This window comes from Bacillus cereus group sp. MYBK15-3 (assembly GCF_051916765.1).
Taxonomy (GTDB): domain Bacteria; phylum Bacillota; class Bacilli; order Bacillales; family Bacillaceae_G; genus Bacillus_A; species Bacillus_A cereus.
The window spans coordinates 57,672-115,342 of record NZ_JBQAHG010000007.1 but is presented as its reverse complement, the minus strand read 5'-3'; the positions used below and the strand labels follow the sequence as shown (position 1 = coordinate 115,342).

The window sequence follows — 57,671 nt, the reverse complement described above, 5'->3', positions numbered from 1 at the left end:
TGATCATCTTTCCGATGTAAAAACTCTATATTTCCATCCTCTAGCAACTTAACGATATCACCTGTTTTATATATATTAACTATAGGATTAAAAGGGTTCGGAATAAAAGCTTCAATTGTTTTATTAGGCTTATTAAAATACCCTTTTGCTAATCCCACTGAATCTATATATAATTCACCAGGTACACCAATTGGACAAAGATTCATATTCTCATCCAAAATCATAACTTGATAATTAGCACATGGTTTACCAATGGGAATACTCGCAACATCCTCATTTAACTGACTAGGTATTTTATAGGTTGTCGTCACTACAGTACATTCTGTCGGTCCGTATACATTATAAATTTCAACATTTGTACCTATTCTTTCTCTCCACAATTTAATAACCTCTACAGGTAACATTTCACCGCCAATCGCAATTCTTTTTAGGGAAGCTAGCTTATATATATCTTCTTCTGCTAAATAAGTTGCTACTTGTCGAACAAAAATTGTTGCTAATGCCAAGATTGAAGTTGCTTTCACTTTATAGATTGCATTTGCAAATGCCTCTACAGACAATCGCTCTTCCTCTAATAGTACATACAAGTTTCCTCCGCAGAATAAAGAAGCAAATGACTCCCATACAGAAGCATCGAAACTAAAGGAAGGAAATTGAGCAAATACATCCTCTTCTGTCAATTCATATTGCTTTTTCATCCAAGTGTACAGATTAACAACGCCTCTATGTGCTAACATCGTTCCCTTTGGATTCCCTGTTGAACCCGATGTATAAATCATATAAGCTACATCATCACAATGAATAGACAACTTTACATCTATATCTTCATAAGTTTCACTATCATACAATGAAACTGTTTGAACCCCATCACATGTTATAGGCGTCTCTTTCATCAATATAACTTTCGCTTGGCTATCTTGAATAATGTACTGTATTCTACTTTCCGGATAATCTGGATCAATCGGAACATACGCTGCACCAGCTTTTAATATAGCTACCATACTTACTACTGTGTCTATGCTACGTTTCATAAATATTCCAACATAGTCTCCTAATTGGACGCCGTTTTTAATTAACATATGAGCTATTTGATTACTTTTTTTATTTAGCTCCTCATAAGTTAAAGTACCTTCCCTTGAAGATAAAGCTATACGATTTGGAAATTGAGTAACAGTATTATAGAACATATCGACGATACTTTTCTCAGGATATACTGCTGTCGTATCATTCACTTGACTATAAAGTGCCATCTCGGCCTCTGTAATAATATTAAAATGTTTTATATACTTATTAGTATTTTGTGATATATCAACTAAAACACCTTGTATTTGTTGTGCATAACGAGTAATCGTTGTCTCTTTCCAATTAACACTATTAAATATTATTTCTACACTTTGCATATTTTTACTAAATACAAATTGTAATGTATTCGTGTCTTTTAGCTCATAATATGTTTCACCAATAATAATAGGTGACATTTCATATAATGTATTACCGTTTTGAAACTCTTCTATTTCTTCCTCATTCATTTCTTTAATTTGCTCCAGTTGCTCTTCAATTTGTAAATTTAAACTTTCATAGGAGAGAAAATTAGAAACTTCAATAGTAATTGGAAATAAATTTCCTCTTACATGATAAAGCACGACAATATGTTTTTCTTTAGAAATATGATATAACCACGTTGCAGTCGCTCCTATTAAATCTACAATGTGAGTCAAATTTGAAAACAGTTCCGTTTTCCTTTTTATCCTAAGTTCTGTTCCTTGCACATCTTTAGGTATTTTAATACTTCCTTCTACTTTTCCTAAAAATTCTTTTACCATCTCATTATAAGAAATTGCTAATTTCATATTTATGTAAATTCCTCTCTTAAATATAATAAAGGTGTGAAAATTCACACCTTTTTCATCCCTTATTAAAGGGCAGATTCGTTCAATTCATAATCAGTAGCGGAGATACCCCCTTGATTAGAATTGAACTTTCTCCTTATTCGCTTTTAAACTCACCAATAAGCTCTTGTAATTCCTGAGAAAGCCAACTTAAAGAAGTCGCTAATTCTGCAATATCTTGTACTGATATTTCTTGCTCTTTCATGCTTTCTTCAACATTACTACTGCTGTTGGCATAAGTATTTGCAATATGTGATAATTCATTTACGACTTGAACAATATTCTGGCTATTTTGTAAAATGTCACTCGAATTACCGGAAACAGCTTTTACTTGATCTGTAACAGATTGCGCTGATTTTGAGATTTTTTCAAAGAAATCTCCACTACTTTGAACAAGCGAAATTCCAGTTTCTACTTCTTTTGAACCTTTTTGCATGGAAACTACAGCATCTTCTGTCTCAGCTTGTGTTTCACCAATCAATTTCGCTATATCTTTTGCAGACGCTTCCGTTTGTTCTGCTAATTTTCGTACTTCATCAGCAACAACTGCAAACCCTCTTCCAGCTGCTCCAGCACGTGAAGCCTCAATAGAAGCATTTAAAGCTAATAAATTTGTTTGATTTGAAATACCTGTAATTACAGTTACGATATCACTAATTTCTTTTGACCTTGTTTCTAACGAATAAATGATGGAAGATAAATCTTGTACTGCATTTTGGATTAAACTCATTTGATTAATAATTTGTCCAATCACTTCATTACCTTCAATTGAATGTTGTTCCATACCTTCAGAAGCAACCGCAACTTGTTTTGCAGCCCCAGTTATTTCTTCTACCTTATCTTCCATTCCATGTACAATTCCTAAACATTGTTGTACTGAAGTTTTTTGAGACTGTGCCCCTACTCTTAAACCTTCAATAGAACTTGCAATCTCTTGAACTGCCATGCTGTTTTCCTCTGTACTCGCCGACAATTCTTGTGAAGAAGAAGAAACTTGCTCAGCAGTTTGCCTTACTTTATCTATAATCCCTTTAAATTTTTCAATCGTGTTATTGAAATAAACATTAATAATTCCAATATCATCTGGTCTTTCTTTTAATTTAATACTTAAGTCACCTTCACCAATTTTACGTAACCCTTCTCGTAAATCTTTTAATGGAGCTAGCGAGTGACGCACGATAAAGAATTGAGTAATAGTCGCAATTGCTAATGAAATAATGATGAAGAGTAAGCCCTGTATCATAAACTTCTCTTTTGTAATAGGAACAATGGAAGCATCTAAGTCAGCCGCAATAATTGCAACAATATTGTTTTCTCCATCTGTAATTGGTTCTAATATTGTCACCCACGAACCTATTTCATCTTCATATACTTCTGTCATTTGAGCCTTTTTCGTATCAATCACTTTATCGTATGCCTTCATCCAATGAGCGGGTTGTTCATAATAATCTCCCGGCTTTATAGGAAACGCATTTGTTAACTCTGTAGTCAAACCAACGAGTTGTAATTCTCGCTTTTCATTCGGCTTTGCTCCTGTAACATACGTTTGTCCAACGCTTTTCAATTCTTTTGATACTTCATCTAATTTCTCTGTTAACTTTTCTTTTTTCACTTTTTCGGCTGTAGGATCTTTCGCCATGTCTCTAACTAATTCTAAATCCAATTTTTTTAATACTATTTCTCCTGTTTCAATAGACTGCCTTTCAAATAAAGACATCATACTATTTTGAAACATGTTGAAACTTAACGCACCCATACTTCCAACAAGCGTCAAAATAACTAGTACGGTTAATAAGACGTTCTTTTGAAGGAACGATAACTTATGCCAATATTTTTTCATTAATATCCACCTTCCTTAATCAACATAAACAAAAAAACAAAATATATGAATATTTTGTTTGAAAATGTTTCTCAATATGTTCGAGAATAAAAAAAAGCCAATGTAAAAGCATTGGCCAAGACCAACCCTATCCGTCCGGTAACTGGCTAGCGTAGCCTTTCGACCTTAGCTCCTGTAGTTTTGCGTCCTCATGTTTCCATCAGTTTGCCTTTCTCGCTGAACGAGTTGAACGATATGGGAGTTCTATGAGAATTAATTTATTCTCTTTCAAAGATTACAACATATAAATCAAAATGTCTACTTATTTAGAGATATAAATACAAATTTTTAATGAATTGCTTTTTCAAAATAATTTCAAAAAGTACGTGAATGTTACTTTTTTTATGTTATATAATAAAAAATGTATAAATAACAAGGATTTCTTCGGGTATTTATTTAATTTTCATTCAAATTAAACTATTCGAATATATCTTAACTAATGAATTTCGGAGGTAGTTTATCATGTTTTGGCTACAATTTCTTACCTTGTTACTCTGTATTTTTATTGGTGCACGCCTAGGCGGAGTTGGTTTAGGAGTAATGGGTGGAGTTGGTATGGCAATACTCGTTTTTGTCTTCCACTTACAACCAACAGCGCCTCCTATCGATGTAATGCTTATGATTTTGGCAGTAATTACAGCTGCTGGTGCTTTGCAAGCCGCTGGAGGAATGGACTACCTTGTTCATCTAGCTGAAAAGGCATTACGAAAAAATCCAAAACGCATTACATTCTTTGCTCCAATTGTTACTTATTTATTTACACTTTGTGCAGGAACTGGTCACGTTGCCTATTCTGTACTTCCTGTTATTGCAGAAGTCTCTCGTGAATCAGGGATTAGACCGGAACGCCCAATGTCGATTGCCGTAATCGCTTCTCAACAAGCAATTACAGCTAGTCCAATTTCAGCTGCCACAGTTGCTCTTTTAGCAATGTTAGCTGACTATAAAATCACTTTATTAGATATTTTAAAAGTGAGTATTCCTTCTACTTTCATTGCTTGTATGTTAGCAGCATTTGTTGCTAGTAAGATGGGAAAAGAATTAAATGAAGACCCTGAATACTTAAAACGATTAAAAGAAGGAATGATTCCTAAGCTTGAAGAGAAAAAAGAATTTGTAGGTGTAAAGGGCGCAAAATTATCGGTTATCCTTTTCCTTGTAGGAACCTTCCTTGTTGTACTTCTTGGTTCATTTGAAGCACTTCGTCCAGGATGGATAGTTGATGGGAAGTTAGCCCGTCTTTCCATGCCGAACACAATTGAGATGGTTATGTTAACTATCGCGGCTCTTATTATTATTTTCTGTAAACCAAATGTAGAAAGCATTGTATCTGGTAACGTCTTTAAAGCAGGAGCAACAGCAGTTGTTGCTATTTTCGGTATCGCTTGGATGGGAGATACTTTCTTTAATGGAAACTTAAATATGATTCAAGGATCCATTCAGCATTTAGTAACAAGTGCACCTTGGCTATTTGCTATCGCACTATTCATTCTATCTATTTTACTGTACAGCCAAGCAGCAACAGTTCGTGCCTTAATGCCACTAGGACTATCTCTTGGTATTCCACCAGCGCTACTGATTGCGATGTTCCCTGCAGTAAATGGATATTTCTTCATTCCAAACTATGGAACAATCGTTGCTGCCATTAACTTTGACCGTACTGGTACAACAGGTATCGGTAAATACGTATTAAATCATAGTTTTATGATTCCGGGCCTAATTGCAACATTTACTTCTATCGGAATTGGAATGCTCTTAATTTCAATTATGTTTTAAAGAAAAAGCACAAACCTTTATTTAAAAAGGTTTGTGCTTTTTTAATCAAATATTTGTTTAAATTTTGGGCAGTCTATTTCTTCATGTAGCACTTAAAATACTACACTTCCTTCCCTACAAACTTCTCTTTACTTCTTCAACTAATTTTCTCGTACTTTCATACGCAGATTCAGCTAAACTAATTGCTGAAATAACTGAAACACCGTCCGCACCCGCTTCTATAACTGCCGCTGTATTTTCAATTGTAATCCCACCAATACCAACGATTGGCACTGTAATTCCTTGTTCTCTAAAATAAGCTAATCCTTTCGTTCCTTGAACCGCTTTCGTATCTTTTTTCGTACTCGTTGGGAAAATAGGTCCAACGCCTAAATAATCTGCTCCATTTTCGATTGCAAAGCGTGCTTCTTCAATTGTATGAGCAGATACGCCGATAATTTTATCTCCCATTTTTTCACGAACAGATGTAATTCCTTCATCATCTTGTCCAACATGAACACCATCTGCATCTAATTCAATGGCTAATTCTACATCATCATTTACAATGAAAGGAACACTATATTCCTTACAAAGCGTCTGCAATTCTTTTGCAAAGCGCACTCTATCTTCTCCGATTAAAGAACTTTCCCCCTTCTCGCGAAACTGAAAAAGTGTCACTCCACCATCTAACGCTTCTTTCAATACAGCTAAAGGATCCCTCGTGCAGTTATTACTTCCCATAATAAAATACACTTGCAATAGCTTAGACATTTTATCTATTTCAATGCGTGCCATTTCTTTCACTCCCTCTTACTCTAACTCCACAATCTTCCCATACTTCTCAATATCACCTGAAGTTGTATTAGCTAATTGATTTAAAAATTCAATTTGGAAACTACCAGGCCCTTTTTCTACCGCCTTAGCAGCTGCCAGTTCCGAAGCTACACCATAAAACGTTAATGCGGCTACTGCTGCTTTTACATAATCTTTTTCCACTGCTACAAATGCTCCTATTACAGAAGTTAGTAAACAACCTGTTCCCGTAACTTTCGTTAAAATAGGGTGACCATTTCGAATAACAATAGTTCTCTCTCCATCTGTAACAACATCTTCTTTTCCAGTAATGACCGCAACTGTATTTAGTTCATCTGCTGCCTGCCTTGCAATACTTACAACATTGCCATTTCCAGTACCAGCGTCTACCCCTTTAATTTCCCATTTCTCATTAATAACATTTGCTATTTCAGCCGCATTTCCGCGGATAATTGCTAAATCTATTTCGGCTGGAATATGTCTCGCAACTTCTGTTCGATACGAAGTTGCTCCTGCACCAACTGGGTCAAATAGTACTGGCACATTGTTCGCATTTGCTGATTTACCCGCGAGTAACATCGCTTCTACTTCTTCAGGACGAAGTGTCCCCATATTTAATACTAACGCTCCAGCAATGCTAGCCATTTCTGCTACTTCTTCTTTTGCATACGCCATTACAGGCGATGCCCCAAGTGCCAACAAACCGTTAGCAGTAAAATTTGTTACAACAACATTTGTAATATTATGAACGAGCGGATTAGATTCTCTCACCAAATACACTACTTTACTAATTTCTTTCATATTCATCCTTTTCATCTCCTAACTATAATGATGGGAGATACACAAAAAGACACTTTGCGCGTACGCAAAGTGCCTGAACATGTGCTTTTACACTCTCCCTACGCTGGCATTATCCAACAGGTTCAAATGGTCAATGACGGACTAGTCATACTCTCAGTTTGCATCCACAAACTCCCATGTGCTTCTTATTCATCTACTTCAAAGTCTACTCTTATTCTACTAAAATAACAAGTTCTTTACTTTTCTATTTAATATAGAAGCAACTGATAAAGTGAAACTTTAATCAGTGATTTTTTTCATCCCCCATTGATTATCGGCCCTCACCAATCGGGCTTTTACGGGCAGTTGTTCTCCCCTAACTTATTTGCTTTCGTTGAATTTTGAGGTGGGGATCTTACTGCCCGTTAATGCGGGATAAAGTGAAACTTTAATTAGTTGGGATTTTGTTCACTCCATTAAAAACAGCTCAAATATGGAGCGAAACTGAATCTCAAGAAGATGTATGCTATATTTAACTTATGGAAATTTGAAAGGATGTTTTTAATATGTCGAAAAGCGTTGTAATCGCTGAAAAACCTTCCGTTGCACGAGATATTGCTCGTGTACTTAAGTGCGATAAAAAAGGAAATGGCTACCTTGAAGGTAGTAAATATATTGTAACTTGGGCTTTAGGTCATCTCGTTACATTAGCAGATCCAGAAAGTTATGATGTGAAATATAAAAAGTGGAATTTAGAAGATTTACCGATGCTACCTGAGCGTTTGAAATTAACGGTTATTAAACAAACTGGTAAACAATTTAATGCTGTAAAAAGTCAGCTACTTAGAAAAGATGTAAATGAAATTATTGTAGCAACAGACGCTGGACGTGAAGGAGAATTGGTTGCTCGTTGGATTATTGATAAGGTTCGAATTAACAAGCCAATCAAACGTCTATGGATTTCATCCGTTACTGATAAAGCAATTAAAGATGGTTTTGCAAATTTAAAACCAGGTAAAGCCTATGACAATTTATACGCTTCAGCAGTTGCACGTTCAGAAGCTGACTGGTATATCGGTCTTAATGCAACTCGTGCTTTAACGACTCGCTTTAATGCTCAGTTAAATTGTGGTCGTGTACAAACCCCTACTGTTGCTATGATTGCTAGTCGTGAAGATGAAATAAAGAACTTCAAAGCTCAAACTTACTACGGCATCGAAGCTCAAACAATGGAGAAGCTCAAACTTACTTGGCAAGATGCAAATGGCAATAGCCGTAGTTTTAATAAAGAAAAAATCGATGGTATTGTAAAAAGTTTAGATAAACAAAATGCTACTGTTGTGGAAATTGATAAGAAACAGAAGAAGTCATTCTCTCCTGGTCTTTACGATTTAACTGAATTGCAACGTGATGCAAATAAAAAGTTCGGTTACTCTGCTAAAGAAACATTAAATATTATGCAAAAATTGTATGAACAGCATAAAGTACTAACGTACCCTCGTACAGATTCACGCTACATTTCATCTGATATCGTCGGAACACTTCCAGAACGTCTAAAAGCATGTGGTGTTGGAGAATACCGTCCCTTCGCACATAAAGTATTACAAAAGCCTATCAAACCTAACAAATCATTTGTTGATGATAGTAAAGTAAGCGATCATCATGCGATTATTCCAACAGAAGGATACGTTAACTTCGCAGCATTCACAGATAAAGAACGCAAAATTTATGATTTAGTTGTAAAACGTTTCTTAGCTGTTTTATTCCCAGCATTCGAATACGAACAACTAACGTTACGCACAAAGGTCGGCAATGAAACATTCATTGCACGCGGAAAAACGATTTTACATGCTGGTTGGAAGGAAGTATACGAAAATCGATTTGAAGACGATGATGTAACTGATGACGTAAAAGAGCAGATTCTACCTCACATTGAAAAGGGCGATACATTAACTGTAAAGTTACTTATGCAAACATCAGGTCAAACGAAAGCACCTGCACGCTTTAATGAAGCAACTTTACTTTCAGCAATGGAGAATCCTACAAAATATATGGATACGCAAAATAAACAACTTGCTGATACGTTAAAATCAACTGGTGGATTAGGTACTGTAGCGACACGTGCAGATATTATCGACAAACTTTTCAATTCTTTCTTAATTGAAAAACGTGGTAAAGATATTCACATTACATCAAAAGGTCGTCAATTACTTGATTTAGTACCAGAAGAATTAAAATCACCTACACTAACTGGTGAGTGGGAACAAAAACTTGAAGCAATTGCAAAAGGAAAATTAAAGAAAGAAGTATTCATTTCGGAAATGAAGAACTATACGAAAGAAATTGTTTCTGAAATTAAATCGAGTGATAAGAAATATAAACATGACAACATTTCAACGAAGTCTTGTCCAGATTGCGGTAAACCAATGCTAGAAGTAAATGGAAAAAAGGGAAAAATGCTCGTATGCCAAGACCGTGAATGTGGTCATCGTAAAAATGTATCTCGTACAACAAATGCTCGCTGTCCGCAATGTAAAAAGAAACTAGAATTACGTGGTGAGGGTGCAGGCCAAATTTTCGCATGTAAATGTGGCTATCGCGAGAAATTATCAACATTCCAAGAGCGACGTAAAAAAGAATCTGGAAACAAAGCCGATAAACGCGACGTTCAAAAATATATGAAACAACAGAAAAAAGAAGAAGAACCATTAAATAACCCATTCGCGGAAGCATTAAAAAAATTAAAATTTGATTAAACAAAAAGGTTCCTACCTCTATCGGTAGGAACCTTTTATTTTAGTGAATGATTTTACTTCCTTTTGCATTCTCAACAAATTTTTCACTTGATTTGTTAATTGGTGTTTTCAGTAATAACGCAGCAACAATCATAACTACTACGAAAACACTTAACACAAGTAAATCTCTTATTACGATATCCCAAAGCATTCCGCCTACCGTTTCACGAATTGCACTAATTGCGTATGTGAACGGTAAGAACGGATAAATTGCTTGGAAGAATTTCGGTGTCATTTGAATTGGGAATGTTCCGCCCGACCCTGCTACTTGTAGTACAAGTAAAATGATCGCCATCGATTTCCCAACGTTTCCGAAAATAGAAACGAGTGAGTATACGATACAAACGAAGACTCCACCAATAAATAAACTAAATAACACAAACCAGAACTTATCGACTACGTACGTACCGAGTAAGAATATATCTCCCATCGATACGATAAACGCTTGTGAAAGACCTATCGTTAAGAATGTTAATAAACGTCCGAAGTAAATTTCATGGCTCTTATAATTCGCACCCTCTTCGTGTACTTCTACCGTTAATAATGAAACCATTAATAATGCGCCTACCCATAATGCAAGCACTGTATAGAATGGTGACATCGCTGAACCGTAGTTCGGCATCGCAAATAATTTATTTTCTTTTAAATTTACTGGATTCGCAAAGTAATCACTTTGCTTTTCAACATCATTTTTCAATAAGCGTATAATGTCTTTTAAATCCTCTTCAGATTCAAAATCACGAATTTTATCTGCTAATTCTTTAATCTTTTTCTCAGTCTCCGGCATTTCAGCTTTAATGTCTACTAATTTCTTTCTACCGTCTACTAAGCCTTTTGATGAATCTTCTAGTAATTTTTTAACATCTGGAAGCTTTTTGTCTGCATCATTTAAAATTTGAGTTGTATTTTTCGACATCTCTTTTGTACGAGCAATTGCTGTATTGAAATTAGGTACAATTTCTGAATCATACGTCGATAATACATCTGTTAATTGAGCTGATCCGCCCTTCGCAGCGTTGTTAATACTTTCAATTACATCTTTTGTAGGTTTCTGGCCATTGTTAAGAAGTGTAATTCCCTTATTCGTTGCCTCTACACCTTTTTGTAAGCTGCTTTTCGCTTTGTTTAATTTTGCGATTCCATTATTAAGGTTTTTATCACTATTTACATCCGCTAAAACCTTATTTGTACTCTCTAGAACTGGAATCATATCATCAATTAAACCGATTCCAGATTGGAATTGACCATTTAAGCTTTTCAAGGCTTCCTTCGAACCTTCTAAACCATTAATACCTTTGTTTTGTACATCCTCTAGTGCTTTTTGGACACTAGATTTAGTACTTTCTAGACCATTTTTCGCTTTATCATAATCAGCTTTTGCATTATCGTATATTTCATTCGCATTAGCTTTCGCTTGATCTACTGTGCTAACTGCTTTTTTATAATCTGCTACAAACGTTTCATTATAATCTTTTTCAGCTTGATCAATTAATGCATTTGCTGCATCTAATTTTTGATTTGCTACATCTGTTACATCTTTCTTTACTTCTTGTCCTGTACCGATAACATTTACAATATCTTTAATACCGTTGTTTGCATTTTCCATACCACTTTTCAGCTTAGTTAGGCGATCCACTCGCCCTTGGAAAAAGCTTTTTCCAAAATCAGTCGTCGCTGAGTTTTGAAGTTCAGTAAATACATTAATAAGATACGAAATACCTTCTGTACGAGCTTGCAATTGATTTGATACTGCATTTAAATCTTTCTTTGCTTGTTCTGGATCAAACTGACCATTTTGCAATCCATTTAAAACACTTTTCCCATAAGCTGTTCCTGCACGTGATGAGCTTAAAACATTATTTACTGTTTGATTAATATTTTGCGCTATACTTTTATATCCGTCATTATTCAACTTAGAAAGGTCCGGTCTTGCAGGGAATTCAGGTAATCCATTCATTCCAGAGAAATCAGGAATATTTAAATCCACACCTGGATTCATTAAAAAGTTAGTAAATACAGCTGCACTATCCATAACGCCTTTTGCTGCTACTAAATCATTTCTTATCGTTCCTGGAGCGTTTTTTAATGTTTGATCTTGTCTTGCAAAGAACTTATCTAAATTCGCCAATGCTTCCTGCCCATCATTTATTACACTCTCTACAACAGGTAAATCTTTCTGCGCTACTTTCACAACATCTTCTGCTCGAGTTGCATCATCTAACGCCTTATCCATAAGTGTATTCATTTCTGGGAACTGCGCTTCTAGCTTAAAGACAAGATCTTTTACTTTTTCGATACTTGGTAAGTTTGTTTCTAAATCGATTCCAAGGTCATTGAAAATTTTAAAAATCTCACCGTTTGCTGTTTTTACAAAGTTTTTACTAATTTCTTCTGTAATACCTGATGCACCTTTTGCTGTAATCTTCGGTGCGATCGCGTTTACTTTTTCATTCACATAGTAATCCAGTTCTGGTTTTTTCGGATTTTCATCCAGAACAGTTGCGATTTTTTCAGAGAAGTCTTTTGGAATCGTAATACTTGCATAATAATCCCCACGCTCAACTCCGTAAATTGCTTGTTTTTCATCCACAAATTTCCAGCCAAGATTTTTGTTTTTCTTAAGGGAGTCTACAATCTCTTTCCCGATATTAATATCTTTCCCTCTTAAATTAGAACCTGCATCTTGGTTAGAAACTGCAATGGGAACCTCTTTTGTATTTCCATATGGATCCCAAGAAGCTTTAATGTTAAACCATGCATATAACGATGGTAAAATCATTAATCCTAAAACAATAACAATTGCAGCCCAATGTTTGGCTACATTCCGTAAATCTGTCTTATAAATACGCCAAATTTGTTTCATAGAAGTTATCACCTAATTATATATTTTTCCTTCTTTAGAAAATGATACATGCATTTTGCAATTATATCACTTTCTACATCGTGTATTAACCAAAAACGTACTATTTTTTCCCATTAACTTTCACTTACTTCATTATATAACGAAGTGAGTCAAAGTATGAATACAAAATGACCAAATCGGTTTTACATTCAATAATAACAAATATATATGAAATGTCATAAAAAATACAAGTATTTTCTCTTGGAAATACTTGTATTCCTAAAAAAAATCCTCACAGCTTTTATTCTCTGTGAGGATTTCTTCTATTATATATCCAATTGAACCTCTACACCGAAATGATCTGAAATTACATTTCTGTTTGTACCATTAAAAATAACTTTTGAAGAATGAACTTTTTTACTTTGGTTACACAATATTAGATCGATTCGCAAATTATGTTTATTTTCATCCCAACCAGCAATCTCACCTTGGACAGTCGTTCCTTCATCCTTCTCTATTGCTAATTCATATGTGTCATACAACCCTTTTTGCATCATATACTCATAACCTTCGCCTTCCAACCGAGCATTGTTATTAAAATCCCCCATTAAGAAGGCGAGCTTATTGCTATCTACACGCTCCATCAAACGATCAACTTGACCTTTGAATGACTCTTCTTCATCATTCCACCAACCGAGATGGCAAGAGTAAAACGTTATATCCTTACCATTATAAGCAATTGTTGTACTTACAATTTTACGTGTTTTCCAATACGTTGTATCCTCGTTTTCTGAAATGAAGAACGTATCTTCTTTTATAATATTATGCTTCGTTATAATCGCTAATCCTTCTTCATACACGTCATAACCAATATGAGAGAAATCCCAAGTAATATTGTAATCTTTTACATGTAGCGCTTTTAACTCTTCTAATAGTAAAAGTCCAAAATTATCTTCTTTCTTGTTACCGCATACATTTTCAGCTTGTATGGACTGACTTACTTCTTGCAATGCGATGACATCGTACTCTTCTTCTTGAATTACTTTAGCAAGGTATTGTATCTTTTCTATTTGATTCTCTTCTTGCCAAGAATGACAGTTTAAAGTTAGCAATTTCATATTATTACGCACCTAACATATCTTGAATGTCTGACTTTAATACGTCAGCTTTCGGACCATATACCGCTTGTACACCTTTATCTTTTACAATAAGCCCTAGAGCACCATTTTGTTTCCACTGTGCTTCTGGTGCAACAACATCTAAATCTTTTACTGTTACACGTAAGCGCGTCATACAAGCATCTACGTCAGCAATATTTTCTTTTCCACCTAATAAATCGATAACTTTTGTTGCTAGTGAACCGTCTTGTACATTTCCTGTTCCTTCTGATGCCTCATCTTCATTATCAATATAGTTACCTGCACGCCCTGGTGTTGGTAAATTGAATTTTTTAATTAAGAAATTAAATAGTGTAAAGTTAAGACCGAAGAACACTAATGAAACAATAACAAAGTTGATTAAGTCTCTTGTTAAACCTGCGTTAACCATCATTGGTGTACGAGTAATTAACTCAATAAATCCAAATGCATGAACACGTAAGTTAATTAAATCAGCTAGCGCGAATGCAAGTCCTGTTGTAATAGCATATACAACATATAATACTGGAGCAATAAACATGAACATGAATTCAATTGGTTCTGTTACACCTGTTAAGAATACTGCTAATGCTGCTGATAAAAACATTGGTTTATATTTTGCACGCTTTTCTTTATCCACGTTACGGAACATCGCAAATGCAATCCCCATTAACGCTGCTGTTGAGCCGATAACTTGTCCAGCTTTGAAACGAGCTGGTACAACGTTATTTAATAAATCGTTATATGCCTTCGTATCTCCATTTGCTAGTAAATTATTTAAATCTGTAATCCATGCAAGCCATAATGGATCTTGTCCTGCTACAACTTGTCCAACTTTTGAACCAGTTAACATCGTATATGTTCCGCCTAGCTCTGTATAGTTCATCGGAATCGTTAACATATGGTGTAAACCAAATGGTAATAATAAACGCTCTAACGTTCCATATACAAACGGTGCAACAACTGGTGCGCTATCTTTTGAAGCTGCAATCCAGCGACCAAATTCATTTAACCCACTTTGGATGAATGGCCATAGAAGTGATAATACAATCGCAGTAACTGTAGACCAAAGAATTACAACGAATGGTACAAATCGTTTTCCATTAAAGAATGCTAATGCCTGTGGCAGTTTATTATAGTTATAATATTTGTTATATAAAGTAGCTCCTAAGAAACCTGTGATGATCCCTACGAACACTCCCATGTTTAATGCAGGTGCACCAAGTACAGAAGTAAAGTAATCTTTTACAATTAAATCTCCCGCTATTACTGAAGAAACTTTCGCTTTTGAATCCGCTAACATTTCAGCGTTTACGCCAAATATAGCTCCTGTAATTCGGTTTGTTAAGACGAATGCTAATAGCGCTGCAAATGCACCACCCGCGCGATCTTTCGCCCAAGATCCCCCAATTGCTACTGCGAATAAGATGTGTAGATTTGTAATGATTGCCCAACCGATGTCTTCCATTACGCGAGCGATTGTATGAACTGCGTTAACATCCCCAGCAGACATACCAATTAACTTACCGATGGAAATCATTAAACCAGCTGCTGGCATTACGGCTACAACAACTAATAAAGCTTTCCCGAACTTTTGCCAAAAATCAAAAGACGTAATTTTCATCTGTTCTTCCTCCCCTTTATTTATAACAACATAATGATTTAAATTATAATTTCTGTCCCTTTTATGAAAACGATTCCTCATATCATTTTTCTTTTTACGCAACCGTTTTCATAAATCTATTTTAATAAAAGCGTTTTCACTTTGCAATAGAAATTTATTTTTTTTCATAAAAAAAGATGCTCAAAGAGCATCCTTTTTTATTATGAAATGCGATAAACCCTTGTTTCATAAGGTTTTAAAGCAATTGTTGTTACTTCTTCATGTTCCGCAACTTCATAGTTATTTAAAAGCAAACGTTTGCGTTCTAGTGCGAATGAACCCTCATTATACACAGCTTCCTCTTTTGAGATATTACTAATTACAATGACTTTTTCATCCTGTAACGTACGTGTATATGCATAAATTTGTGGATCGTCTTCTAAAAGTAAATCGTACGTACCATAGTTCAGTACATCGTGCTCTTTTTTCAGGGCAATCATTTTCTTATAGAAATTGAAAATAGACTTTTCTTCATTTTTTTGCTTTTCAACATTAATTTCTTTGTAATTTGGATTCATGCTAAACCAAGGTGTACTTGTTGTGAAACCAGCATTCATCTCATCATTCCACTGCATAGGTGTACGTGAATTATCGCGGCAAGAAGCCCATATAATCTCCATCATATCTTGATGTGGTACGCCCTCTGCAATTTTCTCGCGGTATAAATTTTTAATTGCTACATCATCGTAATCTTCAATATTTGGTAACTGAACATTTGTCATACCAATTTCTTGGCCTTGATAAATAAACGGTGTACCGTGCATAAAGAAATACATCGCCCCTAGAGCGGTTGCACTTTCACGCCAATATTGTTTATCATCTCCCCATGTTGAAACGATACGTGGTTTATCGTGATTCTCAATATATAAAGCGTTCCATCCTTTATTTTCTAATCCTTTTTGCCATTTCGTTAATACTTTTTTCAATCCTACAACATCAAGGTCTTTCTTCTTCTCTGCATCCCATAAACTTAAATGTTCAAATTGGAATACCATATTGAACTTACCTTGCTCTTCTCCAACCCATAGCTCAGCATCTTCAATCTTAACACCATTTGCTTCACCAACAGTCATAATATCGTACTTAGAGAATGTATTTTCTTTTAGCTCTTCTAATAAAGGTTGAATACCTTTCACATTCATATGTTTATCAAAAGATGGCACATATTTTAACTCTTTTGGATTTGGCATATCCTTGAGGCCTTCTTCTTTTTTAATATGACTGATCGCATCAACGCGGAAACCATCAATACCTTTATCAAGCCACCAATTAACCGTATCATATAGTACTTCGCGAACTTCTTTATTCTCCCAGTTCAAATCTGGTTGTTTACGTGAGAATAGATGTAAATAATATTGTTCTGTTTCTTCATCATATTCCCATGCCGAACCATTAAAAATACTTTCCCAGTTGTTTGGCTCCGCACCATCTTTACCATCATGCCAAATATACCAATCACGCTTCGGATTATCTTTAGATGAACGTGATTCAATAAACCATGGATGTTCATCACTCGTATGATTAATAACTAAATCAATAATTAGCCTCATATCACGCTTATGAACTTCATCTAGTAAAGCATCAAAGTCTGCCATTGTACCAAACTCATCCATAATATCTTGATAATCACTAATATCATAACCATTATCATCATTAGGCGATTTATACATTGGACAAATCCAAATTACATCTATACCTAAATCTTTTAAATAATCCAGTTTTGCAATAATACCTTGTAAATCTCCAATACCATCACCATTTGAATCCATAAAGCTTCGTGGATAAATTTGATAAGCAACCGCTTCTTTCCACCATGTCTTATTCATAGTCATTCTCTCCTTTTGCATCCCATCGGAATTTTATGCAAACGTTTTCGTAACACTATCATAACAAAATATGAACAGTTTGCAACTGTTTTCATTGAACTCTATGTAGATTCTTTATTCTTATGCTTTATTTATTTCTCACAAAGGTAAATCTCATTCTTCACCTCTTCTTGAAACTGGTAGCCCCTCTCTCTTTATAGAAGAAGTTCCTTATATAAAGGCTGTTGAATTTTTTAATGGCGGTAACATCCCTGAAAATTTCAAGCGCTCTGGTTCCTATGTCTATAAACCTATTCCCCTTAAAGGCATTCAAATCATGCAATACTTTCTTTCTCATGCACCAAATAAAGATGCTAGTATTTGGCATCAATCGCCCATAGGTGCTGTTGAAAATATTTCGCCGAATGAAACGGCTTATTTTCATCGTAAAGCAATTATTGCTCAAGAATACATTACCTCTTGGAAATGCGATGATGAAGAAAATCGAAATATACGCTGGGTTAAAGGTTTACGAGAAAACTTAGATCCTTATACATTAGGTGACTATGTGAACTGGCCCGATATCGACATTAAAAATTGGCAAACTAGTTATTATGGCTCTAACTTTCACAGATTACGTAAAGTAAAAATCATGTATGATCCTTGTGATGTTTTTCATTTCCAACAAAGTATCCCTCCTTTTCATACTTGAAAAAAGGGGATAACATAAAAAAATCACCCAATATACCGTTACCTCGCAGTATGTTGGATGATTCAAGTTGATTTTCTATATCGTTTCAAATTCTTGCTCCTACTCATAAACTTTTACTTACAGATTAATTGTATTTCGTATCATTTTCATGCAATGAATGTAATTTAATATTTGGTACTTTATCTTTTTCAATACCTCTATTATAAGAAACAGGAACTTGAAATTCGAATTGCTTTGTCTCATGTTTTTGTAAATAGACTGGTTTCGGTACTGGATAGCTTTTTGAATTCTCGTTTGCATTATCATATAAAACAACTTTTAATGCTTGTGAATGATTACGATAATTTTTTAAAGTAACAATGCACTTCGGTTGGATATTCTCTCCATTTTTCTCCATTCTACACTGGCTATCATCTTTTTTATATTCTATTGCTTCTACGCCTGTTTTTCCTGCATAGTACCATGTTTTATTCAATGTCTGGAGGATGTTATTTAAAATAAACGGCATCATTAAAATTAAAATACTAATGCCTACTACTTTTATCTTATTCGTTTTTCTAAATGTACTAGACTCCTTTTTTCCTAGCCATTTTAAAAATAATATAAATGCAATTACATGTAGTATGAAAGAAACAATCAATATATTTGAGACTTTATAATCCATATAGACATACGTATGTATCGGAACCTTATAGACATTGAATAGTTTTTCCCCAATTAATTCATTATCATTTGGAATTTTTAATAATAACAAAACCCCTATACTGTAACAAATAGCTACTAATCGATCATACTCAATACGAATCATTCTTTCTCCCCTTCACTTTGTATTTTATTATCGATTTTAGCTATTATTACCATACTATACAATCTTTTTATAGAGGATAACGTAAAAAAGTTCCTTATAAATATATAAAGAACCTTATTAATATACACTATGAATTAAAAAATCAATATACAATTTTCACATTGAAATTTCTTCAAAATATGTTGGATCATGTATTGTAATTTTTTTATCTAAAATTGTAACAATGCTATCATTTTTTAATTGTTTTAATACGCTGCTAACTGTCTCTCGAGATGTTCCAGATATTTTGGATATTTCAATTGTTGTAAGTGGACATGAAATTACAATCTTTTCCCCACTCTGTTCTCCTAAATCCTGCATTAAATAATTTAACGTTTGGATAACACGATCTTGTGCATTAGGAATTGTAATATTTTGCACTCGATTTTCGTTCAATTTTAATATAGATGATAATTGCTGAACAACGTACATCAATTGCGTTCTGCTGGATTTTACCATATCTTCAAAGATTACCGTTGGAATATAATATACCTCCACATCCGTCATTGCTTCTGCTGTATAGTTATATCCTCTGTCTGTAAACATGCCACCATAAGGAAAAATAGAATATCGCTTTACATAGTCATCGTATAATAAGTTCCCATTTTGATTAACCCGCTCTAACTTTACAAAACCATCTAACATGAAGTAGATTCTTTCCCTTGAATCTCCTTCTAAAAATAAAAATTGACCTTTTTTATAAGTTCGCCAATAAACAAACTCTGTTAAGCCTTTCAATTTTTTTTCTGTTAAATGAGCAAATAATTCGAACTGCTTTAAGTCCTTAACTACGTTCCGTCTATTCATAAAATTCCCTCTCTCTTGCTGTATGTTGGAGCGAAAAATCAAGAAAGCGTATTCAATTTGAATTTTATCATAATTAACTTACATATTCAGATTTCATCATGAAAACTTTATGAACAATGAGTACAAAAAATATTAATAAATAAAAAGAATGAAGTTACTAACTCCATTCTTTTTTACTACTAAGTAGCGTACATAAGAATTTAAACATATATGCATACATTCTGTTTTGAAATAATAGTACCAGCTTTTTCTTCTAGTGCTTCATATACTTTTTCTAAAGACGTAATAATTGTTTTTCTTTTTGGATTTGTATTAACAAAATTAATAGCAGCTTCAATTTTTGGAAGCATGCTTCCCGCAGCGAATTGTTGTTCTTCAATATATTCTTCTAATTGATTCACTGTGACATGCTCTAATTTTTTTTGATTCTGTTGATTATAATTTACATACACATGATCAACTGCAGTTAAAATAACGAGCGTATCGGCATCTACTAATTCTGCTAATTTCTGCGCAGCGAAATCTTTATCGATAACTGCTTCAGTTCCTTTTAGCCCTTCTTCGGAATCAATTACTGGAATTCCACCTCCGCCAACAGCTATCACTATATTTCCATCTTCGACCAAAGAATTAATCACTTTATGTTCATGAATACTTACAGGCTTCGGTGATGGAACAACGCGTCTCCACCCTCTACCAGCATCTTCTTTAAACACTGCTTTTGTTTCATCCATTAATCTTCTGGCCTCTTCTTCTGTATAAAAAGGACCAATTGGTTTAGTTGGATTTTTAAATGCCTCATCTTTTTTATCCACAACAACACGTGTTATAACCGTTGCTACGTCTTTTTTTATATTCCGTTTTTTCAATGCCTTTTCAATCGCATTTTCCATCCAATATCCAATCATTCCTTGACTCATTGCCCCACAAGTATCTAATGGCATTGCAGGTGTCTTTTCCGTTTCTGCAGCTTTTTGCTGTAATAAAATATTCCCCACTTGTGGGCCATTTCCATGCGCAATTACTATATCTACATCATTTTCCATTATTTTCACAAGTTGTTCTGCCGTTTTTTCCAACGCTTCTTGCTGCGCTCCCGCAGTAGCTTCTCCAGACTGTATCGCATTTCCCCCTAGTGCAACTACAATTTTTCTTCGTGCCATATTCCAGCCCTCCAGTTGATTTCGCTTTCACAGCGCTTTATAAAGTAATACTGCCTGTAATTAATCCATAAATCGCAAAGAATGCTAAAGCACCAATTGCTACGGATGATGCTAATTCCACTCGAGTAAATATTTGCTTCGAACTCTTTTGCTTTTGAACATTGTAAAAAATAAAAATACCTGGCGCATATAAAGTCATTGTTAATAATAAATACTCTAAACCAGCTGCATAAACTAACCACACGCCATAAATACTGGCTATCAAACCAATTACTATATTTTTATTTCGATCTACTTCTTCAGAATTTAAGCTATGCTTCAGTTGATAAAATGCTGAAAAAGCATATGGAATTAAAATAGCTGAAGATGCTAAAGAGAATGCAAAGTTATACGCCTGATCAGAAACAACGAATGTTAACAAGAACATTTGTATTAAACCATTTGTTATCCACAATGAATTTACTGGAGCCTTATTTTTATTTTCTTTTGCGAACCATTTTGGAAATACTCCATCTTTAGCCGCTAAATATGGAATTTCAGAAGCGAGCAAAGTCCAACCTAACCAAGCACCTAATACAGAGATGACCAAACCTAAATTAATAAAGATAGCACCCCATTTTCCAACAACACTTTCAAATAAATAAGCCATAGCCGGATTTTTCAAACCCGCAATATCTGCTTGCTGCATAAGTCCAAGAGACAATAATGTGATTAAAATATAAATGATGAGTGTACCAATTAAGCCAATAACGGTTGCTTTCCCTACATCACTTCTATTTTTTGCTCGACTGGATAAAATAACAGCCCCTTCTACCCCAATGAATACCCATAAAGTTACAAGCATTGTACTTTTAACTTGGCTGCCAACTGCTCCCCATGAAAAAGAACCAGTTTGCCCCCAAAATCCATCTAAGAACGTATCAATATGAAACGCGAAGATTCCTATGACAATAAATACAAATACAGGTACTAATTTTGCGATTGTAGTTACTAAATTCACAAGTGCTGCTGATTGAACTCCACGTAAAATTAACATGTGAACACACCATAATAATACGCTTGCACCAATAATGGACGCTACATTTTGCCCGCCTTCAAAGATTGGGAAGAAATATCCTAATGAAGAAAACAATAATGTACCGTAAGCTACATTTCCAAGCCAAGCAGATAGCCAGTATCCCCACGCACTATTAAACCCCATAAAATTACCAAATCCTGCTTTTGCATAGCTAAAAATACCACCATCTAAATCTGGCCGTTTTACAGTTAGATTTTGAAAAGATAATCCAAGTGCAATCATCCCAATTCCTGTTATAACCCAGCCAATAATAATGGCTCCAGCACCAGCACCTTTTGCCATATCACTCGCTAAATTAAAGGCTCCACCGCCAATCATAGACCCAACTACAAGAGCCGTTAGTGTAAACAACCCTAATTTCTTATCTTCACCCATTCCACTCACCTCTCTTAAATTGCAATAACAATACAAAAGCAATAGTGAATGATAGTGTCTAAAGGAGGAGAAAGAAGAAAGGAAGACTCCCTTTCTTCTTTACTCCATGTTTCCTAAAGTAGCTGCCATAACCGCTTTAATTGTATGCATTCTATTTTCAGCTTGATCAAATACTTTTGAATGTTTACTGCGGAATACTTCGTCAGTTACCTCCATTTCTTTCAACCCATATTTCTCATAAACTTCTTCGCCATACATCGTTTCAACATCATGAAATGCAGGTAAACAATGTAAGAAAATCACGTTTTCATTCCCTGTTGCTTTAATCATTTTCATATTTACTTGATAAGGTTTCAATAACTCGACACGTTCAGCAAATTTTTCTTCTTCCCCCATAGACACCCATACATCTGTATAAATTACATCTGCATTCGCAACAGCTTCTTCCACATTACTTGTTATCATTACCTGTTCATTATATTTTTTTGCTAAATCAATTACTTCTTGTGCAGGCCATAAAGATTCCGGTGTACAAATACGTACATCCATTCCAACGATTGCTCCACCAACTAGTAAGCTATTAGCAACATTATTTCGTCCATCGCCAACGTAAACGAGCTTCACATTTTTCAATTTCCCTATATGTTCTCTAATTGTTAATAAATCTGCTAGTGTTTGTGTTGGATGCCACATATCTGTTAATCCATTCCAAACCGGCACACCAGAATTTTGTGCTAAAGATTCTACAGTTTCATGATTAAATCCACGAAACTCAATTCCGTCAAACATACGCCCTAACACTTTTGCTGTATCCTCTACAGATTCTTTTTTCCCAAGTTGAATATCACCTTTCCCTAAATATTCAGGATTTGCCCCTAAATCTGTACATGCTACTGTAAATGCACAACGCGTACGAGTAGAAGTTTTTTCAAATAAGAGCGCTACATTTTTACCTTCTAAATAATGATGCGGGATACCATTTTTCTTTTTCTCTTTTAATTCTGCTGCCAAATCTAGAAAATATAACAATTCTTCTTGTGTAAAATCTTTTTCTGCTAGAAAGCTTCTTCCTTTTAAATTTGGTCTAGTCATTAACATAATTCATCCCTACTTTCTCCGTTATTTATACTAAATATCTTTACGAACAATTGGCATACTCATGCAACGTGGACCCCCACGACCACGAGATAATTCCGAACTTAGCACCTCAATCACTTCTATACCGTGTTCCCGTAATAACGTATTAGATACATAGTTGCGATCATATGTAACAACTACACCTGGCGCAATTGCTAATGTGTTCGAGCCATCATTCCATTGTTCACGAGCAGAAGCAATTACATCTCCTCCTCCACATGGAATAAGAACTAATTCACTTAAGCCTAATACCTCTTTTAATGCTTCCATTAAAGAAGTACGATGTGTAATTTTAAGAGTTTCCTCATCTGATCCTTTTTCTAAAATATAAATATTCATATTCCCTTTTGGCCCTTGAATGGCTGGATGAATTGTAAACTTGTCATAATCAACCATTGTAAATACTGTATCTAAATGCATAAATGCTCGGCATTTTGGAATTTCTATTGCTAACACTTTCTTAATTTTATTTTGTCGGCTAAAGAGATTTTTAGCTAAACGTTCAATTGCTTTAGCTGAAGTACGAGCAGATACTCCAATCGCAATTGTTTCTTCATTTAAAATTAGCTCGTCGCCACCTTCAATTGGAAATTTATAATCACGATCTAACCAGATTGGTACATTATGTTTTGCAAATCTTGGATGATATTTAATGATGTACTCCATGAATAATGATTCACGTCTACGCGCTGGTTCTCTCATCTTATTTATCGTTAAGCCATCGCCCACGCTAGCTGCTGGATCACGAGTAAAATATAAATTAGGCATTGGATCTAAGTAAAACGGATAGTGATCTTCCATTAATTCATATAAATGTGTCTTCTTACTTGTTTCAATTTCGTTTTTCCGTACACCGCCCATAATTTTTTGAATTAATTCTTCATTTGAAAAGGAAAGTAAATATTCTTTTAAAGTTTGATGTGCAACATTTACGTCGGCCTGTCCTTCTTTTAAAATACGATCAACAAATTCTTCTCGAAGTTTTTTATCTACTAACGCCTCAGCGGCTAGTTTTTCTAAATAAAGAACTTCAACACCCCGATTGCGTAACGTTTGTGCAAAATAATCATGCTCTTTTTGAATAATTGGTAAGTATGGAATATCGTCAAATAATAATTGCTGCAAATAATCTGGCGTCAAGTTTTCCACTTCTTTACCCGGTCGTTTTAATAAAACCGTTTGTAATTCCCCAATTTCTGAAGTAACATGTATCGGATGTTTCATTTGTTGTACCTCCTTTTAAATATGTTTGATGTCTTACAAGTACATAATAAATGCTCTGCACTTTCATCTTTGTGAAAGTATCCACATTATCATTGTGAAATATTAAACAAGTTATTTTTTTAAAATCATACGAATATGTATTTTTATAACAAACTATCTCGCTTTCTCAATAAAAAATACATATATTACGCATATATGTTGAATATTTAACTTCCGTATTTAAACAAAAATCCTGTTTTTAATTTTATTAAAAACAGGATTTTTGCATCTAAATAATTAAATTTAATCTTTCTTCTATAATCTCCCTATCTGATTTCGACTGTGAAATTATAAGGCATGTATCATTTCCACATATACATCCTATTTTTTCTTTCCAATCTAACTCATCAAATAAAACACCAATAACATGTGCATTACCAGGTAATGTTTTAATAACCATTAATTGATCTACACAATCAATTTTTACAACCACTTCTCGTAATTTTTTCTTTAACTTTATATCAGTTTGTACATGCTCTTCTGAGAAAACTTTATATATCATTAATCCTTCTTGAGAAGGTACCTTCGTTAAGTTTAACTCACGAATATCGCGAGAAACCGTAGCTTGTGTTACTAATACATCTTTTTTTGCTAACAATTCTACTAATCTTTCTTGCTTATCTATTTCATACTCCTTTACAAATTGTTTAATTAACCGTTGTCTTTTTTCTTTTTTCATAAAAGACACCCCTTTTAATATTATAGCTCGCTATAATTTTCATCCGAAAGGGACAGAAAAGAATGTTGCGGAAACGTTCATAGTTTAACTGTAAATATTAAATCAAGCTAAATAAAAAAGAGAAGAACAGCATTCTGTTCTTCCTTTTACATTGAAAATCGTTCAATTGTTTGTTTCAAATCAGTTGCTTGCTTCTCTAAATCCTTTAATAATTGATCGATTACTATCATATTTTTAGACTGTTGTAGCGTCACACGCGCTACTTCTTGCGAACCAGCTGACGTTTCTTCAGCAATTGCTGCTACAGCTTTTGTTTGTGCTCCTGTTTGATGAATGTGGCTCACTTGTTCATTCATATAACTACTAATTTGCTGAGTTGCATCGGCTACTTCCATAACACTTGATGACATTTCTTTTAAAATTAATTCCGTAGCTTCCCCACGTTTCGCCTCTTCTTTAGCTATTTTTACTTGTTCTGTCATTTTCATTGCAACTTGTTGTACTTCATCTTGCATATTCCGTAATAACTGCGATATGTTTCTTGCAGAATGATCACTTTCATCAGCAAGTTTCCGTACTTCTTCCGCAACAACCGCAAAGCCTCTTCCATGCTCTCCTGCGCGAGCTGCCTCAATAGAAGCATTTAGTGCTAATAAATTCGTTTGGCTAGCAATCGCACTCACAACAGACACAATATGTTCTACTTGTTTCATTCGTTCTTCTAACTTCTGTACATTTTGCATTGAATCTTCATTTTCTTTTGCCAATGTTTGAATACCTTGAATTAAAGACGTAAAGACACGAGTACTATGCCCTAAAGCTTCAACCATTTCTGAAGACAATGTATCAGACTGCTTCGCTTTTTCTTCTACTTCACTTGCAATAGAAGTCGTTGTATCAACAGCAGAAACAATTGCTTGAATTGATGCCGCTGATTGCTCAGCGCCTGAAGAAATTTCTGCAAGTGTCTCTGATACACCTTGCGCTTGTCTCGTTGCTTCGCCTGTTTGTTTTCTAATCTGCTGTACTTGATTATTTGTATACGAAAATGTTGTATCAATATTTTTTACCATGCCCCTTAAGTTTCCTAACATCATATTAAATGCAACACTTAAAGATTTAATTTCATCATCTGTCTTCGGTAATGGAACATCTTCACGAATATCACCCTCAGCTGCTTTTCTTGCCGCCTCTTCTAACTTGCGAAGCGGTTTAATTAAAAATACGGCTGCTCCATATGCTAAAATTCCAGACCATACTACCCCTAATAACATAACGATAATATTATATACAGTTTGACTTACATAACTTTGAAAATAATCGTATATCACGTAAATAAAAAAGATACTTGTTGAATATGTAATGAAAGCTAAAACTGTAGTGAATAGCATAAGTTGTGTACGTAATCCAAAAGAAAATGTTTTCCTTTCTTTTTCCATCTTCCCTTTCCCCCTTTTTATAAGCAATATAAATACTACCTATATATTATTATCCATATTTTCATTATAGAAGGATATAGAGATTTTAAAAATATTATTTCTTTGAATATCAAATTGCACGAAAAAAATAAAGGATTCTGACAATTTATGACTAATAACAGAAATAAGGGGCAACATTTGTAAAATATATTTTTAACTGGGGGTTTTGTATGATTCAAGTTCGAAATCTAGTAAAATCATTCGGTTCACTTGATGTGTTAAAAGGAATTGATTTAGAAGTAAAAGAAAAAGAAGTTGTTGTTTTAATTGGTGCCAGTGGTTCTGGTAAAAGTACATTACTTCGCTGTCTTAACTTTTTAGAAATGTACGATGAAGGCGAAATTCACTTACAAGGTGAGCGAATTGATCCAAAGCATTCAAATTTAAATAAAGTCCGTGAAAATGTCGGTATGGTTTTTCAGCACTTTAACCTCTTTCCTCATATGACCTCACTAGAAAACATCATAGAAGCACCTATTCACGTAAAAAAATTAGAGAAAGCAAATGCAAAGGATATTGGAACTCAACTTCTCCAAAAAGTCGGCCTTCAAGATAAAGCGGATGTAACTCCTCATCTTCTTTCAGGTGGTCAAAAACAGCGCATTGCCATTGCACGAGCTCTTGCAATGAGCCCTAAGATTATGCTATTTGATGAGCCTACCTCAGCTTTAGACCCTGAACTTGTTGGAGAAGTATTGCAAGTTATGAAAGAACTTGCTGAAGAAGGGATGACAATGGTTATTGTTACTCATGAAATGAATTTCGCAAGAGATGTAGCTGATCGCGTCATCTTTATGGATGATGGAAAGATTGTAGAAGATGCTCCGCCAGCACAATTCTTTTCAGCTCCATCACATGAACGGGCAAAACAATTTTTACGCAACGTTTTATAATGTAACTTTTGTTTCGAACGAAAAACAATACATTCATACGGTGCACAACTAATCATCCAAATAAAATATTTCAATAACATACTAAAAAACCATCCGTATGATCAATATATAGGAGGGGTTTTATGAAAAGAAAACTATTAACCATTGTTGCTAGCATTACACTATGTACATCTTTCATACTAGGAGCTTGTAGCAAAGAAAGCTCTACTACTTCAACAAATGGTGAAAAAGAATTTCGCTATGCGATGAGTGGATTATACAAACCTTTTAACTATAAAGAAAATGACGGCAAACTTGTCGGTTTTGATGTAGAAATCGGTGAAGCTCTTGCTAAAAAGATGAACATGAAGGCTACGCCAGTTACAAACCCATGGGAAACGCTGATTCAAGGTCTTCAAGCGAAGAAATATGATGTAATACTGGGTAGTATGGCAATTACAGAGGAGCGCTTAAAAGCTGTTAGTTTCTCAAATCCGTACTATCGCTCTGGCGCCCAAATTTTTGTAGCTAAAAAGAATAACGCTATCTCTTCTCCAGAAGATTTAAAAGGTAAGAAAATTGGTGTTGTAAAAGCTAGTACCTTTAAAAATCTTGTTGCAAAATATACAGATCAAATCACTGAATATGACAGCGATATTACTGCTCTTATGGATTTAGAGCCTGGGCGTGTTGACGCAGTAATTACGGATCAAATGGTTGGTCTACGTATGATAAAAGAAGGAAAATCAAATATAAAAGAAGCCGGAAAACCATTAAATCTTGATGAAATGGGAATTGCTATTCGCAAAGATGATAAAGAAATGGTTGAGAAAGTAAATAAAGCGTTAGATGAAATCATTAAAGATGGTACGTATGAAAAGATCAGTAAAAAATGGTTCGGGCGTAATATTCTCGGTGAAGAGGAAAAAACGAAGTAAGTTAGCCATTCAAAAGATTCATAAACAGTGCCCCACTGATTAAATGTTCATTTTATGTGGGGCATTTCATTCTCTACTAAAATCTATACAATATGAGGTGAAACGCATGTTTGAAATTTTTATCTCTACCTATCCCACACTCTTAAAAGCTACTATTGTCACATTACAATTAACATTAACCTCCCTAGTACTCGGTTCATTAATTGGATTATTATTTGCTTTCTTTCGGATCTCGAATAACAAAGTTTTAAATAGCATTGCTCATATCTATATTGCTATTATTCGTGGTACACCTTTAATCGTTCAAATCGCAATTCTCTATTTTGGCATTACATCTGTCATTGTTTTCTCCCCTTTTTGGGCAGGAGCAATCGCTTTAGCAATTCATAACGGTGCATATATTACGGAAATTTTCCGAGGATCCATTCAATCCGTCGACCGGGGACAATTGGAAGCCGCTCGCTCCTTAGGTATGCCTTACCCTTTAGCTATGCGCCGGATTATATTACCACAAGCATTTCGTCTGTCTCTTCCTCCTCTAGGAAACCAATTTATTATCGGATTAAAAGACTCTTCACTTGTCGCTTACGTAGGACTGTCCGAGTTATGGGGATCAGGTTTATCAATTGCAGCAGGTAACTTCCAACAATTAGATACTTACATAATCGTTGGTGTATACTATCTCGTACTTGTTCTTCTATTTACTTATTTTGTTAATCTCTTAGAAAAACGACTACAACGAAAAGAAACTAACTCCGTCCAATTCCATAAAAAGAACAAAAAGGAAGTTTCTTTATAAGAAAAAGCAAGCCTGAGATGGCTTGCTTTTTCATTGCAAAAATATATTAATTTTTACTGATTTACTTTTTTAATACTCTTTTCTTCCTCTATATGTTCCTCACGATATGAAATATTATGAGGATCTAGTCCATTTCCTAAAGAACCATAGAAATGCTCTCTATGCGGATCCACTAATTCACTTCCTTGATAATACACACGTGGTGTATTCCATAGCGCTGCCAAAGCTTTTGTCATCGGCATCTCATGATAGCGTTCCGGCCACATTTCTTTAATCTTCTCTTTTACTAACGGATAGTATTTAGAACTCATAGCAGGAAACAGATGATGTTCTGTATGATATGAGAAATTGAAATGTAAAACGTCTACCCAGCGCGGCACTGTTACTGACAAACAGTTTGCTAACGGATCATTTACTGGAACAATTGGATTTAAGCGGTGATTTGTTGCGATATATGCCATTACAATAAAGTTAGCAATTAACAACGGAATGACATATGCAAATAACCATTTTCCAGGTCCCATAATAAACAATAAACTAATCCAAACTGTCCAAGGCAAAAGAAGTTGAAGCCATACAGATTTTTGATTGGATGACTTGAACTCTTTTATAAAATGAAAGAACATTCGAGTCGAATGCAATGTAAATTGAATTGTTAGTGACAGAAAACTAAAGAATGAACGTACATGTAAAGGCATACGATATACCCAACTCAAAAACTTACTCTTCTTAAGTTTCTCAAGTGTCGGCCATGCATCCGGATCATTCTCTTCATGCTGTGTATGAACATGATGCGTTGCATTATGCCACTTTCTCCAAAGCTTTGGCCCTGTTGATAATGGCATAAATGCAATCGCGCCTAAGAAGTCACGAAGCCATGCCTTTCTTACAACAGTTCCATGTAAAATTTCATGCCCTAAAAATCCAAGTGAAGCAAAACATAATCCAAGAACAATCGCAATTCCTAGATTCGCCCACACATTCAATTCAAATACACCAATCGATATTAACCCCGCCAATGCCACAAGCAAATAAGCCAGTCCACCAAATAAACGAGTAGGCACTGGTTTAAATGCTTTTTTCGGCAAATGTGGTGATACACGTGCTGCATACCACCCAAACGTATGAAGCTCCTTCATCCTTTTGCTCCTTTCTTATGCCGCGCCTTGCGCAACTTACATATATCAATTCTTGCTTCCAGATTGATTTTACTAGATGATCCAAAAAGCATCTATTATAAGGAAAATATACTCACTCTATCGTCACTTATTTTTCGCTTTTATTATCAATGAAAAACATTTCTCTTTTTACTCTCTATCAACCTTTCCACATGATGAATCATAACAATAGAATTTCTATATTGTCAACACCTTTTATGACCTAGTAATAAAAGGTGGTTATATTTTTATAATCATACTTTATTTCACTAAAGAAAATGTATAGATTCCATAAGGATTTACCCACTATATATAGACATTTTCTTAAAAGCCATAGACTCTATCTCATTCAATAACTCCCTATGTAATCAACAAACAGAATCACTTGAATTTAGTTTTATATAAATCCCACTACTTCATAATGCCCCACCTAATTAATTATATTAAAATAATTTATAACCTCTTTTAATAAAAATAGACTACTTCTAAAACAACACACATAAATTTCATATAATATGGAAATATTAAAAGGAAAATTGTTCTAAAATCAGGAGGTTTCCGCAATGACAAGTGATACATTTCCACAACTGCCGCTATCTTATTGGATTGAATCTACTCAGCTTCCTACTTTCCCTCGTTTATCCGAAAATATAAAGACAAAAGTTGCTATTATCGGTGCTGGTATTACAGGTATTACTACTGCCTATTTACTTGCAAAAGAAGGCATCGATGTTGTTTTAATTGATTCTGGTCGTATTTTAAACGGAACGACTGGGCATACAACAGCGAAAGTAACAGCACAACATGATCTTATTTATGATGAATTAATAAACCATTTCGGTGTAGAAAAGGCCGGGCTTTACTATGAATCAAATAATCAGGCTCTACAATTCATAAATGAAACTGTTCAAACATATAAAATCGACTGTAATTTCTCAAATGAAGATTCATATTTATATACAACTACCGATAACGGATTAAGAAATTTATCGAAAGAATATGAAGCTTATCAAAAATTAAATATACCTTGTGACTATGTTCAATCTCTATCGATTCCTATTCCAGTACAATCTGCGCTTATAATGAAAAATCAAGCACAATTCCATCCCCTTCTTTATTTAAAAACACTTTTAGAAAAGTTTGTGGAGATGGGCGGAAAGCTCTACGAACAAACAACAGCTATGGATGTGGAAAAGGGAGATCATCCACAAATAATTACAAAAGAGGGCCATCATATCACTTGTGAATATGTCGTCTCTTGTTCACATTTTCCTTTTTATGATGCAAATAGCTTTTTCTTTACGCGAATGTACGCAGAACGCTCCTACGCTCTTGCAATAAAAGCAAAAACGGATTATCCAGGTGGCATGTATTTAAGTATTGATGATCCAAAGCGCTCCTTACGCTATATAACAAACAATGGAGAAAAATTAATTTTGATTGGCGGAGAGAGTCATAAAACAGGACAAGGAATAAATACGATGCTTCATTACGAAGCACTTTATTCTTTTGCTGAAGCAACTTTTGGAATAGACGAAGTTCCTTATAGATGGTCAGCACAAGATTTAATCACTCTAGATAAGCTTCCTTATATCGGACATATTAACGAAAGAAATCCAAATATCTTTGTTGCAACTGGATATCGCAAATGGGGCATGACAACTGGAACTGCTGCCGCTCACCTACTGAAGGACTCCATCCTAAAAGTCCACAGTCCCTATAAAGAACTGTATGCACCATCACGCTTCCATGCAAATCCAGATATAAAAACGTTCCTCTCCCAAAACATTGATGTTGCGAAACATTTAATTGAAGGTAAGATTGAAACCGCATTACGTAAGCCAGAAGATCTCGAAGTTGGTGAAGGATCTGTCGTACATGTTAACGGTAAACGAGCAGGTGCTTATAAGGACAAAGAAGGAAAATTACATATCGTCGATACAACTTGTACACATCTCGGCTGTGAAGTTGAATGGAATAATGGTGATTGTACTTGGGATTGCCCTTGCCATGGTTCTCGTTTTTCAATTGAGGGAGACGTTCTTGAAGGCCCAGCAGATCAACCGTTAAAACGAGTTGATAATGAGTAAACAAATAAAGAAGTTCAACAGAATTACGGTTGAACTTCTTTATTTGTTATAAAATCTTTTCAGATAAATTTCGACACAGGGAGGGAAATATTAACATTAAATAAAATAATATATTCATCTACAAATTAAAAGGGGTGAATATTATGCAACCTTCAGCTCCACCTCATCTAGAATCTACAGAAACTATCTTTTCAAGCTCTATTACAAAACTTGTTGTTTTTATTTGTTGGCTAGCCATTTTAGCTGATGGATATGATTTAGGTATTTACGGTGCCGTTCTACCAAAGCTCCTAGAAGACAAAAGCTGGGCGCTATCACCAGCGCACGCTGGTACAATTGCAAGCTATGCTTTATTTGGGATGTTTATTGGGGCTATTCTAGTTGGAACGATTACAGATCTAATTGGGCGTAAATGGACGCTTATATGCTGTTTAGCACTTTTTTCTATCACAATGGGTTTAGCGGCTATCGCTTCTTCTCCTGAGTTATTTGGATTATCTCGATTTATAGGAGGAATCGGATTAGGCGGTGTTATCCCAACGGCTTCAGCACTTACTGTTGAATATTCACCAAAAAAAAGGCAATCTTTTATTTATGCTCTTATGTTTACTGGCTATCCTTTAGGTATCGTATTAGGTGCTATTTTGTCTATGTTTATGTTAGAAGATTTCGGATGGAGAATTATGTTTGGTATCGGAATGATTCCACTACTCCTCATTCCTTTCATTATTCGCTATTTACCTGAGTCCATTCAATTTTTATTATCACGTAATCGCCAAGAAGAAGTGAACCAAATTCTTAATCGTTTTCAAATTGAATTTCATGTAAAAAATAAAACTCATCAAGCTCCATCTACTATACGAAAGAAAAATGGATTTTTTACTTTATTCTCAAAAGAATACATAAAAGCAACACTACTTTTTTGGATCACTTATATAATGGGAATGTTTTTAATATACGGTTTAAATACTTGGTTACCACAGATGATGCGCCAGGCGGGATATCCTCTTGGATCTAGTCTGTCTTTTCTACTTATGCTAAATATTACCGCAGCTGTTGGTGCGTTATTCGCTGGAGCAATTGCTGATCGTATAGGCGCAAAAATTGTTATTAGCATCTCTTATCTTATGGCAGCCATATGTATCGGACTATTAACAATTAAGCCATCTGTTACAATCATTTATCTTTTAATTGGCCTTGCTGGTATTGGATCGGTCGGTATTACTCAAATATTAAATGCATATGTAACACAATACTTCCCATCACATATCCGAGCTACCTCCTTAGGCTGGGGACTGGGACTTGGCCGAGTTGGTGCAATTGCTGGCCCTATTCTCATCGGTATTATTATGACAATGCAATATGACTTAGCATGGAATTTTTACTTATTCTCCTTTGCAGGTCTTATCGCAGCTATATCTGTTTTCTTCATTCCTACAAAATAAAAAGAGCACAAACTTACTTGTGCTCTTTTTCATATGCTCCAAACAGCATGTCTCGAAATAGTGTATTTAAAATTTCAATATCGATCCCTGATCCCTTTTCAATTCCTTTTACATATTGCCCATAGTAATGAATTTGTTCTTCTAAAAATTGATTTAGCACCTTAATTTTCAATCCAACATCTAATTCAGTACCTGCTTTTTTCTTTATTAACAACTTTTCAATCTCATCCAACACACTACGTTCTAATGGTAATTCTGTAATCAATCGATCAAATTCTACAGGTGGTAAAGTTGCTTTCTCTTCTAGCCACTTACAAGCTAAAATAGGACGTAATACATAAAAGTACTTTTTCAGCTTTACATTCTCACCTTGCAAAAATTCACGATAATTTTTCGACGCCATATGTAAATAATGATATATCGTTGCTTTTGGATCAAAATTCTTCTCACTCATCTGTTGAAGTAGTTCTGGAAAATTAGAGTTTTTCGAATAAAAAATTGGTGATCGAATCCACTCAAGTAAAGCTGGGTTCGACTTCGCGAATAGTTGCAACGCCTTTTTAATATCCCAACCACTTATATCTAAATCATCACTAATTGGATATTCAATTACATCACGTTTGTCATGAATTGATAAATACCATTCTACCGGATGTATATAAACAAACCTAACATCATAATCGCTATCTTTCGATGGAAATCCCCAAGCACGACTCCCTGATTCCACCGCAAATAAAATTTTTACATCATTCTCTTTTTCAATTCTTTCTAACTCCAACTCGATTTTCTCTCTCATTTCATAACATCTCCATTTTTTGATTATTTCCTTGGAAATTCGACAATACACTATTAATTTTACTACATACCAAAAAAACTGTCAGAAATTACTGACAGCCTAATAAAACTTCTATTGTTGCTTTTCGATTACAGTAGCAGCAATTCGTTCAAACTCTTTTTGAATCTCCTCTTTATATGCATCTACTATTGAAAAATCCATAGCAGCAATATAAATTCGTTCTAATTTATCACGAACCGATTTTGCTTTCGCTAAGAAAGACATTGCCTCATTCATTTTTGCTTTATACTGAATGGAAACATCACGAATTTCCTTCGCATATTTCTCATCAGTCCCTGGCGTAACAATAAGGGCATACATATCAATAATTTCATCACCCTCACGACTTGGAAAATATTCATGCGGTGCGGTGCTATCAAAAATTGCAAAGCCTAATTCTCTTACGATAACCATATCAAGACTATGCGGGTCAAATCCGCAATGATATACTTCAACTTCAAATCCTTTTTCTTCAGCTGCCTTAGCTAACTTTTTGAGCATCGTTGATTTTCCAGAGCCTGGGCGGCCTTTTATAAAATAACGATGTGGTAACCCTTCTGTTAAATTAGGAACAAAGTCAACTGCTCCTTTCGGTGTTGCAGCTCCTAAAAAACGATGTTTGACAAGCGATTGTCTCCCGCTTTTATCTGCAAATAATTTCTGGATTAGCTGATCGGTTAGTTCATTTGCTTTATTAAAATTTATATTATCAATATATATCTTCTCCCACTCATCATGTATAACCAATGCCTCTTTAAAACGTGCGTAAGCAGACTGAAAAGCTTTGCTTGCTTCTGAAACAAATCTTTCAATTTCTAACTTCTGCTTTCTTAGTTTATCTGAGTCCCAAGCAATTCCTAAATTTATATACTCTTCAACAACTCCTGGCATTTTTGGCTCAATAACATGCGGTGATGTCCCATCAACAATTCCTACTTTTAATTGTGGGATAATTACACCATCAACCGATTTATTGTCAGAAGAACAATGTAAAAATTCAATATCATATCCTTTTCCAACCCATTCACGACCTATTGCCTTTATTAAAGAAGATTTTCCCGTTCCTGGACCACCCTTTAAGATAAATAATCTGTCTAATCCTTTTAAATTCTCTTCGTATAAATTGTGAAATCCCCTAGCTGTATTACCACCAGCATAATAATTTAATACATTTCCTGTCACTGCACTCACTCCTTCGCAGCATTCTATTTACATAAGCTACAATATGCGAGCGGCTTTATTTGGGTGAATACCTATTTTGTATTGCACATAAAAAGGAAATGAATTACAATTTAACTATCAGAAAATTAAGATTCCGAAACTGAATACTTCTTTATCAAGAGAGGCAGAGGGACTGGCCCTTTGAAGCCCAGCAACCTCAGTTTATACGAACTGAATAGGTGCTAATTCCTGCAAAATGCATTGCATTTTGGAAGATAAAACTCAATTAGCATGTAAAGCTCATCTTTCTTGATACTGAAGGATGAGCTTTTTATTATTTGAAAAACATATATTGGAGGTATGTAAAATGAAAGTAATTGATTTATCGCAAACATTTGAAAATAATATGTCTCAATTTCCTGGAACACCTAAAATACAACTAGAAGCTGTTACAAGTGTTGAAGAATCAGGCTATCAAGTTACAGATTTTCATTCTGTCGTTCATGTTGGCACGCATTGTGATGCTCCTGCGCATTTTATTTCAGGCGCAACGACCATCGATCAATTACCGCTGGATCAATTTGTAGGTGAAGCTGTTCTTATTGATGTAACTCATGTACAAGAACGAAAACTACCTAAAGAAGTACTGCACGATGCTGATATAAAAGAAGGAGATATTGTTATTTTCCATTCCAATCTATCTACTAAATGGAACACGGAGGCGTATGAGAAAGAAGCTTTTTATCTTTCTGAAGAATTAGCCGAGGAACTAGTACAATTAAAAGTAAAATCTGTCGGTTTAGATTTTATTTCTCCTGATGAGGTAACGACAGCAACATCACCAATTCATCACATACTACTTGGGAATAATATTTATTTAATCGAAAACTTAACAAACTTAGATGCCATTCACACGAAACGTTTCTTCTTCTCAGCAGCACCTTTAAAAATTAAAGATAGCGACGGTGCTTTTGCAAGAGCATTTGCTGTAATTTTTTAAACAAACTATACAAAAAAGCAAAGATCATCATTGACCTTTGCTTCTATTTTTTTTATTTAAATTAAGAAAGAATTGCTCAACATGAGGACGTAACCAAGCTAAATAATCCTTCTCTTTCTTCTTTGTACAAGCTATTTCTTCCCCATCTACCATTTCAACAAGTTCTAGTTCTAACAGTTGCTTCGTGAATGCTAACATATTCACTTCTTCGGATGGATACTCTTCTTTTAATTTCTCCTCAATTTCCCCCAATAAAAAACCGTCACGCATCATTGCCAATGCATCAATCCAAAGTGGCGGCATTTCATACTTTTCTCCTGTAATTGTGTCTTTTACAGTATAATTCTTTTGCTCTTTTCGAAATTGAATCGTGTGTAAACATACAGTCGAATTTAATGTTAATTCCATCATACCACCTCTTTCATAATATCTGCATAGAAAAAAGGATGCGCGTGCACCCCTTCTTATCTTTTCATAACACTACTGAACCGTTACATGAGCAATCAATCTCATGTCGATATTTTCCTCCATTATAAACGAAGTATTTTATAAAAAAAACCCTTCTTGAAACATTTTATAAAATGTTTATATTTACACAACAAGAACACTTTTCTGAAAAATCTTTTCTCAAATACATTAAACGGTCGGCAGAAAAATTTCTACTTTCGTTCCTACTCCTAGACTACTTTGGATCGTGATACTCCCTTGATGTTCCTTAATAATTTTATATGTAATCATTAATCCAAGTCCTGTACCATTCTCCTTTGTTGTGTAAAACGCCTTGCCGATTTTTTCTAACTTCTCATTCTCTATACCACATCCTTGGTCTTCAACAGAAATACACAAATGTCCTTGCGTTTTTTGATATGCACGGATATGAATTTCTCCACCCTCTGGCATTGATTCTATTCCATTTTTAATGATATTTAATAACACTTGTTTTAATTGCTTATCATCACCGTTTATAGCCGGTAGATTTCCATCTACTTGTAAATTACATTTAACTCTATATTGCGTTGCATAACTTTCCATTAGATGCACAACATATAGAAGGGTGTCTCGTATATTACACCTTTCATAATTTGTTGGCTTTGGTTTCCCTAACAACATCAATTCACTAACAAATCCATTAACCCTTTCAATTTCTTGTAGCATAATGTCGTAGCTCATCGTATCAGTTGGATTTCTTTCTTTTTGCATTTGCGTAAACCCTTTTAACGCTGTTAGTGGATTTCGAATTTCATGGGCAATTGTTGTAGACATAGTCCCAATCACAGCTAAATTTTCCGTCTCTTTCATATTGTTCATCATTTCAACCACTGTTCTTACATAAGATTGAAATCGTTTTAATAAAGAATGTGAAATAATGAAATAAAATACACATAAAACAAGTGGAATTATCACTTTTAAATCTTGTAATAGCAATGTGAAAAATACGTACTTTCCAATTACACTAAAGGAAACTAAATAAAAGTATTTTCTATTCACGAAAACTGGGGCAAATAAAATTAACAGCATTTCTACCATACTACCATGTTCAAAAGGTCTATCCGTTCGCAAATAAATCATTAAATTATTAACAAGATTGATAAACATGTATCCAAATAAAAATAAATATTTTACAGAATATACATACCCTCTTTTTTGAAGATATATAGAAATAGGAAATAATGCTATTACAAATATAGGCACACCTATCCCAAGACCACCTTCTGGCCACCCTACCGCTGTTCCACTAATATTCATAGCAGGATATACAAAATAATATATAGCGTCATATAAAAAGAATATAATATAAAATAATAATATAAATACCTTTAAGGCTCTTCTTTCTTCATAAATCAAGCTCTTGTATTTGTTCATATAAAAACTCCCCTTGATCGATACAAAAAACTTTCATTTTTATCTCCTTAAAGTATAAGTATGAAATTGCTTTCAGGGCAATATTTAACCTTATAATACTAAAAGGAAGGAGATCTCTCCTTCCTTTTAGTAACAACTTACATCCACCTTACCCTATCATGTAACAATCCATCAGTAAAATTATTATGCCCTATTACAAAATCCTTCATATATAAATTTAAATACTCACCGTACTTACTTTCTGTATTTAATAACAACTCCTCGACGTAATAAGCACCTTGTTCAAATTGATCTAAAAGTAAACTAGACAAGCCCGCATAAATTCCGCACCCTACCTGAAAATACGTTGCATTCGTTTTATATTTACGAAAAACTTGGCTACTATTCATCACATTATACATATATGTCTCACTATTTTCATAAACGAGTAACACACCAACCAAGTCCTCTCCAGCAACCTCTTCTTCCGCTGGATTAAACACTTTACGATTCCAGTTCCATAAATCTTCTACTTGATCTAAGTTCTGTCTAATTATATTTGTTGTATACTCATTAATTCGGTAAAGAAAACCAACTTCCATATTGAAGTTTTTCCCTAAAATTAATACTTCCTCATGTGGCATTAAACAACCATAGAATTCTTTTTCTCCTAACTTCACTTTATACTCTGAAGCATATACATCTTCATAAAAGTAAAGAGGACGATGATGACTCATATACATCGGATAACTCCAGATTGCTTCATCTAAAAATCGCTCTACTGCCCATGAAGCATAAAGTGTATGTGGCTTTATAAGTGCTGTATCATGCAAAAACGACGTGTCATGTTCTACAATATAACATGCTCTTGGCCTTTCATTTGGTCGTTCCTTCATAAGCTCAACAACCATCCATTGAACAACACCTGGATTCATACCTGAACCTATAATCGCTTTTGTATTTGTAAATTTCTCTTTCTCCTTCTCAAACCTTGTATATCTTTCCGTAAGCTGAAAGCCGATTAAGCTGTCGTCCTGATCTACTGCTTCATTTTCCAAGGCTGAATTAATATAACAAATTCCTAATTCATTACAGCAGCTTAATACTCTAATTGTATCTGCCCCTGAAACATCAATCACAACACTCGTACTTTTTTCTTTTAAATGTTGTTTAAATTCCACTACATTTTGAAGGTTTATCTCATATAAATATAATTGACCTTTCAAATTCGAAAACAACTCATCATAATAAGTCCTATCTTTTTGTTTTATATCCACTAAATGAAATTTGGCATTCTTTAATACTTCATAAATTGGATCTTTTTCATTTGCTATCGCTTGATTTAAAATTGCTAAAACTGCTTTTGCTGCTCCACCAGCACTACCAAGCAATGTAATTGATACCGAATTCGGAAACTGCTCCACGAACAAAACCCCTTTAATAAATTAGTTGAGCAACTCCTCCTCAAAAAATAAATTGAATACATAAAAAGATAGCTCGTACACAATTTTTATAAGTTAGTGCAAAGTTACCTTTTAAAAAATCACACTATACTATGTTTATATTCAATTCATTTTTCCCCTCATCTTCAAATTAAACTAAAACAAATAGGCTCGACCTTTTCTTCTGCATATAAAAGAAAAAGTCAGCCCTTCCAACTAATCTACGGACAATGGACGGATTTTACATGTTGAATATTCACATACATTTTTGCATCACGTGCTTTTGATATTTCAATATGACCTTCATCAATTTTCGCCATTTTTCCAATTTTATTGGACTCCTCACCTAAATCAAACACCATAATTTTCCCAGTCATTTTAATAAGCTGTTCTTCAAATGTTCTAGCTAATGTAATATTTAACGGATTTACGGGGAGTTCATTTTTATTGAGGGCATACGGTACTTGGTTTTCTTTATACGGAATTAACCATTTTAAATGCTTTAAAGATATATATACCGTTTTATAAACCGGACTATAAAAAACAATATAGTCGTTCATCACACTTGTAACATAACCATGTATTGGAGCATTTCCTGCTACATAAACTTCTGTAAAAATCCCTTTAGAAGTACTTAATACTTTTCTCAAAGAAATTGAAGGGGATTCCCTCTTAATTACAGAATCAACATCTGGTTTTAGTATGTCTTCGTCGTGTGGTCTTAAAAATTTATAGTATTGTACATGATATAAAGATATATATACATAGTCTTGTCCATTGTAAAGAACAATAATGTCATTTCCTACGTCTATTAATATACCTTTAAACCTTTTTTCACCGATTAATTTAACATATATATTTTCCCCAATACTTTTGTTTAACTCATTCATCTATATCCTCCTTCCTATGAATTTCAGCTTTCCTATCTTCCGTTTCAAAAAAATAATCAGGGCAATGTTCTGTCTTAATAGTAAGTAATTCCTTTTCATACTATCGAAATAAGAAATTGTTCTTCTCTTTCCCTCATAATGCCCCTCTTATTTATTAAACATTATTCATCTTCATTCTTTTTACATTTCACTACTTGACTCACACTCTTAATATGATAATTAATGATATAAATAACTTCATCACCGTTTACTAGCGTAATACATTCTTCATGCACTTCACTTAACAAGCCTTCTACACACTCTGGGCCGCCACGATTAATCTTTACCCACTTATACTTCAAGTCACGTAATACATCGACAAAAGTATCATCATCAGAGCAGAAACATGAAACATAGCCATCGCCACATTTACTTTCTTTCACTTTCTTAACTAGACTTTTCACATGTTTCAATTGGTAATATACTAATTCACCAAGAGGAAGTTGTAATGTAAGGTAATCTCTTCCTAACGATACAAGTACCCCCACTCGACTCTCTGGTCCACGAAGATTTACTTTTACAGTCTCACCGACTAAGCCTTTAATTTGTTCACAGCATAATATACTTTCCAAATTTATATCCTCCTTTCTTATTATCTTCCTCTTCTTGACTGTCTTTGTGCGCGAGCTCGACCTGAATTATTACTTTCACTTTCGCTTTCACTTTCGCTTTCTTCGCTCTCTCTACAAGGTACTGTTACACTCTTAATATGAGATACTGCAACTAATATAACTTCTTCTTTTACAATTAGTGTCACAAATTCACAAGAAACATCTTGTAAAATACCTTCAACTTTCTCTGGGCCACCACGATTAATTTTCACCCAGCAATATTTGAAGCTTTGAAGTAACTTTTCAAAGTCATCTTCACATTCCAACCATCTGCAATCATCTGCTTTACAATCTTTCGCATTTTTTGTAATACTTTTCAGATGACGAATCTGATAGTAATAGAGCTCTCCTTTTTCATTCTTTAATACAAAGTAATCCGAACATACAGCGACTATTGTCCCTTTTTGAGATTCTGGACCACCCCTGTTTACTCTCACAAAAGATCCAATTAAGTCTTTCAGAAAATCACAATGAAATAAACTCACGAGAAAACCCCTTCCATTAATTTATAAGCTTTTGCACTGATAGTATATGTATCTGTACAGGTTACGTTCTCTATGTTTGTCCTAGCTAGAAAAAAATATGCTTTTAACATGGTAGACTACTACCTATCAAAATTTGAAGAAAGGCTAAGAACTCCTTATGTTTTTGATATCTTCAAACAAAAAATCCCTTATGAATATACATTTCTGCATATCTTCATAAGGGATTTTCCATAGTTTAATCTTCGTCTTTAACATCCATATCTTCTGGAATTGGTTCGTTCAATATTTCTTCCACTAATTGCTTATATTTCTCCATTTGTTCTAAATGTGTATTAAATTGTTCTTTATTTACTAAATATTGCTCTCCATCGAATAGCGCACGAATTTTCTTTTGCTGAATTAACTCTTCAATATACGATTTTGATAAATTCAAATACTCCGCAGTCTCTTCTACTGTTATATACAATGCGTTCATTCCTTTATTATTTTTTCATCTATACTGTATCTTACTTTATTTTTGTAAACAAATAAAAAAGATTTTGTAAATGCAGTTCAAAAAGCAGGTAGATGCATTCCATATATTGTATAGTATTATATAGTAAGAATTTTTTAAATATAGAATGGTATTACCCATTTACACAAAGGAGAGTTAACATATGGCTACTCGTCACATCATTACAATGTTAGAAAAAACACTACAAGTTGAAACAGAAAACACAATTTCTCATTTGAATGTATCTTTATCTGATCGTTTTCTTTCTCAAAGCACAGCAATACATGAAAACAATTGTTATCATACAATTGGTGAATGGTACAAAAATCACTTCTTATTCCAACAAGATGATTTCCTTTGGGCTAAATATGCCTTCTATGACGCATATTGTGAAGCCATCAAAAAACAAGGTCATCTTACAAAACGTGTTCGCCAAATATTAGAATCATTAGCTCGAATGCATGGAAAACAGTATATTGCTTCTATACTAAATATGCCATTTCCTAATGAACGCGCTAAAGGGACAGCGTAATTTAGCCATGTTCTGCGTAAGCAAAACATAGCTAAATTGTTTTCTAGGATGCTTTACCAATAAAATGTTCATATCATATGAACTGATGAAACCGGTGTCATTATAATGATAGAAAATATAGTAAACAGGAAAACCCCCACGTACATCTCTCATCCATTTGAATAGAGAAATACGTGGGGGTATACTTGTTCCTTATTATTTCATCATCTGCTTAATCAGTTCGCGATTTCTCTTCTTAAATACTTCATTATGAGAAGAAACCATTCCATACTCACTTGCATCTGGTTGGATAAATTGTTTTGCTTTATTCACAGCATTTCCCGCATCTTGGAATGCACCTGCAATTAAGTGTAGTTTCCCTTCGTGCTTTAAAATATCTCCAGCAGCATATAATCCATCTACTGAAGACTCACTATTTGCATTACCTGCAATATAATAATTATCTATAATTGCAACGTCTAACTCACTATTTTCTAATAATGTAATGTCGCGTTCATATCCATGATTAATAATAACTTCATCAATAGGTAAATGAGAAACCTCACCTGTTTCATGATTTGTTAATTCTACATATTCGATTGCTTCATGATTATCACCAGCAATTAATTTTGTAATCGATGTATTAAAGAAACACTCCGCCGAGCTGTTCATAAGTTGTTTTACTTGTGCTTCATGACCAGATAATTCTTCTTTTCTATACGTTACATACACTTTTTTCGCAATTGGTTCCAATTCATTTGCCCAATCAACAGCAGAATTGCCTCCACCGGAAATAATAACTGTTTTACCTTTGAAACGCTTTAAAGATTTAACTGTATAATTTAAATTCGATACTTCAAATCGCTCAGCACCTTCAATAGATAACTTTTGCGGTTTCAATATACCACTTCCTGTTGCGACGATAACTGTTTTTGAAAAGTGTTCTTCGCCAGTACTTGTTTTTAATGTAAAAGTACCATCTTGATTACGAATAATCGATTCTACTTTTGTATCTAATACAACTTCTGGCTTAAATGTTAACCCTTGCTGTACAAGTTGTTCAATTAACTTATCACCTGTAACTGGTAATAGTCCTCCTACATCCCAAATCATCTTTTCCGGATACACATGTATTTTTCCACCTAAATGTGGTTGAAATTCTATTATTTTCGTTTTCATTTCTCTGAGTCCACTATAAAAAGCTGAATAAAGCCCTGCAGGTCCTCCGCCTATCACGGTTACATCAAACAATTCTTCTCGATTCATTCGTGCTCACTCCTCAGCTATTAATCATTGATTATCATTCTCAATAAAATATAACCTGTTTCCGCAAAATTTACAATCAAAATTACTATTGACAATACACCTATATAAAATTATATTATTTAAAGAATCAATAGTGATAATCATTATCATTTTGTTAATAATTAGCAAATTTGAGATTACATCTTCTTTCATTAATATGGTTATTACTATATTATAAAATCTCATATTCAAGATTTTTAATAAATTATTTTGCATTACCACTACTATTTCAAAAAGATTACAGTTAAACAAATTATTGTATACACATATCATCTATGTTAAAGGAGAAAGACGATGAAAAAGTTATTTATTTCACTAACAGTTCTTTTCGTTCTTGTTATGAGTGCTTGTAGCAATAGCTCTACAGACAAAAAGGACGATGCAAAAGGTAGCAAATCAGAAACAATTACATACCAATCTGAAGATGGTAAAAAAGTAGAGGTTCCTGCAAATCCAAAACGCGTTGTTGTATTATCATCATTCGCTGGTAACGTAATGTCATTAGGAGTAAATCTTGTTGGGGTAGATTCATGGTCTAAACAAAACCCACGTTTTGATAGCAAACTTAAAGATGTTGCTGAAGTATCAGATGAAAATGTTGAAAAAATCGCTGAACTAAATCCAGATTTAATCATCGGTTTATCAAATATTAAAAATGTCGATAAGTTAAAGAAAATCGCGCCTACTGTAACATACACTTACGGAAAAGTTGATTACTTAACACAGCATTTAGAAATCGGTAAATTATTAAACAAAGAAAAAGAAGCAAAAACTTGGGTTGATGACTTCAAGAAACGTGCACAAGAAGCTGGTAAAGAAATTAAAGCAAAAATCGGTGAAGATGCTACAGTTTCTGTTGTAGAAAACTTCAACAAACAGCTTTATGTATACGGCGAGAACTGGGGCCGCGGAACAGAAATTCTGTACCAAGAAATGAAATTAAAAATGCCTGAAAAAGTAAAAGAAAAAGCATTAAAAGAAGGTTACTACGCATTATCTACTGAGGTATTACCTGAATTTGCTGGTGATTACTTAATCGTAAGTAAAAATAAAGATACTGATAACTCATTCCAAGAGACAGAATCATATAAAAACATCCCAGCAGTAAAAAATAATCGCGTATATGAAGCAAACATGATGGAATTCTATTTTAATGATCCACTTACATTAGATTTCCAACTAGACTTCTTCAAGAAGAGCTTTCTTGGTAAATAATACAAACATGAGGAATTCTTAATTTAAGAATTCCTCTTCCTTTATTCTATGAACAGAAAAGATGTGAAACGAATGACAAAAGATCATGACAATCCACGTTCTATAGCTTTTACATACAAACTAATTTTAAGCTTAATTGCATTCTTTCTTATTTTTATGGTTGCAATGGTATTAGGTGCTGCAGATACTTCGATAAAAGATGTATGGTCAGCACTCACTTCCTCCGCTAAAGGAGACAAAATATCTATTATTCGAGAAATACGTTTACCACGTGAAGTTGCTGCTATTTTTGTAGGAGCTGGATTAGCCGTTTCTGGAGCAATTATGCAAGGATTAACACGAAATCCACTTGCAGATCCTGGATTACTAGGGCTATCTGGTGGAGCAAATGCTGCACTTGCACTGACACTTGCTTTCAACCCTTCCATCAGCTATCTTTACTTAACATTAGCTTGCTTTATCGGTGCTGCAATTGGCGCAATTATGGTATTTGGAATTGGTATGGTGAAAAAAGGCGGCCTTTCTCCTCTTCGAATTGTATTAGCGGGTGCTGCAGTTTCAGCATTTCTACTCGCAATTTCAGAAGGAATCGGCATTTACTTTAAAATTTCACAAGATGTATCACTTTGGACTGCTGGTGGCGTAATTGGAACAACTTGGAACCAATTAAAAATTATTATTCCAGTCATTTCAATTAGTATCTTTATCGCTATCTTACTAGCAAAAAAATTGACAGTTCTTAGTTTCAGTGAGGAAGTGGCTATTGGACTAGGTCAAAAAATTATTGTTATTAAAACTATTTTATTTATCATTATTATCTTACTTGCAGGTGCATCTGTAGCGCTTGTTGGAAATATGGCATTTATCGGCTTAATGGTACCTCACATGGTACGCCCAATTGTCGGTCCAGATTACCGATTTGTTATACCGATGTCAGCAATTGCTGGAGCTTCCTTTATGCTACTTGCAGATACAATCGGACGTACTATTAACGCTCCATACGAAACACCAGTTGCAGCAATTGTCGCGATTGTAGGGTTACCATTCTTCCTATTCATTGTACGTAAAGGAGGAAAAACATTCTCATGATGCAATCTATTTTAAGAAAACAGCGTCTCATTATACTCACTTTACTTATAGTAATCATCACAACCATTGTAGTTGGAATGGGACTTGGTTCAGCATCTTTATCTTATGATCGACTACTCCCAACATTAATGGGGCAAGGGACTTTTAAAGAGGAGTTTGTTTTATACTCTTTAAGGCTACCTAGAATTGTCATTACATTATTAGCTGGTATGGCTCTCGCTTTATCAGGAGCTATTCTTCAAGGAATTACTCGAAATGATTTAGCTGAACCTGGTATTCTTGGTATTAACTCTGGGGCCGGTGTTGCTGTTGCTATTTTCTTTTTATACTTTCCAATAGATGTAGGTTCATTTCTCTACTTACTACCTGTAGTTGGATTTATCGGAGCATTTCTGACAGCTGTTCTAATTTACGTATTTTCATATAGTAAATCAACTGGACTTCAACCAATCCGATTAACATTAACCGGTATCGGTTTTGCATTTGCACTATCTGGAACGATGATTGTCCTTATTTCATCCGCGGATCGTATGAAAGTAGACTTTATTTCAAAATGGATTGCCGGAAATATTTGGGGAGATGACTGGATATTCGTTTTAGCAATGCTCCCATGGTTAATCGTATTCATTCCATTTATTTTCTATAAAGCAAATCGATTAAACATTTTAGCATTAAACGAACCAGTCGCAATCGGCGTTGGAATTGAAATTGAAAAAGAACGCAGATACTTATTAGTTGCAGCCGTTGCACTTGCAGCTGCAGCTGTTTCCGTAACAGGAGGAATTAGCTTTATCGGATTAATGGCTCCTCATATCGCGAAATCTTTAGTAGGTCCAAGACATCAAATCTTCATGCCTATCGCCCTTTTAATCGGCGGATGGCTATTATTATTAGCAGATACAATTGGAAGAAATATCGTTGATCCTAATGGCATCCCAGCAGGTATTGTCGTTGCTTTAATTGGGGCTCCTTACTTTATGTATTTGTTGCTTAAAAAAGCTTAAAAGACACCCTCAAGATCTTTTCTTGAGGGTGTCTTTGTTTCATTCTACTGCTGCCCATACCCTTCAAACTTCTTCGCCAAATTCTCCATCTCATCTTCTGGCAATAACTTCGGTTCTCCGACGCTTTTCGTTTGATAATAAATTTGTGCACAAAACTCAATTTCTTCCGCAACGGTAAATGCCATTTTTATATTATTTGCACCTGCAATTAAACCGTGGTTCGCAAGTAAAACAGCACGGCGATCAATCATGCCTTCAAAAGCAGCCTCTGCTAATTGCTTCGTACCAAATGTTTCATACGGTGCACAGCGCACATTCGGTCCTGCGAAAGCAATTAAATACGACACAGCCGGAAGCTCCCATCCTAATGACGCAATCGTCTTCGCGTAAGGAGAGTGTGTATGCACAAGCGCATTTATATCTTCACGCTTCCTATAGTAAATAAGGTGCATATCTAATTCACTTGATGGTTTTCTCTCTCCTTCTACTACTTCACCATCTAAGTTTAATATAACTACATCTTCAGGCTTTGTTTCATAATACTCTAAACCACTTGGGCTAATCGCAACAAGACCTTGTTCACGATTAAAGATACTAATATTACCGCCCGTTCCCTTTGTTAAACCACTAGAAATCATTTTCTTTCCATACGCTACAATTTCTTCTCTTTCTTTTTGTAATAACATATACATCCCCCTAAGTATGAAGCTTATGATGACTGACTTTTATATTTATCTATTTATTGAAATAGCTTTTTTAAATTCTCCGTAAACGGTGCCTTTACAATCCCTTTTTCTGTAATAATCGCTGTTACATTTTCATGTGGAGTAACATCAAATGCTGGATTATATACTTTACTTTCTTTCGGAGCAGAATATTGTCCGAAGCGATTAATCACTTCAGAAGCATCTCTTTCCTCGATGGGAATTTCTTTTCCTGTCGGTGTTTTCAAGTCGATTGTCGGCGTTGGCGCTGCTACATAAAACGGAATGTTGTAGTATTTCGCTAAAATAGATACGCCTAATGTTCCAATTTTATTTGCTATATCACCGTTCGCTGCCACACGGTCGCATCCAACAATTACAGCGTCAATCTTCCCTTGTGACATGACCATAGCTGCCATATTATCCGTAATGACAGTAACATCAATTCCCGCTCGCTGTAGTTCTAATGCCGTTAACGTTGACCCTTGTAATCTTGGACGTGTTTCATCCGAAAAGATTTTTAAGTCCCATCCTTTTTCTTTTGCTAAGTACATTGGAGCCGTCGCAGTACCATACTTAGTCGTCGCTAACGCACCAGCATTACAATGTGTTAATACTCCCATTCCATCATGGAATAATGTTAATGCATGTTCTCCAATTTGACGGTTAATTTCTTCATCTTCTCTATGAATTTCTTTTGCCTCTTCTAGTAATCTATCTTTCAACTGTGAGATTGATAAATGAATATTATCTGCCGCTACACTTTCCATTCTTTCAAGTGCCCAAAATAAATTTACTGCAGTCGGTCTTGATGTCGCCAAGTATGTACATACCTTTCTTACTTCATCCATAAATCCTTCTTCCGTACTTTCAGCAAATTCCTTTACCCCTAAATACACTCCATAAGCTGCTGAAACACCAATCGCTGGTGCACCTCGTACTTTCATTACTTGAATGGCATCCCACACACTTTCAGCTGTTTTAAATGATTCATAGGCAATTTCATTCGGTAATAACGTTTGATCTAACAAAACTAAAGCATCATCTTTCCACTGAATTGGTATTAATTGCTCTTCCATCATATTCTCCCCTTACTCCGCGTAGTGCATTGACTGTTCTTTTAACGTTTCTACAAAACTTGTACCTGTTCTATATTGATTCGCTCGTAAAATAAAACTCTTCGCTACTTTAAGACAAATTCGCTCCGCTCTAGCACGTGCTTCCTCATTCTCAATACAAGTAATATCTTTTACTTTCGCTAATCCAACAATACGGCGGATTAATTCAAGACCTGTCACTGCAGCTGTATCCTCTAATACAGATTGTAAATATACTTCGTTAAAGCCTTCTTCCTTCGCCATAATCTCGGTCACATGAATATCCCAACCATCTAAAAACTTCTTCTTAAATAAATCAATTACCTCTACCATCGTAGTTTGTAACCAATCCATATACGTATCTTTCTCAGCTCCAGGTGGCATCGTTGCATCTGCATTCACCCAAGCAAACATTAAATTCGCCATTACATTCCCAACGTCATATCCCATAGGTCCATAAAAAGCAAACTCAGGATCAATAACCTTTGTAGAATCATCTCTTACAAAAACAGAACCAGTATGTAAATCACCATGAAGCAATGCCTGTGCATTCGTCATAAAAGAAAATTTACGTTTCGCTACTTCCATACGAAGCTCTTTATCACTATAAATATGCTCCCTAATCCATCCCTCATTTAAAGGAAATAACTCATTACGCTTATTATGATTTGTAAATGGTTCTGAATATACGAGGTCCTCTGTAATCTCACATAATTCAGGATTTATATAATTCTTCACAAGTTCCTTCTTCTCTTTATGATTCATTACAACATCAGATGTTAATAAAAGTGTATTTACCATAAAAGTAGTTAAGTCGTCAGCAAGCTGCGGAAATATTTGATGATTTATAAGTGCTGTACGTAATATTGTGTGATCCGATAAATCTTCCATTACGCAACAGTTCATCACACTATCAAATAAATACACCTTAGGAACAAGTCCAGGTGCTAACTCATCCTCTAACTGCAAAACATCTGATTCTATGCGAATACGATTCGTCGACAACTTAAACTCATCTGAAATGCGAGCTGTATCCCCAGCTTGCTTTACGATGACAGAGATGTTCTCTTTTTCATCCCAAACGCGGAACACATAATTTAAATTGCCATCACCTATTTCTTTACACTTTAGCCCCTTTGCATGTTCAAACTTAGATAATTTCTCTTTCACATATGCAATCACATCTTTAGCTTCCATTAAAAAATACTTTGTGAACTTAGACATGGTTTCCCCTCCACACCAATTGTAAGCGTTTTCTAAAAGCTATAAAAAATAATAGGTTGAATTTTTTCATCCTATAAATATGTATTCTTCTTTTTGAAAGGTATATCTAGGTTTTATTATATCTCGTTAGCACTTTGAGTCAATATTTCTAACTATCAGCGTAATATACTTCCTAATTATATATTTGAGATGACAAAAATTGTTCAAAAAGATTTCGATTCATTTTATTTTATTTATCGCACAATTCTTTGTAAAATAGAAATAAGCAGTTCCTTTTCAAATACATAACTTCTAAGAAATATTTCCTTCCTAAGAATTTACACTTACACCATATCTCTAACATACACACTACTCTTTCAAACAATCATTGAAAATTTATAAACTTAAAGTTACCTTTCCATTCCCTGTTAGCCTTAATTGAGAATAAATATTAATTAAATCGGTATAAAGTTGGTTTATTCTCTTGACAAAATAACCACTTCTATATGATAATTAATATCGAATTAGAATTATTATAGTTAATTAAAAAATATATTTTATGAGCACACTATTTTTTGATGCTCAAAACCAACATTTAGGAGGAATTTTAATATGTTATTAATCGGCACAGAAGTAAAACCGTTTAAAGCTAATGCTTACCATAATGGAGAATTTATCCAAGTTACTGACGAAAGTTTAAAAGGAAAATGGAGTGTAGTTTGTTTCTACCCAGCTGACTTCACATTCGTTTGCCCAACTGAACTTGAAGACTTACAAAACCAATACGCAACTCTAAAAGACTTAGGCGTTGAAGTATACTCTGTATCTACAGACACTCACTTCACTCACAAAGCATGGCATGATAGCTCAGAAACTATCGGCAAAATCGAGTACATCATGATTGGTGACCCAACTCGCACAATCACTACAAACTTCAACGTTTTAATGGAAGAAGAAGGTCTTGCTGCTCGTGGTACATTCATCATCGATCCAGACGGCGTTATCCAATCTATGGAAATCAATGCTGACGGTATCGGCCGTGACGCAAGCATTCTTGTTAACAAAATTAAAGCTGCTCAATACGTACGTAACAACCCAGGTGAAGTTTGCCCAGCTAAATGGCAAGAGGGTTCTGCAACACTTAAACCAAGCCTTGACCTTGTAGGCAAAATCTAAGGAGTTCGATCAAAATGATACTAGATGCAGATATAAAAACACAACTATCCCAATACCTTCAATTAATGGAGAACGATATTTTACTTAAGGTAAGCGCAGGAGACGATAACGTATCTAAAGATATGTTAGCTCTAGTAGACGAATTAGCTACTATGTCATCTAAGATTACAGTAGAAAAAGTTGAATTAGAGAGAACACCAAGCTTTAGCGTAAACCGCCCTGGTGAAGACACTGGTGTCGTATTCGCTGGTATTCCATTAGGACACGAATTTACATCATTAGTGTTAGCTTTACTACAAGTAAGTGGACGCGCTCCAAAAGTTGAACAAAAATTAATCGATCAAATTAAAAACATTCAAGGCGAATATCATTTTGAATCTTATATCAGCCTAAGTTGTCATAACTGTCCTGATGTTGTACAAGCTCTTAACGTAATGAGCGTTCTTAACCCTGGTATTACACATACTATGATTGATGGCGCTGCATTCAAAGAGGAAGTAGAAAGCAAAGACATCATGGCAGTACCAACTGTTTACCTAAACGGCGAATCTTTCGGAAGCGGTCGTATGACACTTGAAGAAATTTTAGCTAAAATGGGTAACGGTCCAGATGCATCAGAGCTTTCTGATAAAGATCCATACGATGTTCTTGTTGTTGGTGGCGGCCCTGCTGGTGCAAGTGCAGCAATTTACGCAGCACGTAAAGGCATCCGCACTGGTATCGTTGCTGAGCGCTTCGGTGGTCAAGTAATGGATACTATGGGCATTGAGAACTTCATCAGCGTAAAAAAGACTGAAGGTCCTAAGCTAGTAGCAAGCCTTGAAGAGCACGTAAAAGAATACGACATCGATGTAATGAATCTACAACGTGCGAAACGTTTAGAGAAAAAAGAACTTATTGAAGTGGAACTTGAAAACGGCGCTATTCTGAAAAGTAAGAGCGTAATCGTTTCTACAGGTGCTCGCTGGCGTAATGTTGGCGTACCAGGTGAAGCTGAGTTCAAAAATAAAGGTGTAGCATATTGCCCACACTGTGACGGTCCATTATTCACTGGAAAAGACGTAGCAGTTATCGGCGGAGGTAACTCTGGTATTGAAGCAGCTATCGACTTAGCAGGTATTGTTAAGCACGTAACTGTTCTTGAATTCATGCCAGAATTAAAAGCTGATGCTGTATTACAAGAGCGTCTTAACAGCTTACCAAACGTAACTGTTCTGAAAAACGTTCAAACGAAAGAAATCACTGGTACTGATAAAGTAAACGGTATTTCTTACATCGATCGTGAAACTGAAGAAGTTCATCACGTTGAATTACAAGGTGTATTCGTACAAATCGGTCTTGTGCCAAACACAGACTGGTTAGGCGAAACAGTTGAACGCGTTCGCGGTGAAATCGTAACAGACAAGCACGGCGCTACAAACGTACCAGGAGTGTTTGCTGCAGGTGACTGTACAAATAATCCGTACAAACAAATCATCATCTCTATGGGTTCAGGTGCAAACGCAGCTTTAGGTGCATTTGATTACTTAATCCGTAACTAATAAAAAAACAGGTGCCTTGGCACCTGTTTTTTTATTACCCTAATGTATAAACTAAAAACCTCTCATTCCCATTCTTCTCATAAGCCCCAGGCAACCTTACTTCTTTCTTCAGCTCAAACGCAGTCTGATTTTCTAAGAAGAAAATATAGTCCTCAGAAGGATAATATAAAATAATATCCACTTCTCTCCCCGTGTTTTCTACTGAAAGCAAAATGTTATTTACTACATTCATAAACACTTGCACAGAAAACGGATTAAAGAAATAAAACCTATTATCATGTGGATCAATCTCATATTCCTGCGCTAAACAACATTGGAATTGAATTTTCCCCTTACTGTTTCGTGCTTTTCGAGCATAACAATCTCGATTATCCATCGCTTCTTTATAAAACTCTTCATTCATTTCAATTCCAACTGCTGAAGCCCCACATTTATGATGCATATAAAAGTTTAATCGCCCTTTTCCGCACCCAAAGTCTACAATTCGGTCACTACTTTTTATTTCATATTGATTCAGTAACTCATCTAATCCGCTATACGGCGTCGGTTCATAACGGTGATAATGCATAGATTTGTTAAACCCTTTTTGCTCACCGACTGTTTTTATATGTAAAACTGCATCGTAATATTGTTCGTTCATTCGTTTTCTCCTATTAAAAAATGGTACTTATTATTATACACCATGTACTGGAGGCTCATTTTTTATCAAATTAATAGGTACGTGAAATTATATTAACGATTTTCTCAATATATCTATCATAACTTCAAATATATTAACGATTTTCTCAATATATCGATTTACCGACAATTCACGACAAAAAAACAGGAGCTCTTTAGCCCCTGTCTTCTAACACTTTCAATACAGTTTGTTTCAATATTTCTACCCCATCCATAATACAACTATGATCAAATCTCATATACGGATGGTGTAATCCAGGTTGTAGGTCTGCTCCTAGTCCAAGCATGACAGCTTTTAAATGTGGTCTTTTCACTGTATAGTAATGGAAATCATCGCTTCCTGTCGTATAGAGAGGCCCTGTGCATCTCTCTTCCCCATACACTTCGAGAATACCTTTACGCATAAAGCGCTCTGCTTCTTCGGAAACCTCTGCTCCTGGTGCAAGATCCATCCATTCGTATGAAGTTTTCGACCCCATCGATGCAGCTGATTCTATTACATGCTCAATCTTTTTCTTTAATTCTTCTAATAGTATATTACTCTCAGCTCTTACATCTAAACTGAAATGACCATTTCCTGGAATGATATTTAAATTATTACCACCTGCTTGGCATCTCGTCATTTTTACTGAATAGGAACTTTGCGGTGGCAGCCAAATATTTTTCAAACCGATATTAATCATGGAAATGACATCAATTGCATTCACACCTTGGTGTGGTCTTGCCCCGTGTGCATCCTCCCCATGAATCATACCCTCTAAAAATCCTGCTGCTCCATGGCGAATAGATGGGGCTGCTTGTTTCAAAGATAGTTCTTCAATTGGTCTTAGATGGACGCCAAATAAGAAATCAGCATCATCTACAGCACCTTTCTCCACCATCTTCAAAGCACCATTCCCCTTCTCTTCTGCCGGCTGAAAAATAAATCTAACCATACCACTTTTCCATCTCATATTTTTCAATTGTAAAATAAGTCCCATTACAATGGTCATATGAGCATCATGGCCACATGAATGGTTCGCTTTAAATTCTCCATTTACTTCTTGCCAAAGTGCATCCATATCAGCACGAATCGCAATAACTGGATTCCCGCCTCCAATCTCAGCAATTACACCTGGACAATCATCAAATGTTCTATATGAAATTCCTTCTTCTTTTAAAAAGTCAGTAATATACGCTGTCGTTTCATATTCTTTCCAACTTACTTCAGGGTTTTCGTGTAAATGCTGAAAAATCTCCGTTAAGCGCTCTTGTAGTTCTAATGTTTTCAACGTTCCAGTCTCCTTCCCACATTACAAACGATTCGGGTTAATTATACTTATGAAAAACAGATGTTTTTATGAACATATTGAATTTTAAGAAAAAAGTCAATTGTTTATTTTTAAATACTTAAAAACCTTACTCTGCACTTATATTACAAACTAAACAAAAAACTAGAACATTCCTTATTTTCTGTTTTTTATGTTGACGCTTACATAAACTTTTAGTTATCATAACCTAATAAACGTCTATTTTACGACAATTCTAAAAATACAAACAAACATACGTAACAAGGAGGAACTTTATGAAAAAAGAAATACCTTTTGGAATAGCGATTATCCCTATTATCATTACCGTTGCAGTTATGATGGTTACAATTGTTGTATTAAAACAAACCCCTCACGTTCCACTTATTATTGGTACAACCGTTGCTTCTATTGTCGCTTGGCGTTATGGTTACAAATGGAATGATCTTGAAGAAGCAATGTATAAAGGGATTCGTCTTGCATTACCTGCTATCGTCATTATTATTCTTGTTGGCTTAACAATTGGTGCTTGGATTGGCGGTGGAATCGTCGCAACGATGATTTATTACGGTTTAAAACTTTTAACTCCATCACTATTTTTAGTTTCCATTACCGTCATTTGTTCTATCGTTGCATTAGCAATTGGTAGCTCTTGGTCTACAATGGGGACAATTGGTGTTGCTGGAATGGGAATTGGCCTAAGTATGGGAATCCCAGCTCCAATGGTTGCTGGTGCCATTATTTCAGGCTCTTATTTTGGCGATAAAATGTCACCGCTTTCAGATACAACTAACCTAGCCGCAGGATTAACAAATACAGATTTATTCGCACACATTCGTCATATGTTATTTACTACAGTTCCAGGTTTAATTATTACTCTTATCGTTTACGCGCTCTTAGGAAGAAGCTTCGGCGCTAACAATATTGATGCGAAGAGCATCGATCAAACGTTACAAGTATTGCAACAAAACTTTGTTATCTCACCTTTCCTACTCATTATACCCGTAGTCGTTATGGTATTGGTCGCAAAAAAAGTTCCTGCTATACCAGCGATTCTCGTCGGTATTATTTTAGGATTTTTATCACAAGTCTTTATTCAAGGTGGTTCTGTCTCAGCATCTGTCGGTGCACTCCAAGCTGGATTTGTTATAGACACTGGAAACAAGCTAGTAGACGAACTATTTAACCGCGGTGGCTTAGATTCGATGATGAATACAGTCTCTATGACAATTGTCGCTATGACTTTCGGAGGAGTATTAGAACATACAGGTATTCTTCGCTCAATTGTAAATCAAATTTTAAAGTTAGCGAAATCAGCAAAAGGGCTTATCGCTTCTACTATCGCATCTTGTTTTGCAACAAACCTTACTTGCTCTGAACAATATATTTCAATTGTTGTCCCTTCAAGAATGTACGCAAATGCATACACAGAAAAAGGACTACATTCAAAAAACTTATCCAGAGCATTAGAAGATGGCGGAACATTAACTTCTGTCTTCGTTCCTTGGAATACGTGCGGTGTATTTATTCTCGCTACACTTGGCGTAGGTGCATTTGAATATGCCCCTTATGCTATTTTGAATTTCATCGTACCTATTATCTCAATCATTTATGGCATAACAGGCTTCACAATTGTAAAACTATCAGACATTGAAAAAGCAGAATTACTAAAGAAACAAAAAGCTCAACTAGAAGCTTAAAAATAGCGGTAAATTCAGTTCATATAGTGCGCGAGGTCGCCCTTGTTGATAGGGCATTTCCTCGCCACAAATATGAGCATACCCGTAATCAACTAATTTCTTTAACAACCTTTCTGTCGATCTTCGAGTCACTTGTAAGTACTCAGAAAGGTCAGCTGCTGTAAACT

47 protein-coding genes, 3 pseudogenes and 3 riboswitches (2 of these 53 cut by a window edge) are annotated in these 57,671 nt (G+C 34.8%); of the genes and pseudogenes, 16 read left to right on the top strand and 34 right to left on the bottom strand.

Annotated elements, in window-relative coordinates:
• A protein-coding gene (locus ACTFR8_RS25190) for a non-ribosomal peptide synthetase family protein (RefSeq protein WP_252209770.1) crosses the window boundary here: on the bottom strand, nucleotides 1-1,850 show its 5' portion. 1,732 nt of this gene lie to the left of the window's left edge; only the first 1,850 of its 3,582 coding nucleotides appear in the window; it begins with the start codon at nucleotides 1,848-1,850; its stop codon lies off the left edge, out of view.
• Between the two features lie 136 nt (nucleotides 1,851-1,986).
• On the bottom strand, nucleotides 1,987-3,729 hold the full coding sequence (locus tag ACTFR8_RS25185) for a methyl-accepting chemotaxis protein (RefSeq protein WP_061140017.1): 1,743 nt from the start codon (nucleotides 3,727-3,729) through the stop codon (nucleotides 1,987-1,989).
• Nucleotides 3,730-3,863: 134 nt separating this feature from the next.
• A riboswitch (cyclic di-GMP riboswitch) is annotated at nucleotides 3,864-3,948 on the bottom strand.
• A 282-nt stretch (nucleotides 3,949-4,230) separates the two neighbouring features.
• Here ACTFR8_RS25185 and ACTFR8_RS25180 point away from each other — a divergent pair.
• Nucleotides 4,231-5,544, top strand: a complete 1,314-nt coding sequence (locus tag ACTFR8_RS25180) for an anaerobic C4-dicarboxylate transporter family protein (RefSeq protein ID WP_000498704.1) — start codon at nucleotides 4,231-4,233, stop codon at nucleotides 5,542-5,544.
• 114 nt (nucleotides 5,545-5,658) lie between these two features.
• Here ACTFR8_RS25180 and thiE read toward each other — a convergent pair whose 3' ends face one another.
• Nucleotides 5,659-6,318: a thiamine phosphate synthase gene (gene thiE, locus ACTFR8_RS25175; RefSeq protein ID WP_144609925.1), complete on the bottom strand. Its 660-nt coding sequence runs from the start codon at nucleotides 6,316-6,318 to the stop codon at nucleotides 5,659-5,661.
• 15 nt (nucleotides 6,319-6,333) lie between these two features.
• Nucleotides 6,334-7,143 (bottom strand): hydroxyethylthiazole kinase, encoded by an 810-nt coding sequence (gene thiM, locus ACTFR8_RS25170; RefSeq protein WP_144609926.1) that lies wholly within the window; start codon nucleotides 7,141-7,143, stop codon nucleotides 6,334-6,336.
• 72 nt (nucleotides 7,144-7,215) lie between these two features.
• Nucleotides 7,216-7,325: riboswitch (TPP riboswitch) on the bottom strand.
• Between the two features lie 357 nt (nucleotides 7,326-7,682).
• Between thiM and topB the strand changes: the two genes are divergently transcribed.
• Entirely contained in the window at nucleotides 7,683-9,872 is a 2,190-nt protein-coding gene (topB, locus tag ACTFR8_RS25165; protein WP_088045611.1) for a DNA topoisomerase III, read from the top strand.
• 40 nt (nucleotides 9,873-9,912) lie between these two features.
• Here topB and ACTFR8_RS25160 read toward each other — a convergent pair whose 3' ends face one another.
• From ACTFR8_RS25160 to ACTFR8_RS25145, 4 genes are all read right to left on the bottom strand, one after another.
• Nucleotides 9,913-12,774 carry a YhgE/Pip domain-containing protein gene (locus ACTFR8_RS25160; RefSeq protein ID WP_144609927.1) on the bottom strand — a complete coding sequence of 954 codons (2,862 nt, stop codon included), beginning with the start codon at nucleotides 12,772-12,774 and terminating at the stop codon, nucleotides 9,913-9,915.
• A gap of 305 nt (nucleotides 12,775-13,079) precedes the next feature.
• Entirely contained in the window at nucleotides 13,080-13,871 is a 792-nt protein-coding gene (locus ACTFR8_RS25155; RefSeq protein ID WP_000771987.1) for an endonuclease/exonuclease/phosphatase family protein, read from the bottom strand.
• A 4-nt stretch (nucleotides 13,872-13,875) separates the two neighbouring features.
• Nucleotides 13,876-15,513 carry a PTS transporter subunit IIBC gene (locus ACTFR8_RS25150; RefSeq protein WP_000705560.1) on the bottom strand — a complete coding sequence of 546 codons (1,638 nt, stop codon included), beginning with the start codon at nucleotides 15,511-15,513 and terminating at the stop codon, nucleotides 13,876-13,878.
• Between the two features lie 200 nt (nucleotides 15,514-15,713).
• Nucleotides 15,714-17,378, bottom strand: coding sequence for a glycoside hydrolase family 13 protein (locus ACTFR8_RS25145; RefSeq protein WP_070183517.1), 1,665 nt, complete (start codon nucleotides 17,376-17,378; stop codon nucleotides 15,714-15,716).
• A gap of 154 nt (nucleotides 17,379-17,532) precedes the next feature.
• Between ACTFR8_RS25145 and ACTFR8_RS25140 the strand changes: the two are divergent.
• A pseudogene (locus ACTFR8_RS25140) lies at nucleotides 17,533-18,069 on the top strand (BBE domain-containing protein); the annotation flags it as partial.
• A 124-nt stretch (nucleotides 18,070-18,193) separates the two neighbouring features.
• On the opposite strand, the gene ACTFR8_RS25135 reads toward ACTFR8_RS25140, so the two are convergent.
• The 9 genes and pseudogenes from ACTFR8_RS25135 to ACTFR8_RS25095 all read right to left on the bottom strand — a co-directional run.
• Nucleotides 18,194-18,877, bottom strand: coding sequence for a hypothetical protein (locus tag ACTFR8_RS25135; protein ID WP_044584085.1), 684 nt, complete (start codon nucleotides 18,875-18,877; stop codon nucleotides 18,194-18,196).
• Nucleotides 18,878-19,033: 156 nt separating this feature from the next.
• On the bottom strand, nucleotides 19,034-19,723 hold the full coding sequence (locus tag ACTFR8_RS25130) for a Crp/Fnr family transcriptional regulator (protein WP_001081905.1): 690 nt from the start codon (nucleotides 19,721-19,723) through the stop codon (nucleotides 19,034-19,036).
• A gap of 200 nt (nucleotides 19,724-19,923) precedes the next feature.
• Nucleotides 19,924-20,886 carry a carbamate kinase gene (gene arcC, locus ACTFR8_RS25125; protein WP_044584084.1) on the bottom strand — a complete coding sequence of 321 codons (963 nt, stop codon included), beginning with the start codon at nucleotides 20,884-20,886 and terminating at the stop codon, nucleotides 19,924-19,926.
• Between the two features lie 37 nt (nucleotides 20,887-20,923).
• The gene (gene arcD, locus ACTFR8_RS25120) at nucleotides 20,924-22,339 is read right to left on the bottom strand and encodes an arginine-ornithine antiporter (RefSeq protein ID WP_252209769.1); all 1,416 of its coding nucleotides are present in this window, start codon (nucleotides 22,337-22,339) and stop codon (nucleotides 20,924-20,926) included.
• Between the two features lie 99 nt (nucleotides 22,340-22,438).
• On the bottom strand, nucleotides 22,439-23,437 hold the full coding sequence (argF, locus tag ACTFR8_RS25115; RefSeq protein ID WP_000930289.1) for an ornithine carbamoyltransferase: 999 nt from the start codon (nucleotides 23,435-23,437) through the stop codon (nucleotides 22,439-22,441).
• A 30-nt stretch (nucleotides 23,438-23,467) separates the two neighbouring features.
• Nucleotides 23,468-24,700 (bottom strand): arginine deiminase, encoded by a 1,233-nt coding sequence (gene arcA, locus ACTFR8_RS25110; protein ID WP_000682331.1) that lies wholly within the window; start codon nucleotides 24,698-24,700, stop codon nucleotides 23,468-23,470.
• Nucleotides 24,701-24,968: 268 nt separating this feature from the next.
• Entirely contained in the window at nucleotides 24,969-25,418 is a 450-nt protein-coding gene (argR, locus tag ACTFR8_RS25105; protein ID WP_000711827.1) for an arginine repressor, read from the bottom strand.
• 146 nt (nucleotides 25,419-25,564) lie between these two features.
• Nucleotides 25,565-26,137 (bottom strand): annotated as a pseudogene (locus tag ACTFR8_RS25100) (methyl-accepting chemotaxis protein); the annotation flags it as partial.
• Nucleotides 26,138-26,506: 369 nt separating this feature from the next.
• Nucleotides 26,507-26,692 (bottom strand): annotated as a pseudogene (locus ACTFR8_RS25095) (HAMP domain-containing protein); the annotation flags it as partial.
• Nucleotides 26,693-27,066: 374 nt separating this feature from the next.
• Here ACTFR8_RS25095 and ACTFR8_RS25090 point away from each other — a divergent pair.
• The 3 genes from ACTFR8_RS25090 to ACTFR8_RS25080 all read left to right on the top strand — a co-directional run bounded on the left by ACTFR8_RS25090 (nucleotide 27,067) and on the right by ACTFR8_RS25080 (nucleotide 29,505).
• Entirely contained in the window at nucleotides 27,067-27,789 is a 723-nt protein-coding gene (locus tag ACTFR8_RS25090; protein WP_000616925.1) for an amino acid ABC transporter ATP-binding protein, read from the top strand.
• 122 nt (nucleotides 27,790-27,911) lie between these two features.
• On the top strand, nucleotides 27,912-28,706 hold the full coding sequence (locus ACTFR8_RS25085) for an ABC transporter substrate-binding protein (RefSeq protein ID WP_000823768.1): 795 nt from the start codon (nucleotides 27,912-27,914) through the stop codon (nucleotides 28,704-28,706).
• Between the two features lie 43 nt (nucleotides 28,707-28,749).
• A complete protein-coding gene (locus tag ACTFR8_RS25080; RefSeq protein ID WP_002004337.1) occupies nucleotides 28,750-29,505 on the top strand; it encodes an amino acid ABC transporter permease in 756 nt (251 codons plus the stop codon).
• Nucleotides 29,506-29,558: 53 nt separating this feature from the next.
• On the opposite strand, the gene ACTFR8_RS25075 is transcribed toward ACTFR8_RS25080, so the two are convergent.
• On the bottom strand, nucleotides 29,559-30,644 hold the full coding sequence (locus tag ACTFR8_RS25075) for a fatty acid desaturase family protein (RefSeq protein WP_000661226.1): 1,086 nt from the start codon (nucleotides 30,642-30,644) through the stop codon (nucleotides 29,559-29,561).
• A gap of 581 nt (nucleotides 30,645-31,225) precedes the next feature.
• Between ACTFR8_RS25075 and ACTFR8_RS25070 the strand changes: the two genes are divergently transcribed.
• Nucleotides 31,226-32,752 carry an FAD-dependent oxidoreductase gene (locus ACTFR8_RS25070; protein ID WP_000199992.1) on the top strand — a complete coding sequence of 509 codons (1,527 nt, stop codon included), beginning with the start codon at nucleotides 31,226-31,228 and terminating at the stop codon, nucleotides 32,750-32,752.
• A gap of 143 nt (nucleotides 32,753-32,895) precedes the next feature.
• On the top strand, nucleotides 32,896-34,197 hold the full coding sequence (locus ACTFR8_RS25065) for an MFS transporter (RefSeq protein ID WP_001183092.1): 1,302 nt from the start codon (nucleotides 32,896-32,898) through the stop codon (nucleotides 34,195-34,197).
• Between the two features lie 13 nt (nucleotides 34,198-34,210).
• Here ACTFR8_RS25065 and ACTFR8_RS25060 read toward each other — a convergent pair whose 3' ends face one another.
• Together ACTFR8_RS25060 and ACTFR8_RS25055 are read right to left on the bottom strand one after the other, a co-directional pair.
• A complete protein-coding gene (locus tag ACTFR8_RS25060; protein ID WP_001208233.1) occupies nucleotides 34,211-34,993 on the bottom strand; it encodes a nucleotidyltransferase domain-containing protein in 783 nt (260 codons plus the stop codon).
• Nucleotides 34,994-35,104: 111 nt separating this feature from the next.
• Nucleotides 35,105-36,214, bottom strand: a complete 1,110-nt coding sequence (locus ACTFR8_RS25055) for a PRK06851 family protein (RefSeq protein ID WP_000147488.1) — start codon at nucleotides 36,212-36,214, stop codon at nucleotides 35,105-35,107.
• 148 nt (nucleotides 36,215-36,362) lie between these two features.
• Nucleotides 36,363-36,475: riboswitch (SAM riboswitch) on the top strand.
• Nucleotides 36,476-36,560: 85 nt separating this feature from the next.
• On the opposite strand from ACTFR8_RS25055, the gene ACTFR8_RS25050 reads away from it, so the two are divergent.
• Complete coding sequence (locus ACTFR8_RS25050) at nucleotides 36,561-37,193, top strand: cyclase family protein (RefSeq protein WP_000862982.1); 633 nt, start codon at nucleotides 36,561-36,563, stop codon at nucleotides 37,191-37,193.
• Nucleotides 37,194-37,220: 27 nt separating this feature from the next.
• Here ACTFR8_RS25050 and ACTFR8_RS25045 read toward each other — a convergent pair whose 3' ends face one another.
• From ACTFR8_RS25045 to ACTFR8_RS25015, 7 genes are all read right to left on the bottom strand, one after another.
• Nucleotides 37,221-37,601 (bottom strand): hypothetical protein, encoded by a 381-nt coding sequence (locus ACTFR8_RS25045; protein ID WP_000424119.1) that lies wholly within the window; start codon nucleotides 37,599-37,601, stop codon nucleotides 37,221-37,223.
• Nucleotides 37,602-37,829: 228 nt separating this feature from the next.
• Nucleotides 37,830-39,056 (bottom strand): ATP-binding protein, encoded by a 1,227-nt coding sequence (locus tag ACTFR8_RS25040; protein ID WP_001046094.1) that lies wholly within the window; start codon nucleotides 39,054-39,056, stop codon nucleotides 37,830-37,832.
• 137 nt (nucleotides 39,057-39,193) lie between these two features.
• Nucleotides 39,194-40,459: a hypothetical protein gene (locus ACTFR8_RS25035; RefSeq protein ID WP_000434756.1), complete on the bottom strand. Its 1,266-nt coding sequence runs from the start codon at nucleotides 40,457-40,459 to the stop codon at nucleotides 39,194-39,196.
• Nucleotides 40,460-40,698: 239 nt separating this feature from the next.
• The gene (locus ACTFR8_RS25030; protein ID WP_001004268.1) at nucleotides 40,699-41,367 is read right to left on the bottom strand and encodes a hypothetical protein; all 669 of its coding nucleotides are present in this window, start codon (nucleotides 41,365-41,367) and stop codon (nucleotides 40,699-40,701) included.
• Nucleotides 41,368-41,528: 161 nt separating this feature from the next.
• On the bottom strand, nucleotides 41,529-41,978 hold the full coding sequence (locus ACTFR8_RS25025) for a hypothetical protein (protein WP_000443836.1): 450 nt from the start codon (nucleotides 41,976-41,978) through the stop codon (nucleotides 41,529-41,531).
• 20 nt (nucleotides 41,979-41,998) lie between these two features.
• Complete coding sequence (locus tag ACTFR8_RS25020) at nucleotides 41,999-42,502, bottom strand: hypothetical protein (RefSeq protein ID WP_000051535.1); 504 nt, start codon at nucleotides 42,500-42,502, stop codon at nucleotides 41,999-42,001.
• Nucleotides 42,503-42,737: 235 nt separating this feature from the next.
• Nucleotides 42,738-42,977, bottom strand: coding sequence for a helix-turn-helix domain-containing protein (locus ACTFR8_RS25015; protein ID WP_002004306.1), 240 nt, complete (start codon nucleotides 42,975-42,977; stop codon nucleotides 42,738-42,740).
• Between the two features lie 181 nt (nucleotides 42,978-43,158).
• Here ACTFR8_RS25015 and ACTFR8_RS25010 point away from each other — a divergent pair, with 181 nt between their 5' ends.
• A complete protein-coding gene (locus tag ACTFR8_RS25010; RefSeq protein ID WP_000235475.1) occupies nucleotides 43,159-43,527 on the top strand; it encodes a hypothetical protein in 369 nt (122 codons plus the stop codon).
• A gap of 195 nt (nucleotides 43,528-43,722) precedes the next feature.
• Here the strand turns inward: ACTFR8_RS25010 and ACTFR8_RS25005 are convergent, their stop codons facing one another.
• A complete protein-coding gene (locus tag ACTFR8_RS25005; protein ID WP_001078268.1) occupies nucleotides 43,723-44,772 on the bottom strand; it encodes an NAD(P)/FAD-dependent oxidoreductase in 1,050 nt (349 codons plus the stop codon).
• Nucleotides 44,773-45,105: 333 nt separating this feature from the next.
• Here ACTFR8_RS25005 and ACTFR8_RS25000 point away from each other — a divergent pair, with 333 nt between their 5' ends.
• The 3 genes from ACTFR8_RS25000 to ACTFR8_RS24990 are packed head-to-tail and all read left to right on the top strand — an operon-like array spanning nucleotide 45,106 to nucleotide 48,119.
• Nucleotides 45,106-46,026: an iron-hydroxamate ABC transporter substrate-binding protein gene (locus ACTFR8_RS25000; RefSeq protein WP_000732591.1), complete on the top strand. Its 921-nt coding sequence runs from the start codon at nucleotides 45,106-45,108 to the stop codon at nucleotides 46,024-46,026.
• A gap of 48 nt (nucleotides 46,027-46,074) precedes the next feature.
• Nucleotides 46,075-47,115, top strand: a complete 1,041-nt coding sequence (locus ACTFR8_RS24995) for a FecCD family ABC transporter permease (protein ID WP_001998969.1) — start codon at nucleotides 46,075-46,077, stop codon at nucleotides 47,113-47,115.
• Complete coding sequence (locus ACTFR8_RS24990) at nucleotides 47,112-48,119, top strand: FecCD family ABC transporter permease (RefSeq protein WP_000983758.1); 1,008 nt, start codon at nucleotides 47,112-47,114, stop codon at nucleotides 48,117-48,119. The genes ACTFR8_RS24995 and ACTFR8_RS24990 overlap by 4 nt, the downstream gene beginning before the upstream one ends.
• A gap of 44 nt (nucleotides 48,120-48,163) precedes the next feature.
• Here ACTFR8_RS24990 and ACTFR8_RS24985 read toward each other — a convergent pair whose 3' ends face one another.
• From ACTFR8_RS24985 to mtnK, 3 genes are read right to left on the bottom strand one after another with little or no spacing between them, the layout of a single operon-like run.
• Nucleotides 48,164-48,805, bottom strand: coding sequence for an L-fuculose-phosphate aldolase (locus tag ACTFR8_RS24985; protein WP_000926558.1), 642 nt, complete (start codon nucleotides 48,803-48,805; stop codon nucleotides 48,164-48,166).
• Between the two features lie 53 nt (nucleotides 48,806-48,858).
• Nucleotides 48,859-49,905, bottom strand: coding sequence for an S-methyl-5-thioribose-1-phosphate isomerase (gene mtnA / locus ACTFR8_RS24980; protein WP_002004308.1), 1,047 nt, complete (start codon nucleotides 49,903-49,905; stop codon nucleotides 48,859-48,861).
• A 9-nt stretch (nucleotides 49,906-49,914) separates the two neighbouring features.
• Complete coding sequence (mtnK, locus tag ACTFR8_RS24975) at nucleotides 49,915-51,144, bottom strand: S-methyl-5-thioribose kinase (protein ID WP_044584083.1); 1,230 nt, start codon at nucleotides 51,142-51,144, stop codon at nucleotides 49,915-49,917.
• Between the two features lie 591 nt (nucleotides 51,145-51,735).
• Between mtnK and ahpC the strand changes: the two genes are divergently transcribed.
• The gene (ahpC, locus tag ACTFR8_RS24970; RefSeq protein ID WP_000924420.1) at nucleotides 51,736-52,299 is read left to right on the top strand and encodes an alkyl hydroperoxide reductase subunit C; all 564 of its coding nucleotides are present in this window, start codon (nucleotides 51,736-51,738) and stop codon (nucleotides 52,297-52,299) included.
• A 14-nt stretch (nucleotides 52,300-52,313) separates the two neighbouring features.
• Nucleotides 52,314-53,840, top strand: coding sequence for an alkyl hydroperoxide reductase subunit F (gene ahpF, locus ACTFR8_RS24965; protein WP_000599501.1), 1,527 nt, complete (start codon nucleotides 52,314-52,316; stop codon nucleotides 53,838-53,840).
• 34 nt (nucleotides 53,841-53,874) lie between these two features.
• On the opposite strand, the gene ACTFR8_RS24960 is transcribed toward ahpF, so the two are convergent.
• Nucleotides 53,875-54,480: an SAM-dependent methyltransferase gene (locus ACTFR8_RS24960; protein ID WP_252209767.1), complete on the bottom strand. Its 606-nt coding sequence runs from the start codon at nucleotides 54,478-54,480 to the stop codon at nucleotides 53,875-53,877.
• 193 nt (nucleotides 54,481-54,673) lie between these two features.
• Nucleotides 54,674-55,789, bottom strand: coding sequence for a M20 peptidase aminoacylase family protein (locus ACTFR8_RS24955; RefSeq protein ID WP_000853513.1), 1,116 nt, complete (start codon nucleotides 55,787-55,789; stop codon nucleotides 54,674-54,676).
• Between the two features lie 293 nt (nucleotides 55,790-56,082).
• Here ACTFR8_RS24955 and nhaC point away from each other — a divergent pair, with 293 nt between their 5' ends.
• Nucleotides 56,083-57,504 (top strand): Na+/H+ antiporter NhaC, encoded by a 1,422-nt coding sequence (gene nhaC / locus ACTFR8_RS24950; protein WP_000711520.1) that lies wholly within the window; start codon nucleotides 56,083-56,085, stop codon nucleotides 57,502-57,504.
• Here the strand turns inward: nhaC and ACTFR8_RS24945 are convergent.
• On the bottom strand, nucleotides 57,493-57,671 hold the end of the coding sequence (locus ACTFR8_RS24945; protein ID WP_000972818.1) for a hypothetical protein. Its footprint extends 1,093 nt past the window's final position; the window shows 179 of its 1,272 coding nt (coding positions 1,094-1,272); its start codon lies beyond the right edge, outside the window; it ends in the stop codon at nucleotides 57,493-57,495. The two genes, nhaC and ACTFR8_RS24945, sit on opposite strands and share 12 nt — an antisense overlap.

Coding starts and splice junctions, on each gene's coding strand:
- ACTFR8_RS25185 (WP_061140017.1), bottom strand. CDS start 3,729: ATGAAAAAATATTGGCATAAGTTATCGTTCCTTCAAAAGAACGTCTTA.
- ACTFR8_RS25180 (WP_000498704.1), top strand. CDS start 4,231: ATGTTTTGGCTACAATTTCTTACCTTGTTACTCTGTATTTTTATTGGT.
- thiE (WP_144609925.1), bottom strand. CDS start 6,318: ATGGCACGCATTGAAATAGATAAAATGTCTAAGCTATTGCAAGTGTAT.
- thiM (WP_144609926.1), bottom strand. CDS start 7,143: ATGAATATGAAAGAAATTAGTAAAGTAGTGTATTTGGTGAGAGAATCT.
- topB (WP_088045611.1), top strand. CDS start 7,683: ATGTCGAAAAGCGTTGTAATCGCTGAAAAACCTTCCGTTGCACGAGAT.
- ACTFR8_RS25160 (WP_144609927.1), bottom strand. CDS start 12,774: ATGAAACAAATTTGGCGTATTTATAAGACAGATTTACGGAATGTAGCC.
- ACTFR8_RS25155 (WP_000771987.1), bottom strand. CDS start 13,871: ATGAAATTGCTAACTTTAAACTGTCATTCTTGGCAAGAAGAGAATCAA.
- ACTFR8_RS25150 (WP_000705560.1), bottom strand. CDS start 15,513: ATGAAAATTACGTCTTTTGATTTTTGGCAAAAGTTCGGGAAAGCTTTA.
- ACTFR8_RS25145 (WP_070183517.1), bottom strand. CDS start 17,378: ATGAATAAGACATGGTGGAAAGAAGCGGTTGCTTATCAAATTTATCCA.
- ACTFR8_RS25135 (WP_044584085.1), bottom strand. CDS start 18,877: ATGATTCGTATTGAGTATGATCGATTAGTAGCTATTTGTTACAGTATA.
- ACTFR8_RS25130 (WP_001081905.1), bottom strand. CDS start 19,723: ATGAATAGACGGAACGTAGTTAAGGACTTAAAGCAGTTCGAATTATTT.
- arcC (WP_044584084.1), bottom strand. CDS start 20,886: ATGGCACGAAGAAAAATTGTAGTTGCACTAGGGGGAAATGCGATACAG.
- arcD (WP_252209769.1), bottom strand. CDS start 22,339: ATGGGTGAAGATAAGAAATTAGGGTTGTTTACACTAACGGCTCTTGTA.
- argF (WP_000930289.1), bottom strand. CDS start 23,437: ATGTTAATGACTAGACCAAATTTAAAAGGAAGAAGCTTTCTAGCAGAA.
- arcA (WP_000682331.1), bottom strand. CDS start 24,700: ATGAAACATCCGATACATGTTACTTCAGAAATTGGGGAATTACAAACG.
- argR (WP_000711827.1), bottom strand. CDS start 25,418: ATGAAAAAAGAAAAAAGACAACGGTTAATTAAACAATTTGTAAAGGAG.
- ACTFR8_RS25090 (WP_000616925.1), top strand. CDS start 27,067: ATGATTCAAGTTCGAAATCTAGTAAAATCATTCGGTTCACTTGATGTG.
- ACTFR8_RS25085 (WP_000823768.1), top strand. CDS start 27,912: ATGAAAAGAAAACTATTAACCATTGTTGCTAGCATTACACTATGTACA.
- ACTFR8_RS25080 (WP_002004337.1), top strand. CDS start 28,750: ATGTTCATTTTATGTGGGGCATTTCATTCTCTACTAAAATCTATACAA.
- ACTFR8_RS25075 (WP_000661226.1), bottom strand. CDS start 30,644: ATGAAGGAGCTTCATACGTTTGGGTGGTATGCAGCACGTGTATCACCA.
- ACTFR8_RS25070 (WP_000199992.1), top strand. CDS start 31,226: ATGACAAGTGATACATTTCCACAACTGCCGCTATCTTATTGGATTGAA.
- ACTFR8_RS25065 (WP_001183092.1), top strand. CDS start 32,896: ATGCAACCTTCAGCTCCACCTCATCTAGAATCTACAGAAACTATCTTT.
- ACTFR8_RS25060 (WP_001208233.1), bottom strand. CDS start 34,993: ATGAGAGAGAAAATCGAGTTGGAGTTAGAAAGAATTGAAAAAGAGAAT.
- ACTFR8_RS25050 (WP_000862982.1), top strand. CDS start 36,561: ATGAAAGTAATTGATTTATCGCAAACATTTGAAAATAATATGTCTCAA.
- ACTFR8_RS25045 (WP_000424119.1), bottom strand. CDS start 37,601: ATGGAATTAACATTAAATTCGACTGTATGTTTACACACGATTCAATTT.
- ACTFR8_RS25040 (WP_001046094.1), bottom strand. CDS start 39,056: ATGAACAAATACAAGAGCTTGATTTATGAAGAAAGAAGAGCCTTAAAG.
- ACTFR8_RS25030 (WP_001004268.1), bottom strand. CDS start 41,367: ATGAATGAGTTAAACAAAAGTATTGGGGAAAATATATATGTTAAATTA.
- ACTFR8_RS25015 (WP_002004306.1), bottom strand. CDS start 42,977: ATGAACGCATTGTATATAACAGTAGAAGAGACTGCGGAGTATTTGAAT.
- ACTFR8_RS25010 (WP_000235475.1), top strand. CDS start 43,159: ATGGCTACTCGTCACATCATTACAATGTTAGAAAAAACACTACAAGTT.
- ACTFR8_RS25005 (WP_001078268.1), bottom strand. CDS start 44,772: ATGAATCGAGAAGAATTGTTTGATGTAACCGTGATAGGCGGAGGACCT.
- ACTFR8_RS25000 (WP_000732591.1), top strand. CDS start 45,106: ATGAAAAAGTTATTTATTTCACTAACAGTTCTTTTCGTTCTTGTTATG.
- ACTFR8_RS24995 (WP_001998969.1), top strand. CDS start 46,075: ATGAACAGAAAAGATGTGAAACGAATGACAAAAGATCATGACAATCCA.
- ACTFR8_RS24990 (WP_000983758.1), top strand. CDS start 47,112: ATGATGCAATCTATTTTAAGAAAACAGCGTCTCATTATACTCACTTTA.
- ACTFR8_RS24985 (WP_000926558.1), bottom strand. CDS start 48,805: ATGTTATTACAAAAAGAAAGAGAAGAAATTGTAGCGTATGGAAAGAAA.
- mtnA (WP_002004308.1), bottom strand. CDS start 49,905: ATGATGGAAGAGCAATTAATACCAATTCAGTGGAAAGATGATGCTTTA.
- mtnK (WP_044584083.1), bottom strand. CDS start 51,144: ATGTCTAAGTTCACAAAGTATTTTTTAATGGAAGCTAAAGATGTGATT.
- ahpC (WP_000924420.1), top strand. CDS start 51,736: ATGTTATTAATCGGCACAGAAGTAAAACCGTTTAAAGCTAATGCTTAC.
- ahpF (WP_000599501.1), top strand. CDS start 52,314: ATGATACTAGATGCAGATATAAAAACACAACTATCCCAATACCTTCAA.
- ACTFR8_RS24960 (WP_252209767.1), bottom strand. CDS start 54,480: ATGAACGAACAATATTACGATGCAGTTTTACATATAAAAACAGTCGGT.
- nhaC (WP_000711520.1), top strand. CDS start 56,083: ATGAAAAAAGAAATACCTTTTGGAATAGCGATTATCCCTATTATCATT.